The sequence below is a fragment of the Acidovorax sp. 210-6 genome, assembly GCF_010020825.1.
In the GTDB taxonomy this organism is placed as follows: Bacteria; Pseudomonadota; Gammaproteobacteria; order Burkholderiales; family Burkholderiaceae_C; genus Simplicispira; species Simplicispira sedimenti.
Window position 1 is genome coordinate 2,934,162 of record NZ_JAACJE010000001.1, and the last position, 57,671, is coordinate 2,991,832.

46 protein-coding genes and 4 pseudogenes (2 of these 50 cut by a window edge) are annotated in these 57,671 nt (G+C 63.7%); 18 read left to right on the plus strand and 32 right to left on the minus strand.

Annotated elements, in window-relative coordinates; genetic code table 11:
- The 11 genes from GWK50_RS13620 to GWK50_RS13670 form a co-directional block, all read right to left on the minus strand.
- Positions 1-1,394, minus strand: the 5' portion of a protein-coding gene (locus GWK50_RS13620; RefSeq protein WP_162016934.1) for an MMPL family transporter. 952 nt of this gene lie to the left of the window's left edge; only the first 1,394 of its 2,346 coding nucleotides appear in the window; its start codon is at positions 1,392-1,394; its stop codon lies beyond the left edge, outside the window.
- Positions 1,395-1,432: 38 nt separating this feature from the next.
- Complete coding sequence (locus GWK50_RS13625; protein ID WP_162016935.1) at positions 1,433-2,302, minus strand: YCF48-related protein; 870 nt, start codon at positions 2,300-2,302, stop codon at positions 1,433-1,435.
- A gap of 190 nt (positions 2,303-2,492) precedes the next feature.
- Positions 2,493-3,860 carry a DUF1329 domain-containing protein gene (locus GWK50_RS13630; RefSeq protein WP_162016936.1) on the minus strand — a complete coding sequence of 456 codons (1,368 nt, stop codon included), beginning with the start codon at positions 3,858-3,860 and terminating at the stop codon, positions 2,493-2,495.
- A gap of 20 nt (positions 3,861-3,880) precedes the next feature.
- Entirely contained in the window at positions 3,881-5,536 is a 1,656-nt protein-coding gene (locus GWK50_RS13635; protein WP_242455376.1) for a DUF1302 domain-containing protein, read from the minus strand.
- A gap of 186 nt (positions 5,537-5,722) precedes the next feature.
- The gene (locus GWK50_RS13640; RefSeq protein ID WP_162016937.1) at positions 5,723-6,526 is read right to left on the minus strand and encodes a cyclase family protein; all 804 of its coding nucleotides are present in this window, start codon (positions 6,524-6,526) and stop codon (positions 5,723-5,725) included.
- 402 nt (positions 6,527-6,928) lie between these two features.
- Entirely contained in the window at positions 6,929-7,708 is a 780-nt protein-coding gene (locus GWK50_RS13645; RefSeq protein ID WP_162016938.1) for an SDR family NAD(P)-dependent oxidoreductase, read from the minus strand.
- Position 7,709: 1 nt separating this feature from the next.
- Positions 7,710-9,251 carry an AMP-binding protein gene (locus GWK50_RS13650; RefSeq protein ID WP_162016939.1) on the minus strand — a complete coding sequence of 514 codons (1,542 nt, stop codon included), beginning with the start codon at positions 9,249-9,251 and terminating at the stop codon, positions 7,710-7,712.
- A gap of 15 nt (positions 9,252-9,266) precedes the next feature.
- Complete coding sequence (locus tag GWK50_RS13655; protein ID WP_162016940.1) at positions 9,267-10,514, minus strand: thiolase family protein; 1,248 nt, start codon at positions 10,512-10,514, stop codon at positions 9,267-9,269.
- A gap of 2 nt (positions 10,515-10,516) precedes the next feature.
- Positions 10,517-11,551, minus strand: a complete 1,035-nt coding sequence (gene dctP, locus GWK50_RS13660) for a TRAP transporter substrate-binding protein DctP (protein ID WP_162016941.1) — start codon at positions 11,549-11,551, stop codon at positions 10,517-10,519.
- 50 nt (positions 11,552-11,601) lie between these two features.
- The gene (locus GWK50_RS13665; RefSeq protein ID WP_162016942.1) at positions 11,602-12,903 is read right to left on the minus strand and encodes a TRAP transporter large permease; all 1,302 of its coding nucleotides are present in this window, start codon (positions 12,901-12,903) and stop codon (positions 11,602-11,604) included.
- Positions 12,900-13,451: a TRAP transporter small permease subunit gene (locus tag GWK50_RS13670; RefSeq protein ID WP_162016943.1), complete on the minus strand. Its 552-nt coding sequence runs from the start codon at positions 13,449-13,451 to the stop codon at positions 12,900-12,902. The genes GWK50_RS13665 and GWK50_RS13670 overlap by 4 nt, the downstream gene beginning before the upstream one ends.
- 153 nt (positions 13,452-13,604) lie before the next feature.
- Here GWK50_RS13670 and GWK50_RS13675 point away from each other — a divergent pair, with 153 nt between their 5' ends.
- The 5 genes from GWK50_RS13675 (at position 13,605) to GWK50_RS13695 (ending at position 18,614) form a co-directional block, all read left to right on the plus strand.
- Entirely contained in the window at positions 13,605-14,243 is a 639-nt protein-coding gene (locus tag GWK50_RS13675; RefSeq protein WP_162016944.1) for a TetR/AcrR family transcriptional regulator, read from the plus strand.
- Positions 14,244-14,503: 260 nt separating this feature from the next.
- Complete coding sequence (locus tag GWK50_RS13680; protein ID WP_162016945.1) at positions 14,504-15,742, plus strand: thiolase family protein; 1,239 nt, start codon at positions 14,504-14,506, stop codon at positions 15,740-15,742.
- Positions 15,743-15,768: 26 nt separating this feature from the next.
- On the plus strand, positions 15,769-16,530 hold the full coding sequence (locus GWK50_RS13685; RefSeq protein ID WP_162016946.1) for an SDR family NAD(P)-dependent oxidoreductase: 762 nt from the start codon (positions 15,769-15,771) through the stop codon (positions 16,528-16,530).
- Between the two features lie 9 nt (positions 16,531-16,539).
- Entirely contained in the window at positions 16,540-17,691 is a 1,152-nt protein-coding gene (locus GWK50_RS13690; protein ID WP_162016947.1) for an acyl-CoA dehydrogenase family protein, read from the plus strand.
- Between the two features lie 119 nt (positions 17,692-17,810).
- A complete protein-coding gene (locus tag GWK50_RS13695) occupies positions 17,811-18,614 on the plus strand; it encodes an enoyl-CoA hydratase-related protein (protein WP_162016948.1) in 804 nt (267 codons plus the stop codon).
- Between the two features lie 3 nt (positions 18,615-18,617).
- Here the strand turns inward: GWK50_RS13695 and GWK50_RS13700 are convergent, their stop codons facing one another.
- The 7 genes and pseudogenes from GWK50_RS13700 to GWK50_RS13730 form a co-directional block, all read right to left on the minus strand.
- Positions 18,618-19,775 (minus strand): acyl-CoA dehydrogenase family protein, encoded by a 1,158-nt coding sequence (locus tag GWK50_RS13700; protein ID WP_162016949.1) that lies wholly within the window; start codon positions 19,773-19,775, stop codon positions 18,618-18,620.
- A gap of 14 nt (positions 19,776-19,789) precedes the next feature.
- Positions 19,790-20,992 (minus strand): acyl-CoA dehydrogenase family protein, encoded by a 1,203-nt coding sequence (locus GWK50_RS13705; protein ID WP_162016950.1) that lies wholly within the window; start codon positions 20,990-20,992, stop codon positions 19,790-19,792.
- 49 nt (positions 20,993-21,041) lie between these two features.
- On the minus strand, positions 21,042-21,947 hold the full coding sequence (locus tag GWK50_RS13710) for an SDR family NAD(P)-dependent oxidoreductase (RefSeq protein WP_162018119.1): 906 nt from the start codon (positions 21,945-21,947) through the stop codon (positions 21,042-21,044).
- Positions 21,948-21,973: 26 nt separating this feature from the next.
- Positions 21,974-22,429, minus strand: coding sequence for a MaoC family dehydratase (locus GWK50_RS13715; protein WP_162016951.1), 456 nt, complete (start codon positions 22,427-22,429; stop codon positions 21,974-21,976).
- Between the two features lie 2 nt (positions 22,430-22,431).
- The gene (locus GWK50_RS13720) at positions 22,432-23,616 is read right to left on the minus strand and encodes a lipid-transfer protein (protein ID WP_162016952.1); all 1,185 of its coding nucleotides are present in this window, start codon (positions 23,614-23,616) and stop codon (positions 22,432-22,434) included.
- 68 nt (positions 23,617-23,684) lie between these two features.
- Positions 23,685-24,482, minus strand: a pseudogene (locus GWK50_RS13725) (NAD(P)(+) transhydrogenase (Re/Si-specific) subunit beta); the annotation flags it as partial.
- A gap of 157 nt (positions 24,483-24,639) precedes the next feature.
- Entirely contained in the window at positions 24,640-28,233 is a 3,594-nt protein-coding gene (locus GWK50_RS13730) for an indolepyruvate ferredoxin oxidoreductase family protein (RefSeq protein ID WP_162016953.1), read from the minus strand.
- 195 nt (positions 28,234-28,428) lie between these two features.
- On the opposite strand from GWK50_RS13730, the gene GWK50_RS13735 reads away from it, so the two are divergent.
- From GWK50_RS13735 to GWK50_RS13780, 10 genes and pseudogenes are all read left to right on the plus strand, one after another.
- On the plus strand, positions 28,429-28,920 hold the full coding sequence (locus GWK50_RS13735) for an Lrp/AsnC family transcriptional regulator (protein ID WP_144729567.1): 492 nt from the start codon (positions 28,429-28,431) through the stop codon (positions 28,918-28,920).
- Between the two features lie 120 nt (positions 28,921-29,040).
- On the plus strand, positions 29,041-31,254 hold the full coding sequence (gene aceF, locus GWK50_RS13740; protein ID WP_197905017.1) for a dihydrolipoyllysine-residue acetyltransferase: 2,214 nt from the start codon (positions 29,041-29,043) through the stop codon (positions 31,252-31,254).
- A 16-nt stretch (positions 31,255-31,270) separates the two neighbouring features.
- Positions 31,271-33,154, plus strand: coding sequence for a dihydrolipoyl dehydrogenase (gene lpdA / locus GWK50_RS13745; protein ID WP_162016954.1), 1,884 nt, complete (start codon positions 31,271-31,273; stop codon positions 33,152-33,154).
- Between the two features lie 108 nt (positions 33,155-33,262).
- A complete protein-coding gene (locus GWK50_RS13750) occupies positions 33,263-34,822 on the plus strand; it encodes an IS91 family transposase (RefSeq protein WP_162016955.1) in 1,560 nt (519 codons plus the stop codon).
- A 490-nt stretch (positions 34,823-35,312) separates the two neighbouring features.
- The gene (locus tag GWK50_RS13755) at positions 35,313-36,104 is read left to right on the plus strand and encodes a hypothetical protein (RefSeq protein ID WP_162016956.1); all 792 of its coding nucleotides are present in this window, start codon (positions 35,313-35,315) and stop codon (positions 36,102-36,104) included.
- Positions 36,101-36,382, plus strand: a complete 282-nt coding sequence (locus tag GWK50_RS13760; RefSeq protein ID WP_162016957.1) for a hypothetical protein — start codon at positions 36,101-36,103, stop codon at positions 36,380-36,382. Before GWK50_RS13755 ends, GWK50_RS13760 begins: the two co-directional genes overlap by 4 nt.
- Before the next feature lie 14 nt (positions 36,383-36,396).
- Positions 36,397-36,816, plus strand: a complete 420-nt coding sequence (locus tag GWK50_RS13765; protein ID WP_162016958.1) for a GCN5 family acetyltransferase — start codon at positions 36,397-36,399, stop codon at positions 36,814-36,816.
- A 30-nt stretch (positions 36,817-36,846) separates the two neighbouring features.
- Positions 36,847-37,521 carry a DUF2185 domain-containing protein gene (locus GWK50_RS13770; RefSeq protein WP_162016959.1) on the plus strand — a complete coding sequence of 225 codons (675 nt, stop codon included), beginning with the start codon at positions 36,847-36,849 and terminating at the stop codon, positions 37,519-37,521.
- A gap of 67 nt (positions 37,522-37,588) precedes the next feature.
- Entirely contained in the window at positions 37,589-37,936 is a 348-nt protein-coding gene (locus GWK50_RS13775) for a hypothetical protein (protein WP_162016960.1), read from the plus strand.
- Positions 37,917-38,879, plus strand: a pseudogene (locus GWK50_RS13780) (transposase); the annotation flags it as partial. The gene GWK50_RS13775 and the pseudogene GWK50_RS13780, both read left to right, overlap by 20 nt.
- Positions 38,880-39,115: 236 nt before the next feature.
- On the opposite strand, the gene GWK50_RS13785 reads toward GWK50_RS13780, so the two are convergent.
- The 9 genes from GWK50_RS13785 to pqqA form a co-directional block, all read right to left on the minus strand.
- Entirely contained in the window at positions 39,116-40,642 is a 1,527-nt protein-coding gene (locus GWK50_RS13785) for an efflux transporter outer membrane subunit (protein WP_162016961.1), read from the minus strand.
- 107 nt (positions 40,643-40,749) lie between these two features.
- Positions 40,750-42,606 (minus strand): alpha/beta fold hydrolase, encoded by a 1,857-nt coding sequence (locus GWK50_RS13790; protein WP_162016962.1) that lies wholly within the window; start codon positions 42,604-42,606, stop codon positions 40,750-40,752.
- A 254-nt stretch (positions 42,607-42,860) separates the two neighbouring features.
- Complete coding sequence (locus GWK50_RS13795; RefSeq protein WP_162016963.1) at positions 42,861-45,176, minus strand: molybdopterin cofactor-binding domain-containing protein; 2,316 nt, start codon at positions 45,174-45,176, stop codon at positions 42,861-42,863.
- Complete coding sequence (locus GWK50_RS13800) at positions 45,173-45,667, minus strand: (2Fe-2S)-binding protein (RefSeq protein WP_162016964.1); 495 nt, start codon at positions 45,665-45,667, stop codon at positions 45,173-45,175. Before GWK50_RS13800 ends, GWK50_RS13795 begins: the two co-directional genes overlap by 4 nt.
- Positions 45,668-45,743: 76 nt before the next feature.
- A complete protein-coding gene (pqqE, locus tag GWK50_RS13805) occupies positions 45,744-46,910 on the minus strand; it encodes a pyrroloquinoline quinone biosynthesis protein PqqE (RefSeq protein WP_162016965.1) in 1,167 nt (388 codons plus the stop codon).
- Entirely contained in the window at positions 46,907-47,188 is a 282-nt protein-coding gene (gene pqqD, locus GWK50_RS13810; RefSeq protein ID WP_162016966.1) for a pyrroloquinoline quinone biosynthesis peptide chaperone PqqD, read from the minus strand. Before pqqD ends, pqqE begins: the two co-directional genes overlap by 4 nt.
- Positions 47,181-47,927, minus strand: a complete 747-nt coding sequence (gene pqqC, locus GWK50_RS13815) for a pyrroloquinoline-quinone synthase PqqC (RefSeq protein WP_162016967.1) — start codon at positions 47,925-47,927, stop codon at positions 47,181-47,183. The genes pqqD and pqqC overlap by 8 nt, the downstream gene beginning before the upstream one ends.
- Positions 47,924-48,844: a pyrroloquinoline quinone biosynthesis protein PqqB gene (pqqB, locus tag GWK50_RS13820; RefSeq protein WP_197905066.1), complete on the minus strand. Its 921-nt coding sequence runs from the start codon at positions 48,842-48,844 to the stop codon at positions 47,924-47,926. Before pqqB ends, pqqC begins: the two co-directional genes overlap by 4 nt.
- 118 nt (positions 48,845-48,962) lie before the next feature.
- Positions 48,963-49,037, minus strand: a complete 75-nt coding sequence (gene pqqA / locus GWK50_RS20050) for a pyrroloquinoline quinone precursor peptide PqqA (RefSeq protein ID WP_144730016.1) — start codon at positions 49,035-49,037, stop codon at positions 48,963-48,965.
- A gap of 320 nt (positions 49,038-49,357) precedes the next feature.
- Here pqqA and pip point away from each other — a divergent pair, with 320 nt between their 5' ends.
- Positions 49,358-50,314, plus strand: a complete 957-nt coding sequence (pip, locus tag GWK50_RS13830) for a prolyl aminopeptidase (RefSeq protein WP_277950306.1) — start codon at positions 49,358-49,360, stop codon at positions 50,312-50,314.
- A 77-nt stretch (positions 50,315-50,391) separates the two neighbouring features.
- Here pip and GWK50_RS13835 read toward each other — a convergent pair whose 3' ends face one another.
- Complete coding sequence (locus GWK50_RS13835) at positions 50,392-52,518, minus strand: PQQ-dependent dehydrogenase, methanol/ethanol family (protein WP_162016970.1); 2,127 nt, start codon at positions 52,516-52,518, stop codon at positions 50,392-50,394.
- 130 nt (positions 52,519-52,648) lie between these two features.
- Positions 52,649-54,157: an aldehyde dehydrogenase family protein gene (locus tag GWK50_RS13840; protein ID WP_162016971.1), complete on the minus strand. Its 1,509-nt coding sequence runs from the start codon at positions 54,155-54,157 to the stop codon at positions 52,649-52,651.
- A gap of 341 nt (positions 54,158-54,498) precedes the next feature.
- Here GWK50_RS13840 and GWK50_RS13845 point away from each other — a divergent pair, with 341 nt between their 5' ends.
- Complete coding sequence (locus GWK50_RS13845; RefSeq protein ID WP_162016972.1) at positions 54,499-54,774, plus strand: DUF4242 domain-containing protein; 276 nt, start codon at positions 54,499-54,501, stop codon at positions 54,772-54,774.
- 126 nt (positions 54,775-54,900) lie between these two features.
- Positions 54,901-56,106, plus strand: a pseudogene (locus GWK50_RS20090) (GAF domain-containing protein); the annotation flags it as partial.
- Between the two features lie 125 nt (positions 56,107-56,231).
- Here the strand turns inward: GWK50_RS20090 and GWK50_RS13855 are convergent.
- From GWK50_RS13855 to GWK50_RS13865, 3 genes and pseudogenes are all read right to left on the minus strand, one after another.
- Positions 56,232-56,858: pseudogene (locus tag GWK50_RS13855) on the minus strand (NAD(P)(+) transhydrogenase (Re/Si-specific) subunit beta); the annotation flags it as partial.
- Positions 56,855-57,175, minus strand: a complete 321-nt coding sequence (locus GWK50_RS13860; protein ID WP_162016973.1) for an NAD(P) transhydrogenase subunit alpha — start codon at positions 57,173-57,175, stop codon at positions 56,855-56,857. The pseudogene GWK50_RS13855 and the gene GWK50_RS13860, both read right to left, overlap by 4 nt.
- Before the next feature lie 3 nt (positions 57,176-57,178).
- Positions 57,179-57,671, minus strand: the 3' portion of a protein-coding gene (locus tag GWK50_RS13865) for a Re/Si-specific NAD(P)(+) transhydrogenase subunit alpha (protein WP_162016974.1). It continues 623 nt past the right edge of the window; the window shows 493 of its 1,116 coding nt (coding positions 624-1,116); its start codon lies off the right edge, out of view; its stop codon occupies positions 57,179-57,181.

Sequence of the window (57,671 nt, forward strand, 5' to 3'; positions counted from 1 at the left end):
TGGACGTCGCGGTTGTACCGCGAGTCGGCGCGCAACTCCGGCGCGCCGGGATCCAGATCGCCAATCTTCAGGTGCTGCGAGCCCAGCCAGCCCACCACCGCCAGGACTGCCCCGCACGACAGTGCTGTGATCGCGCCCCTGCGTGTCGCAAAGAAGCCCAGAGCACGCCATAGCCAGCCGGCCTGTTCGATGGAACTTGCCTGTTCAGCCTTGAGACTGCGCGCCGCTGCCCTTGCGCTCACACCGGTATAGGACAGCAGGATGGGCAGCAGAATCAGGTTGGTAAAGATCAATACGCCCACGCCCAGGCTGGCAGCCTGCGCCAACTCGCGGATCACGGGAATGTCGATGACCAGCAGCACCGCAAAGCCGACAACGTCCGCCAACAAGGCCGTGAGGCCCGTGAGGAACAGGCGGCGAAAGGTCAGGCGCGCAGCCACCAGCCGGTGCGCTCCCCGGCCAATGTCCTGCATGATGCCGTTCATCTTCTGCGCGCCATGGCTCATGCCGATGGCAAAGACCAGAAAGGGCACCAGGATGGAGTACGGGTCCAGTTGCTGACCCAGAACGGACAGTAACCCAAGCTGCCACACCACCGCCACCAGCGAACTGACCATGACCAGCAGGGTGCTGCGGATGCAGTGGGTATAGAGGAACACCGCAACGGTCGTGATGGCCACGGACAGCACGAAATACAACAGAACTTCGCGCAGGCCATCCACCAAATCACCCACGAGCTTGGCATAGCCGGTGATGTGGATGCCTATCTGCGGACTGTCGTAGGTCTGGCGGATGCGCTCCAGGTCGCTGGCAAGGGCGGCATAGTCCAGTTCTCCGGCGTCCGTGCGGGCCAGCAGCGGCACAAACAACGCGCTGGCGCGTCCATCGGCCGATACCAGTTGACCGATTTCACCCGAACGCGCAACGTTGGCTCGCAACTCGTCGGCCTTTTGCGGTGATTCGTCGTATTGCTGCGGGATCACCGGCCCGCCGTCCAACCCATCTTCGGTCACGGCCGACCAGCGCACGTTGGGGGTCCACAGCGATCGCATGTAGGGCCGGTCCACGCCAGGCAACAACAGCACTTCGTCGTTGATCTTGCGCAGCGTCTCCATGTAGGCGGGGTCGTAGATCGATCCCTCCTTGGCCTCCACGCCAATGCGCACCGCATCGCCCAGCCCCGTGAGCTCCAGCTTGTTGGCCAGGTAATTGACGATGTAGGGATGGTGCGACGGGATCGTCTTTTCAAAACTGGCATTCAGGCGCAAATGCGTCGCCTGAAAGGCCAGCACGGCAGTCACCAGCAGGCACAGCAGCAGCACCAAGGGGCGGTGATTGAACAACAGACGCTCCACCCACGAGCCGGTCTTGGGATTGAAAAGCGCCAGATCCATGGAGGTCTGATCCTGGGATGTTGGCGAAGGAGATGTAATCACGATTTCGCTCTGGCGGGGGGAGGATAAGAAGATTCGGCTGCAGCGAGCCGGGAGGCACCCAGGAAACCGACACCGACAAACGTACGGGGAGAGACTTCAAGGGCGCCAACCAGCGGCAGGCCGGATGCGAGCACCCTGGTCATGGACGCCGCTGCCGTGGGCAGCACCATCAGATCCCCAGCCTGGCTGACTGCCACCACCCCGCCCTCTGCAGACGATGGGCGCAGAGACAGGATGGACGCGACGGACGGCACCTGGATGGTTTGGAACCGGTCGTTGTTCCATCGCAGAACCGTGCCGCGCAGCCCGCCCAAAAGGAGCGCGCCGTCGGACTCCATCGCCTGGCAATAGAAGCTGCCGCCATAGGGGCTGGGCACCGCATCGAAGGTCTCACCGTCATCGAGTGATCGCAGGAGCAACCCTTGCTCACCTGCCACATAGGTGGTGCCGCCATACCGGCGCACGCTGTACAGGTGCAAGCCGCGCGGGTTGCCCGCCTTGGTGCTGCGTTGTTCCCAGGTAGTGCCGCCATCTGCGGTTTTCATGAACAGGCCAAAGGCGCCGACGGCCACTCCATTGCGTTCATCGCGAAAGTGGATGTCGAACAACGCGGCGTTGTCCTTCATCGCAGGCGAGCCATCTGTTTGCAGCCGCCATGTGCTGCCGCCGTCCTGTGTCAGCAGCACCGCGCCCGAATGGCCAACCGCCCATCCCAACTGGGCACTGTGGAAGGTCAGCGCGGTCAGGGTGACACTGACGGGAACCGATGCCTGCTGCCAGGCAGTTCCCCCATCGTCGGAGAAAGCAACCACCCCGCGCTCACCGCATGCCACCAAACGGTTGCCCGCCTGCTCGATGGCCAGCAATACACCAGCGGCCGGTCGGCGCGCGGGCAAAGCTGCCCGATGCACGGGCTGCAGCCAATTGGCCGCTGCTCGTGCTGCCATGGGCGGCGACAGGAACCCCAAAGAGGCGGCCGCCAAACCACCGGCTTTCAGCAGGGCACGCCTGGTCGGCGCCCCTCCTGGAGATGAAAGCAGCTTCAATTTAGGCCCCTCAGCGCACGCCTTCGCCCGTGATCGAGTCCGGCGTGAACTTCATATCAGGCTGCTTTTCCAGAACACGGAACTGCTTGTTGCCCCGTGCTTCGTTGTAAACCGTTGAGTAGTAGCCGCCACGCAGCACGTCGTACGATGGATCACCGCGGAGAATCACCGCAGGCAAGCTCGGAATGACCATGGGCAGCGTGTGCGTGACCTTGGCCAGCTTGCCTTGTGCGTCGTAACGCTCGGCAATGAGTACCAGCGCGCTGTCTTCGTCGAAATAGAAGCGTGAAGTGGGATACACGTGGCGCTGCCCGGCCTTGAGCTTGGCCTCTACCTCCCAGACACGGTGCAACTCCCAGCGAACGTACTTGGGATTGAAGTGGTCTTTCATGGCCACCTCGTCCAGGCTGGCCTGTGCAAAAGCGTTGGTGTTGTACGGCACGTACATTTCGCGCTTGCCCACCAGCTTCCAATCGTAGCGGCCGGTGCCACCGAAGAACCCTTCGAATTCATCGAAATTCTGGATGCCGCCAGACATCGGGTTGGGCACGTCGCAGCACACCTGGGGCAGCTTGCGGACTCGCCGCTGGCCTGTCAGGTATTGCCAGGTCTGCGTCTTGTCATCGTCAACATTGTTGCGAATCACCATCTTCTCGCCGGCGCGCAGTGGCGGCGCAAAGGTGTCCATGCGGTACAGCTTGTAAATGGGGTCCGCATCGAACTTCTCGGGCGTCATGGCCGGGTCGTAATACGGCGATTGCATCACCTTCGTTCCGGTGGTCATGCGCACGGGTTTGCCGTCCAGGAAACGCACCGCAGTACCCTCGTCCTCAATCGTCGTTCCTTGCCAGCGGAACAGATTGTTCAGCATCACCTCTTCACCATTTTGCGGAATCGGGAACGGCAAACCGCCGATGGCACCACGCGGCAACCCTCCCCCGGAACCCGACTCCAGCGTGGCGCGCGTCGCGTTCTTGAAAGTGTTGTCGTACACCCACTGCGGCGCGCTGGCCGTGCGTCGGGTGGTGTACACCTGCAGATTGAAGGTGTCCGGGTACTTCGCAATCATTGCCTTGATGCCGTCGGCCAGCTTGTCCCCATACTGGGCCATGTTTTTGGCATCGATGGTGAACAGCGGTTTGTCTTCGCCAAAGGGGTTGGGTATACGGCCGTCGTTCGAGACGACCTGGCGCGTGCCGCCATCCCAGGCCGGAATGGTTCCGTCCTTGTTGCCTGCGCGCTCTCCGCCCAGCGGCATAAGGGTGGTCTTGAGCTTGGCCGCTTCGGCGGCGCTCACGCCGGCAAAGGCAGGTACCGCCGCGAAAGCCAGCAGCAAAGCAGCGATGAGTGACTTCAGCGTGTGATGTTGGGTGGACATGAAATGGTTCTCCTGGTGAATCAGAATGCGCGGCTGAGCGTGAACGAGATGAAGTCACGATCACGCAGCGTTTGTGCAAACGAGTAGGTGTTGGCGGTGTTGAAGATGTTGTCGGCCGAGCCGTAGTACCTTGTGTACGACAACGCAGCCTTCCACACTCCCAAATACGTCGCATCCACCCCCAGCGTGACGTCGCCACCCTTGTGCGGCCCCATCGGACCGGCCGCGCCCTTGCCCTTCGGGTTGTACGAAACGCTGATCGATGGCGAAAGATCCAGGCCATCCATCACGTTGTAATAGTTCGGCGAGTAGCTCACGCGAAGGCTCAAAGCATCCCGTGTGACACCCGGATCCAGCACCGTCGGGCCGCAGTTGCTCTTGCAGCTCAGCATGCGGTTCCATGCCACTTCACCCATCAGAGTTGCCGATGAGGCAATGAAAGACGGGCCCAGCATCGCCAGGGCATTCACATTGATGTGTCCAGTAGTACCCACCGCGTACAGCGGGTTACCCGAGGTGCTGATCGCCGGGGCGCCATAGAAGCTCGTTGACGGCAGCGACTGGAGCGGCGAGTTATGGCGGATGGACGCTTCAGCCGCCAAGTTGAAATTGCCCACTGTCTGGCTGATACTGGCACCGAACGCGCGGATACGCTCCGGGAATACCAGCGAATACGTTCCTTGATCCATCGATGTCGCCGACGGCACGAAATTGAAGGCCAGTTGCGGAAGCTTGGCGTGGTACTGGATCGCGTAGAGGCCAATGTCGGCGTCTTCCACACGCGTCTTCAACGCGAAGCCGAATTGCTTCTTGCTAGACGGCTCCGAGTCTTGTGTACGAGTCAAGTACGGCCCCGGCCCCACAAAGATCCGCTCCCCACCCGCATCCAGTAAGTCCCCGGAAGAGAAGTAGCTGCCCGCCGCGGGCAGACGTGTGCGGCGCCAATCGTATTGCCAGTACGCGGCCACTGACCACTCCGGTGAAATCTGGAGCTGGCCCGAGAGCTGCCCCACAGGCATCACGAATTCCTTGGCAGGCGTGGACGGAACCGAAGCGAGCTTGATCACATCGAACGGCGCCATGCCACCCGCGATGGCATTCCCAGAATAGAACAGGCTTTCACCCCACAACAAGGAATGCCTGCCTGCCTTGACCTGCGCACGCATTTCATCCGTTGGCTTGAAGTTGGCCCAGACGAAAGCATCCAGTATTTCCGCTTTGCGTCCGTGGAGGTTACGGGTAGCGTCAGTGAACTCGTTGTAGGGCACCGACAAGGAATTGGCCGTGCCTGGTGAATTGTTGCTATTGGTACGGTTATAAACCGTATCGTACCAAGCGGCACCGCTTACACGAAAGCCAATCGTCTTTCGAAAATCGAAATCGAGCTCCGACAACAGATCGATTCGGTTGGATATCGGGCTGCCCTTCTTGAAGTTCTGGTCTCCGTCATCCGTGCTCATCATGTTTCCACCAGCCGCCGGGTTCACATAGCGAGCCAGCGGCGAACCGGTGCGCAGTCCCCCGCTGTACTTGAGAGTGTTGTCAAACCGGATATTGACGTCTGGATTCCCGGTCTCGATTTCAACTGCTTGGCCATCTGTGACGAACAGCAGAGTAGCGACAGCCGTCGCCATCATCTTGAACGGCAGGCTTAAATGTGCGTAGCGATTTTTCATTCGTTGTCTCCTAATAATTCTCTCGGTTCGGCCCCGAACCGGCGCGCGACGCTCTTTGTCGTCTTGGCCGGGAACCAAAAGGCGTTCCAGTCCGTCTGGTGCAGGCCCGGAACGGCCTCGAAGATCGTGGCCACTTGGGCAGGGCATCAAGCCACTTGGTGTCGCCGATGCCCCGCGATGTGCCGCTTATCTGTCAAGAAAGGCCACGGCCCGTGCCGGCGCCGCGCTGGTGCCCACGAGGTTCAAGGGGAAGAAGCCCACCATGAACCCTTTGGATGGCAGCGCCGCGAGGTTGTGCATCTGCTGCACGATGAAGGCCTCCTTTTCCTGGATGGCGAAATGGCCGTCCCAGATCGCCTTGCCATCACCCGTTTCCTGGAAGATCTTGCGCATGACCGGAAGCGGTCGATCCCACCCAGGAGCATCAGTGCCCAACACCTTGGCTCCGGCGTTGGCCAGGAAAAGCGTGCCCTCGCGCGACATGCCGGGATACACCCACCATTCAGGATTGCTAGGCTCGTAGATCTCCTGGCCCGTGCGCAACAACACGGCATCGCCCGGCTCGATGGGCCGCCCAACGGCATCAATCGCCTCCTGGAGTTCAGCGACGGTGTAAGCATCGTTGCGCCGTTGAAATTTGCGCATATCCAGCACCATGCCGTGGCAGAACAACTCCTGCAGGTCGATCTGGTGGAGCTTCCGCGCCGGCTTGCCTTCAACCAGATTCCCGCTGTGATACGGCGCATCCACATGGGTACCGCAATGCGAGTTCATGTCGTTCAGCATTTCCTCGCCCCACCCCTCGCCGTGGGGCAGGTCATGCTGAGCGCAACAGAAGATAGCCATCATCCGATCTCGCCCTTTGGCTTCTGGTCTTTGAAAGTCGACCAGCGGCGCGATCACGTTGGCGACGGGCTTAAGCATCTCAGGAACCGCATTGCGCAGTTCAGGATCGATGGGACGGGTCAGGCAGACAAGTCGTGGCTTCATGGGATTTCCTACGGATGTGATGTTGATGCTGGAGGGGTTCAGGTTGGTAACGATAAATTATTTTGGGTACCATTGAAACATCAAAAAGGTACCGAATCAATGCATTTGATACCTAAAAACATGGGTGAAAACCCGCATGAAGCGCGGATACTGGACGAACGGCAATTCTTCGAAGAGTTGACACGCTTCGTCCCGGAAGAAGCTGTCCTCGACACCCAGCATCGAATTGGTCGCTGCGGTCACACGAGAACCTGGCGCGCGGTTGATAGAACCCGGTCAGGCGCCCCTTCTTAATACACGCCGCATCCGGGAACAGCGCCGATCCGCCCCGGCCTGTCGGCCGCCCTCTGTCACTCCTGTGCTTCTGGGTAACGCCGAAGGCGGCGCGGGGCGAGCCTCATTTCAAACCAGAACCACGCCGCCGTCGTACAGGATCGACTGGCCGGTCATGCCCGCGGCACCCGGCGAAAGCAGGTAAGCAGCCAGTTCGCCGATCTCCTCGGGGCGAATGACGCGACGTATGGGAATGCGCGCTTCCAGAGCGGCTCGCAAGGCGTTCTTGTCAGTTCCGGTCAGCTTGGCCTGATCGGTGAGAAGGTCGTCCATCATGTCGGTAGCCACCAGGCCGGGACAGATCGCGTTCACCGTGATGCCTTGCGCGGCGGTCTCAAGGGCCACGCATCGCGTCAGGCCGACCACTGCGTGCTTGCTCACGTTGTAGGCGCTCTGGTTCACCGAGCCCCACTTCCCCGCAGTGGAGGCGATGTTGACGATACGTCCCGCCCCTTGCGCGACCATGTGCGGAATCACCGCCTGCATGAGATGCACGCAGCCCATCACGTTGGTCTGGAAGAGGCGCTCGAAATCTTCAGGTTCGAGTTGGAGAAACGCAGCGGACTTGTAGACCCCCGCGTTGTTCACGAGTCCGTCAATCCGTCCCCAGGCAGCGTGCAGCTTCGTGACCGCCGAGAGTACGGCCGCCCGGTTCGATACATCGAAGGCGCGCACCTCGACCGATGCGCCGTCGCGGCCGAGCACTTCCTCGGCCGACCGCAGCTTGTCTGCGTTGCGCCCGGTGATGCACACCTGAGCCCCCTGCTCTATCAGGTTCCGGGCGATCTCCAGGCCGATACCGCTGCCACCGCCGCTGACGATGATCTTCAGGCCGTCAAGTTTCTTCATTTCACACTCTCCTCTCGGCGTTACGCCAGAACTTATCCCTGATTTCGCGCTTGAGTACCTTGCCGGTGGCGCTGCGCGGCAGGTCGGTCCAGACCTCCACCGACTTGGGCGTCTTCACTCCGCCCAGTTGTTCGCGGCAGATGCGCAGCAGCGCATCCGAATCGACGGCCTGGCCTCTCTTGGGCTGCACCACCAGCTTGATCGCTTCGCCCCATTTTTCGTCGGGCACACCGATGACCGCGCAGTCCTCGACTTCGGGCTGGGCGCAGACGACCGACTCGATCTCAGAGGGGTACACGTTGAAGCCCCCGGTGATGATCATGTCCTTGCTCCGGTCCACGATGTAGAGGTAGCCATCCTCGTCCAGATAGCCCACGTCGCCAGTGCGCAGCCAATCGCCATGCATCGCTTCCTGCGTGGCGGCGGCGTTCTTGTAGTAGCCCACCATCACCAAAGGGCCGCGCACCTCGATCTCACCCGTCTGCAAGCGCGGGACTTCGCAGCCATCGCTCCCCACGATGCGCAAATCCGTCAGGATGGTCGACTGCCCGCAACTGCGCATGCGCTTGTCCAGCGCCGGGTCTCCCGGCCGATGGTCTTGCGGCTTCAGGAACGTGCAGGTGGACGGCGCTTCGGTCTGCCCGTATCCCTGGGTCATGACCGGCCCGAAGACGGAAATAGCCTCCGCGATCTTCGCCTGCGCCGAAGGCGCGGCACCGTACACAAAGTACTGCAGCGAGCTGTAATCGTGCTGGCGCACATGGGGATGCGCCAGCAGGGCATACAGCGCCGTAGGGGGCAGGAACAGGTGTGTGACCCGATGCTGCTCGATGCTGCGCATGACTTTCTCGGCGTCGAACCCCTCCAGGATGACGTGTGTCGCACCCTGCGCGGTCAGGATGACCGAGAGAGCACCAGCGCCATGCGTCAGCGGAGCCACGACGAGATGAACGACCTGCCCCTGCGGCGGCAAGGCTGCGCTCAGGTTGGCGACCTGGGCAATCCAGTTCAAATTGCAGTGCATGACACCTTTGGGTCTGCCCGTGGTGCCCCCGGTCGGGAAGATGGACACCATGCGATCCGGACGAGCCTCTCTGGCCGGAGCCTGGCTGGCAGCCGTCTTGCACAGGCTCTTGAGCGAGTCTTCGCCAGGGCCATCGATGGACACGAAACGGATCGACCGCTTGGCCCGCTCCTTGTACGTTGCCGCCGCGTCGGCCAGCCGCGCATCGTAGAGGACCACGTCCACATCGAAGGATTCGAGAATGTGGATGTTTTCCTCCACGCCATTGCGCGCATTCAGCGGCACCCAGACAGCCCCTGCGCGGCTCATGCCATAGATGCACTCCAGCACCGCGCAACTGTTGGGCGCGTAGATGGAGACCTTGGTGCCTTCGTCCACACCCAGCGATCGCAAGACATTGGCGATCCGGTGGCTGTTTTCATGGACTTGCGCGTAAGTCAGTTTCTCCCGCGCATCCAGGCAAAAAATCCGCTCCGGGTGCAACCGGTAGCCCTTGTCCAGATACTCAAAAATTTCCACGACGCTTGTCCTTTCTCAGTTGCCCACGCGTTCCAGAATGGAGGCCACCGCCACGCCCTCCTCCACGCCCAGGAAGCCCCCGCCGTTCTCTTGCAGTGCAATGCGCGCGCCTTCCACCTGCCTGGGGCCGCACTGCCCGCGCAATTGCTGCGTCAGCTCGAAGATCTGGGCCAGACCGGTGGCGCCGATGGGGTGCCCCCGGCATTCCAGTCCGCCCGAAGGATTGATCGGAATCCGGCCACCCAAGGTAGTGGCGCCCGATTCAGCCAGGATGCCGCCTTCGCCCAATGGGCACAGCCCCAGCAGCTCGGTGATGAACAACTCGCCAAAGGCCGTGGCGTCATGCACTTCGACGACGTCGATATCCTGCGGCCCGATCCCAGCCACCTCGTACGCCTTGCGCGCAGCGCGGGTGGCAGCGTGTTGTTCGAGATCCTCCCAGGCGCGCTCCTTGCCAGACACGAGTTCGTAGGCGCTCACCTTGATCCGCGGCCCGCTCAGGCCCAGCCGCGCCGCGCCGCGCTCGGTACACAGAATGGCCGCCGCCGCGCCATCGGCGAACGGCGAGCACATCGGCACCGTCAAGGGATAGCTCAGGGGACGTCCGGCCAGCACTTCCTCGACCGTGAACGGCTTGCGGAACTGCGCGCGGGGGTTGTGAACCGAGTGCCCGTGGTTCTTGGACGCGATCACAGCCATCTGCCGCTGGGTCGAGCCGAAGCGCTGCATATGCGCGCGACACAGGGTGGCGTACAAGTCCATGAACGCCGTCCGGTGTCCAATCGCCGCCCCTTCGGGCGGGGGCGGCGCCCCCAGTCGGTCCATGCGCTGCATGGTGGCGGGCACATCGTGCACATCCATACCGCCCTTGAACATTTCCATCACACGCTGGTCATACAGCTCCTGGCCGTAGGTCATCTTTTCCACGCCGATGGCCAGTGCCACGTCGCCCGCGCCGGAGCGCAGGTATTGAAGCGCCAGCCAGACCGCCGTCGATGCCGAGGCGCAGGCATTCTCCATGTTGACGATGGGTATCGAGTCCAGCCCCGCAGCGCGCAGTGCGATCTGGCCCGCGATGTTGGCTTGCCCTTCCACTACGTCCTGACAGGCATTGGAGAAAAACGCGGCCTCGATGTGCTTCATTTCGGCACCGGCGTCGGCCAGCACCTCCCGCAACGCCTCGGCGGTCAATTGCTTTACGGAGACTTCCGGCCTTCTGGAGAAGACCGTCTGGGCAACGCCCGCGATATAGATAGGTTCCATGGTCATACCTTTTTGGATGCTTGTGCGATGACTTCTTCGAGCTTGCCTACGAGTTGCGGATTGATGGTCGCCTTCCACTTGGCGTAGGGCCGCCGAACCAGGATCCGCCACTCGTCGAGTTCGGCGGGCGTCGGGATGTAGACATCCACGCCCGCACGGCGCAGCGCCTCTTCATCGGCCTGTTCATTGGCGCGGGTCAGCCGGGTGATTTCCTTCGCGGTGTCCTGCGCAGCTGCGCGGACGATCTTCTGATCCTCGGGACTCCAACTGGCCCATATGGGATTGGCGATGCTGATGTGCAGGAGCTCCGTGAATGCATTCCACTTGGTGACGTACTTCTGCCCCAGCGTGACCGCTTTGGCAGCGATCGCCTGTTCCTGCGTCAGCGTCACGCCGTCCACCGCATCGGACGCCAGCGCCGCCTGCGCCTCGGCCCAGGGCATGCTGGTGGGGTTGGCACCCAGGGCGTTCATGACGTCCTGGAACATGGGGCTGCCCACCACGCGGACTTTCAGCCCTGTCATGTCGGATGCCTTGGTCAGCCTGCGCTTGGAATTGAACAACTGGATGTAGCCGTACTCCGCGGACGCCAGGATTTCCATGCCCGCCTTGCTGCGCACGATGCCGTAGTAGTCCTCGGTCAGCACCTTGGACGCCAGGACCGCATCGACCTCCTTGCTGTTCGTCATCAGGAACGGCAGGGCGAACGCGGCCATGTCCTTGACGGTGCCCGAATAGTTCACGCCGGTGCCGACGATGATGTCGATCGCCCCTTGCCGCAGCGCCACGAGTTCCCGATCCTGCTGGCCCTGCACCAGACTCGAACCAGGGTACAGCTTGATGGCGATGCGGCCGGACGTGCGCTCCCGGACAGTGTTGGCGAACAGGTCGGCCATCTTGTACCAAAGCGGCCCCGGCGGGGAAACCATGGAGAGGCGGTATTCCTTCTTGTATGAGGAACTTTGTGCGTGGCTGAGGCCGGGCATGGCCAAGCTGGCCGCAGCCGATGACAGGATCAAGTCGCGGCGTCGAATCATAGGTGTCTCCTTTGGGGTTGAAAGTCAGGTTGGCGCATCAAAATCGCGCATCAAAAGCCGCTGATCCGTGGCAGCCACAGGGCCAGTTGAGGCCAGAAAATGACTGCTGCGATGGCAGCGACGAAGCTCAGGAAGAACCAGCCGACCCAGCGGAACGTGGACTCGATGGGCACCTGGGCGATGCGGCAGGCCACCAGCAGGTTGACCGCGAGCGGCGGCGTAAACTGACCCAGGGCCATGACCATGGTCAACAGCACCGCGAACCACACCGGGTCCCAGCCGAAGTGCTTCACCAGCGGGGTCAGCAGCGGCAGGAACACCATGAAGACGGTCACGCCCTCCAGGAAGATGCTGATGACCTTGATGAGGATCAGCGTCAGAACGAGCGCCCCGATGGGGCCGAGGCCCAGTGAACTCAGCCAAGCAACGACAGGGTCGGCAACACCCAGCGTATTGATGCAGTAACCGAACACGCCGGTGAAGCCCACGATAATCAGGATGACTGCGGAAATCTTCGCGCTCTCCGCGAAGATGTCGTAGAGGTCGGCCAACCCGATAGTTCGGTGGATAAAAATGCCGATGAAGAGCACCCACACCGCAGCCACCACTGCTGCCTCCGTCGGCGTAAACAGGCCCGCGCGCATGCCCCCGAGGATCAGCACGGGCGTCACCAGCCCCCAGCTGGCTTCGCGCAGGCTTTTCCAGAAAGGGGGGCGCGGCAGCTTCGCCTCGACAGCGCCGAACTGGCGGTGCCGCGAGATGAGCCACGCGGGCAAGATCAAGGCCAGCCCGGCCAGCACGCCGGGAATCAGGCCCGCAGCGAACAGAGCTGGCAGCGAGACGCCCGGCACCATGACGCTGTAGATCACGAACGCGAGCGACGGAGGAATGAGAATGTCGGTGGCCGTCGCCGAGCCGATAACCGTTGCGGAAAACGCAGGGGGATAGCCCGCGCTGCGCATCGCGCCCAACATGACGGCCCCGATGGCACCAGCAAGTGCCGCGCCCGATCCCGAAATGCCGCCCAACACCATGGCAACCAGGATGGCGGCGATCGGCAGCATGCCCGGCCCGCGCCCCAGCACTGCCATGGCGAACGTGACCATGCGGGACGCCACGCCGGAGCGGTCGAATGCACAGCCGACCAGAACGAACATCGGCAAGGCGAGCAGCGGGTACTTGGCGATGCTGGCATCGAAACTCTGCTGCAGTGTGTACAAACCCCACCAGGGCATGTCCGCCCCCATGAGAACGACCACCGCTGTACCGCTGAGTCCTAGGGAAAATGCGATCGGGACTCCAGCAAGCATCAGCCCGAAGAACAGCCCCAGGAGAACGATGGCTTCGGTCACAGCTCGGCCTCCTGCGATGCCTTGGCAGTGCCTGCACCTCGGCTCTTGCTCCAGTGTGCGCCGATGGCCCGCAGCGCCACCGGCACCGCCAGCACGCTCAGGATGCCCGTGTACCACCAGCGCGGCAGACCCAGGCCGGTAGAGGTCTCTTCAAACTGGAACTCTTGCCAGCCCGTCCGCGCCAGCAGCACGGCCAACAGCGCGAAGAGCAGCACGGTGGCGACCGTCGTCAGCCAGGCCAGCAGACGGCGGCGAACCGCGGAACCGCCTGCATAAAAAAACTCGATCCGGATATGCGCATCCTGGGCGGCGACGGCCGCAGTCCCCGCTAGCGCCAGGGCTACCAGCAGGAAGACCGAAAACTCCTCGGTCCACGCCAGGGATTGGCTGGTCACGTAGCGCGCGACCACATTGGTCAACGTGATCAGGAGCAGCAGCGCCATGATGACTGCGCCGAGCCGCTCCTCCAGAGCGTGTTTTTTCCGTGCAGTTTTTGATGCGCGCATTAGAATGGTACTCCAGATGAATTTGGGATACCATTTGGCCATCTCAGGGTACCAATGTCAATCAACTCGATACCGAGAAGCAGCTAGGACAAACCCTAGGAAGAGCTCCGTGAAGACAGCGGATACAACACCGAAGAAGAGCTCCTAGTGGTACCGTTGAGCTTTATAAAGTTCTATCAACGATGGCCGCGACCAATGAAAAAGTTTCTTGATGACGAGGCGTTCCATGCGGAACTGACCAACCTGTTTCTGTCGGAAGGCATGCGCGCACTCACCGTGGGAAGCATCGCTGCACGTCTGCGATGCTCTAGACGTCGCCTCTACGAGCTTGCGCAGACGAAGGAGGAGCTCTTTTGCCAAGTAACCCAGCGACACTTTGACACCGCGCTGGCGGCTGGTGACGCTGTGCTTGAGCACGCACAGGGCGACCTCGCCGAGATACTGACGCAGTATTTATGGGTTGGAGCAAAAGCAGGTGCTCAACTCAGCACGCCCTTCTTGGAGGATCTCGAAGCATTTCCCGAGGCCAAGAAGATCTTTGACAACTATCAGAATTTACGTGTCGCACACGCGCAAGGACTCATAGAACAAGGCATACGCCAGGGCATTTTTGTGCCTTGCCACACCTTGCTCGTCATTGAAGCCTTACGGTCGGCGGGGCAGAGATTGAGACATCCAGACTTCCTGACCCAAGCAGGCTTGACGATGGATCAAGCTTTTGAAGAGTTCTACCGCATCTTCCTTGGCGGACTTCTAGCGCAACGCCCGGCCGGCGCCGCAAAGGAGCAGCAAACGCGACGTCAGCCAGCGAAGGCCCGCCAACAGGTGCAATGAAACGCTGGCTGCGCGCTACCAGTTCTGTCGCCGCTGCCGCCTCGGCCTCGACGTATACCTGGCCCTCGCCCTCGTCCACGCCCAGCATCTGGGCTGCGCGCATGCTTGGCGGGCACGCGGGGAGCGCTTGCTCGCCTACGCCAACACGGGGATTCACCTAGCTGGAATGCAGTAAATTTACTTTAGAGTAAGTTCATTTACTTCATGCAATTTTCCATTGGTCTGGCATCCACCCTAGAACCACTTGCAGGAGACGCGCGTTGGAAGACATATTTATAGTTGGAGTGGGAATGACCCCATTCGGTCGGCATCCCGATAAGGACATCAAGCAGCTCACGCGCGAGGCGACCGGGGCCGCGCTTGTGGACGCGGGGATACGACAGGACGATCTGCAGGCCGCCTTTTTCGGCAATACCTCCCAAGGTCACATGGAGGGTCAGCACATGATCCGCGGGCAGATCGCCTTGCGCGCCATGGGGATCGGCCACATTCCCGTGGTGAACGTCGAGAACGCCTGTGCCAGCGGATCGTCCGCGTTCGTGCTGGCCTGCAACCATGTCCGTTCAGGTGCCGGCGATGTGGCGCTAGCCATCGGCGCGGAGAAGATGTTTTCCACCGACAAGCAGAAGATGTTCTCGGTCTTCGACAGCGCCTGGGATCTGTCCCGGGCTGCGGAGAATCGTGAGGAACTGATGAAGCTCGGGCGCGATGTGGCTGTGCCGGAGGGGACTACCTCGCCCCGACCTTACAGCGTGTTCATGGATGTGTACGCGGCATTTGCGCGATCCCACATGCGCACTTTCGGCACCACGCAGCGGCAGCTGGCGGCCGTCTCGGCCAAGAACCACGCGCACTCGGTGCATAACCCGCTGTCGCAGTACCAGATGGCCTACAGCATTGAAGAAGTGCTGGCCGCGCCGCCGATCACCTATCCCTTGACCTTGCCGATGTGCTCGCCCGTTTCCGATGGTGCTGCTGCTGTCATCGTGTGCAACCAATCTGCGCTCAAGCGGCTGGGCATCGATACCAGCCGGGCGATCCGGGTGCTGGCCGCCCTGGCTCAAAGCGGATCGGCGCGCAGCGAGGACGACTATGCCAACCACTGCACGGCGTTGGCTGCACGCCGCGCCTATGAGCTCGCCGGTGTGGGGCCAAAGGACATCTCCGTGGCCGAAGTCCACGACGCGACAGCCATGGGTGAAATCATTCAGTCCGAAAACCTGGGCTTCTGCGAGTTCGGCCAGGGCGGTGTGATCGCCGAACGGGGCGACACCCGCATCGGCGGGCGCATTCCCATCAATCCATCGGGCGGGCTGGAGTCCAAGGGCCATCCGGTCGGCGCGACGGGTCTGGCACAGGTGCACGAGCTGGTGACCCAGCTTCGCGGGCAGGCCGGCGCGCGGCAGGTCAAAGGTGCGCGCATTGCGTTGGCAGAAAACGGCGGTGGTCTCGAGGGCATTGAGGAAGCCATCGCCTGCATCACCATCCTGGCGCGCTGAGCGTCCTACTCAAAGAAGCAACCAACATGGATATCAAGAACACGGTGGCATTGGTGACCGGCGCTGGTTCAGGTCTTGGCCTGGCGACCTGCAAGGCCCTGGTCAATGCAGGTGCCAAGGTGATGGCTGTCGATCTGGACTACACCCGCCTGGTGCGCGAGATGGCGTCGCTGGGCGATAGCGTGCGCGCGCTGAAAGTGGATGTGGCCAACGACGCCAGTGTGAAGGTTGCTGTGGAGTTTGCAGTCAACACCTTTGGTGCGCTGCATGTGGCCGTGAACTGCGCAGGCATCCTGGGCCCGTGTAAAACCTTGTCCAAGGGTGAGCTGTTTCCACTGGATCTATGGGATCGGGTGATCGGTGTCAACCTCACCGGCACCTTCAACGTCATTCGTCACGCGGCCCTGGCCATGTCGCAGAACGATGAGAACGCGGATGGCGAACGTGGCGTGATCATCAACACATCCTCGGGCGCGGCCTGGCAGGGACAGATGGGACAGGCCGCTTATAGCGCCAGCAAAGCGGCCGTCATGGGCCTGACGCTTCCGGTGGCGCGAGACCTGGCGCAGCACGGAGTGCGAGTCGTCACGCTCGCCCCCGGTCTCTTTGAAACCGGCATGTCGGCGGGCATGCCGATCAAAGTGGCACAAAACATCATTGAAAAATTCATCCTGTTCCCCAACCGCATGGGGCAGGCGCAGGAGTTCTCGGCGCTGGTTCGCCATGTAGTGGAGAACGCCTATCTGAACGCCACCACGCTCAACATCGATGGTGGCGCCCGGCTTTAAGGATGAGCCATGACCAGTGTCTCCAATGCACTTTTGAGCGAGCAGGAAGTAATGGTTCGAGAGTCGGCCCGTCGCGTCGCTGGCGAGGTGGTGGCCAACTCTGCAGCCGAGCGTGATCGCACTGGCGCCTGGCCCCACGATGAAATCCGGGCGGTGGCCGAGCTCGGCTTCATGGGCATGCTGGCGCCTCAAACCTACGGTGGCTCCGGTCTATCGTTTGTGGAGTACTGTCTGGCAATTGAGGAGTTCGCTGCTGCGGATGGTGGCTTTGCCACCATGATGCATGTCCACAATGCGTCTGCGCACGTACTGCGGACTTATGGCACCGAGGAGCAGATGCGTGCCCACCTGCCGGAGTTGGCCCGTGCCCAGCGTATTGGGGCTTTCCTGCTGTCGGAGCCCCATGCCGGATCCGATACCGCGGCCATTCGCACGACAGCCAAGCGCGAAGGCGACACCTACTTGCTCAATGGAACCAAACAGTGGGTCTCCAACGGCAGCGAAGCCGGCTTTGCCCTGGTGGTCGCCGCCACAGGAGCGCCGGGAGTTCGCGACCGTTTCAGCTTGTTCATCGCGGATCCGAGGGATGCCGGTTACCAATGCCTGCGAATCGAAAACAAGCTGGGCCAGCACACGGCACACACCGCCCAAATCCATCTCGACAACCTGCGTGTGCCAGCGACGAACATGTTAGGCGAAGAAGGGCGCGGCTATGGCAAAGCGCTCGCCTTGTTGTCCGACGGCCGCATTGCGATCGCCGCGCTGTCCATTGGCATTGCCCGCGCTGCCCTGGAAGCCGCGATCCGGTACGCAAAGGAGCGTGACGCCTACGGAAAGCCGATCGCCGAGTTGCAGGCCATCCGTTTTGACCTCGCGGATATGGCCACGCAGATCGACGTGGCGCGCCAATTCACGCTGTACGCAGCACGCTTGACCGATGCCAGACTTCCGGCCATCAAAGAGGCCGCGATGGCCAAATTGTTCGCCAGCGAAATGGCGGAGAAGGTCTGCTCGGCCGCGCTCCAAGTGCATGGCGGCTATGGATACGTGAACGATTTCCCAGTGGAACGCTATTACCGGGACGTGCGCGTGACAAAGATCTATGAAGGTACCAGCCACATCCAGCGGCTGATCATCGCGCGTCAAATACTGGACGGTTGACGCCCTCCCGTACGCTGAGCCACGAAGATGGAGGGTTCAGCGGCAATCAAGCGGCGCAGGCATTCATGGCGTTTCCATCCCATGGGATGCGCTTGGCGAAACACAACTGAGCTTACAAAATGGAAAATTCATCTCCCGAATTGATCGAGTCTTTTACCGACGGTGTTTTGACACTGACGATGAACCGCCCCGAGCGGCTGAACGCGCTAACGCCAGCGATGTTGGATGCCTTGCTGCGGGCCTTGCGCCAGGCGGCAGCGGATTCCAAGGTTCGCGCCGTGGTGTTGACGGGGGCGGGAAGCGCGTTTTGCGCCGGTGGCGACGTCAAGGCCATGGCCGAAGAGGCGAGCGACTCAGCCCAAACCCAGGAAGAAAGGGCAGCCCAACTGCGCGAAGGGATGGAATGCTCGCGGCTGTTGCGCGAAATGCCCAAGCCGACCATTGCCCTGGCACGGGGTGCCACGGCCGGCGCCGGCCTGTCGCTGGCTCTGGCGTGCGATCTGCTGCTGGCCTCCGACAACGTGAAAATGACCTCTGCCTTCGTGAAGGTGGCCTTGGCGGGTGATTTCGGCGGCAGTTGGTTTTTGACACAGCGGCTGGGCGCTCGGGCGCGTGCATTCTCCTTGCTGTCGCCGGTCGTCGATGCGCAAGAGGCGCTGCGCATCGGTTTGGTGGATCAGGTCATTGCGGACGACGCGCTGGAGGCCGACGGGCAGGCATTGGCTCGCCGACTGGCAGCCGGGCCAACGACCACCATCGGCCACATCAAGGCCAACCTGAACTGCGCGGAGCGCGGCGCGCCCTTGGCCGATGCGCTCGACCACGAGGCAGTACGGCAGATTCGCTGCCTCATGACCGAGGATCACAAGGAAGCAGCGCGCGCCTTCGTCGAAAAGCGCGCACCGGCTTTCGCTGGGCGCTGAAGCTCAGCGGCCCAGGCCCTGTAGCTCACTTTGCAGTTGGACGGCGCTGTGAGCCTCATGGCGGTCGGCGCTACCAAGCAGGACATCGCCGACCACTGCACGCTTGAAATAGTGGCCCACGGAACACTCCTCGGTCACACCAATGCCTCCATGCAGTTGGATGGCTTGCCCACAGACCTTCTTGGCGGCGCGGGAGATCAGGGTCTTGGCCTGAGACACCATCCGTTCCTTGTGCGCGGCATCCGTGCCCTCGATGGCGGCAAGCAATGCAAACAGCATCGAGCGAGAGAGTTCCAGCTCGGCCGCCATGTCGGCCATCCGGTGCTGCAGCGCCTGGAAGCTGCCAATGGCAACGCCAAACTGTTTGCGCAGCTTCAGGTAGTCGGCCGTGATCTCGATGGCTCTTTCCATTGCACCCACGAGTTCCGAGCACAAGGCGACCGTGGCATGCATCAGGCCATGGCGCAGTGCTGGCATGCCCTGCCCTGGCTGGCCAAGCACCATGTCCGTTGGGACGAAGACATTCTCCAGAACGACCTCAGCCGCCCAGCTTCCATCGTGCAGGGGCAATGCCTGGCGACTCAGGCCCGGAGCCTCGGCATTGACCAGGAAAAGCGTGATGTCTGCCGGATTCGCCTGATTTGCCACGACGCCGGAAACAATGAACCATTCTGCATCGCGGCCACCGAGTACCAGCGATTTGCTTCCATTGAGCACATAGCCGTCTGACGTGCGATTGGCGCGCAGCGCCACGGGCAGCGGCATGCCGCACGATCCCGACTCGCTGTACGCCACGGCGCATCGGATGGTTCCATCGACCAGCCCTGGCAGCAACTGCTGGCGCACGCCGGATGACTCACTGGCGACCAGTGTCTGCGCAGCCAGCACGGCGCACCCCAGGTAGGGCTCAATGACCAGCCCGCGCCCGAACTCGTGCGCGATCAGCGCCGTTTCGAGCACCGTTCCCCCAAAGCCGCCGCATGGCTCGGGCACTGCCGCGCCAAGCCAGCCATTTTCGGCAAAGCTGCGCCAGTTGACGGCAGATCCGCCTTGGCCTGTTTCCAGCAGCGCGGTGCGGGCCTCGAACGTGTAGGCATTCTCGACAAATCGCCGCACACTGTCCTGCAGCATTTGCTGCTCCGAATTCAGATTGAAATCCATGCTGACCCGATGTTTTAGAACTGAAACAGAAGGCTTGAAGCGATGCCCCGCTGGACTTCACTGCTGCCGCCATAAATGGTGGATGCGCGCCGGAAGAATGCTTCGGAAGCTATGCCGCCCACGACCTCCTGGAATGGGTATGCGAGCTTCGGCGGGGTGCCATGGTCAGTGGGGTAAGCAATGGCACCGCAATCCCCCGATGATTCGACGAGGAACAGGCTCATCGACTGCTGAAGCTCGGTTGCGCGCACCTTCAACATGCAACCCAGGGCATGCGCCTCTGGGCTCAGGTTGCCAGCTTGCTCCATGGCAGCCACCCGGGAAACCATCATGGCAATGGCATTCACCTCGGCTTCAAAACGCGCCAACTGCAGCGCAAAATTGGGACGGGCAATCAGCGGTTCCGTACCTGTGCCCCACTCCGTTGCCAATTGCTTGAGGCGTCGCAGATAACCCTGCAATACGTGCAGCTCCGCCGCCGATGCATGTTCATTATTGAGAAGAAACTTGGTGATTTTCCAGCCGTCTCCCTCCTCACCCACGCGGTTACTGACGGGGATGCGCAAATCCTCAATGAAGACTTCATTCAGGTGATGGCGGCCATCGATCGAAAGAATGGGCCGCACCGTGATACCCGGCGATTTCATATCTGCCAGAAGCATGGTGATACCAGCCTGCTTCTTGACGGTCGGATCGGTTCGCACCAGCATGAAAATCCAATCCGATTGATGGGCGTAGCTGGTCCAGATTTTTTGCCCATTGACCACGTAGTGGTCATCCTGTAGCACGGCCGCGGTGCGCAGCGAGGCCAGATCCGAGCCAGAGCCCGGCTCCGAAAAGCCCTGACACCACAGGCTGTCGCCCCTGATGATGCCTCCCGCGTGCCTGGCCTTTTGTTCGGGCGTTCCGAAATGATTCAGTGCCGGGCCAATCAGTTTGTGGGCAAATATATCCGGACTGGGCGCACCGGCTATGCTGCATTCCTCATCGAATACCAAGCGTTCCTGCACCGTCCAGCCCGTGCCGCCATGCGCTTTGGGCCAGTAGGGCCCCCCCCAACCATTGGCATTCAGGATGCGCTGCCACCGCAACAAATCTGCCGGAGCAGCGCGCATTTTCTGAAATCTCATCGCCAGATCGGCGGGCAGATTTTTGCGCAGAAAATCCCGCACTTCTGCTCGAAAGGCATCGATCTGGTCAGCAACTTGGAAGTGCATTGGGACTCTCTTCAGCGCAAAAATTCAACGTCAATGAACCGCAGATTTTCTATCGGGCGGAGAGCACCAGTTCAAGAAATCGCTTGATTTCCTGATCGGCATTCTCGTAGCGCACAGCGGTCGTCCAATCGGCGATCTTGCCAATCTGCTGGGCAATGTACTCGGGCGAGAGATCGGTATCAGGAATATAAACAGGTGCTGTCTCCATGACAGCAGCAGCAGCGAATGCTCCCCCACCGGCGGACAGGATCATCTTGGATGGCGCATCCTCGCTCGACAGGAAAAGCACGGCAGGCGTCACACGCTCCGGCACCAGCGCTTGCTTCGCTGCCGGTGGCAGCAGGTCTTCGGTCATACGGGTGGTTGCCATCGGAGCGACGGTATTGATCCGGATGTTGCTCTTGAAGCCTTCCTGATGCAGCACATTCATCAGACCAATGACTGCCGCCTTGGCAGCACCATAGTTGGCCTGGCCGAAGTTTCCATACAAGCCCGCAGCAGAGGCGGTCATCACGATGCGACCGTACTCCTGCTTGCGCATGATGTCCCAGACCGCCTTCGTGCAGTTGACCGAGCCCTGCAGGTGAACATTCACGACAGCGGCGAAATCCTGCAATTCCAATTTCGAAAACGACTTGTCGCGCAGGATGCCGGCGTTGTTGACCAACACATCCACACGGCCGAACTCGCCAACCGTCTGCTCGACCAGCGCCTTCACCTCCAGAACGTCGGTGACGTTGGCGCCATTGGCAATGGCGATGCCGCCGGACTTCCTGATCTCTTCGACGACAGCGAGTGCAGCCTCGGAGGAGCCGCCCGTGCCGTCACGGTTGCCGCCGAAATCATTCACCACCACCTTGGCGCCGCGTGCCGCAAACGACAGCGCGTGCTGCCGTCCCAGGCCGGAACCGGCACCCGTCACGATAACGACGCGATCTTGAAAATTGATGCTCATGTCTTTCCACCTCTGATCAATGTTGTTCATTCAAAGAAGCGAATGATGGACTCCACCACGCACGCCGGCTTCGGCGCGCCTTCGCATTCAATGGTCATCTCAAACTTCATTTGCGCACCGTTCTCGCCCAGCGCGTCCCAGGCCAGCAGCCGGCATGTTCCGCGCAGCCGGCTGTTGACAGGCACCGGCGACGGGAATCGAACCTTGTCCAACCCGTAGTTGAGGCCCGTGGACTGCTTTGTGATCTTGAATGCGCTGGTGAGGAAGGTCGGCAACAGGCTGAGCGTCAAAAAGCCGTGTGCGATGGTGCTGCCAAATGGTCCGGATTTAGCGCGTTCAGGATCGACGTGAATCCATTGATGATCCCCGGTGGCGTCGGCAAATTGATTGATTCGGGCCTGGTCAACCAGCACCCATTCGCTGACACCGATTTCCTTGCCCACCAAAGGCTGAAGACTGCCAATCGTTTCGTAAATTTTCATGGTTATGCCCGTTCGTAAAGTGTGACGACGCATGCGCCGCCAATGCCAATGTTCTGCTGGAGCGCCAGACGGGCGTTCTCAACCTGCCGCGCGCCTGCTTGCCCGCGCAATTGGGTGACCAATTCAAAGCATTGCGCCAGTCCGGTCGCGCCGATCGGGTGGCCCTTGGAGAGCAGTCCACCGGACGGGTTGGTGACCACCTTTCCGCCGTAGGTGTTGTCGCCATCGTTCACGAACTTCTCGGCCCCGCCTTCCGGGCACAGGCCCAGGGCTTCGTAGGTCAGAAGTTCGTTCTGTGCGAAGCAATCGTGCAATTCGACAACGCCAATATCCTCGGGGCCGACGCCCGTGGCGGCATAGACCTGATTCGCAGCTTCCTTCACCATGCTGAAACCCGCGACTTCGCGCAGGTCTCGGCCGTCGAATGACATGGCGCGATCGGTGGTCATGGCTTGCGCGCGAATCTTGACCGAACGATTCAATCCATGGCGCTGGGCAAATTCACCGGAACAGACGATGGCGGCTGCGGCACCGCAAGTGGGGGGGCAGGCCATCAGCCGCGTCATCACGCCCGGCCACATCATGGGCGAGGCCATGACCTCCTCTGTCGTCACCGTCGCCTTGAAAACGGCCAAGGGATTGTTTGCCGCATGGCGGCTGGCCTTGGCCTTGATCTTGGCAAAGGTGTCCAGTTTCGTGCCAAAGCGCCTCATGTGCTCCATGCCTGCGGCACCAAAAATACGCAATGCGATGGGAACGTTGGAAACATCGGCATTGGCTTCAACGCAAGCGTTGAAGTGCTCGAATACCGACGGTCGGTCGTTGTACATGGTGCCCAGTGCGCCGGGATTCATTTGTTCGAATCCAAAGGCCAGGACGCAATCGGCCATACCGCTGATCACCGCCTGCCGTGCCAGATACAGCGCGGTCGAGCCCGAGGAGCAGTTGTTGTTGACGTTGATGACCGGAATACCCGTCATGCCAACCTCGTACAAAGCACGCTGGGCCGAGCAGGAATCACCGTAAATGAAGCTGCCATAGGCTTGCTCCACCTGGGAGTAGTCAATTCCCGCGTCGGCGAGGGCCAGCTTGATGGCGTTGGCACCCATGACCGAGTAAGGATCGCTGGCGCCAGGCTTGGCGAATGGAATCATCCCGACGCCTGCAACATAAACTTCTGTGTCCATAAATTCACCCTTCATAAGTTCATCTCAAACTGAGGAGCCGCCTGCCTGGTTGGCGCGCCATCCCAGGCTCACTCAACCGCCTTGACCATGTCCTCGACGACCTTCTTGGCGTCACCGAAGACCATCATGGTCTTGTCCATGTAGAACAACTCGTTGTCCAGCCCCGCGTAGCCTGCGGCCATGGAGCGCTTGTTCACGATGATGGTCTTGGCCTTGTAGGCCTCCAGGATGGGCATGCCATAGATCGGCGTGCCCTTGGTCAGCGCGGCAGGGTTCACCACGTCGTTGGCGCCCAGGATGATCGCCACGTCGGCCTGCCCGAATTCGCCGTTGATGTCCTCCATCTCGAACACCTGGTCGTAAGGCACCTCGGCCTCGGCCAGCAGCACGTTCATGTGGCCCGGCATGCGCCCGGCCACCGGGTGGATGGCGTACTTCACCGTCACGCCCTTGTGCGTGAGCTTCTCGGCCAGTTCCTTCACCGCGTGCTGCGCGCGCGCCACCGCCAGGCCATAGCCGGGCACGATCACCACCGTCTCGGCGTTGCCGAGAATGAAGGCCGCGTCGTCCGGGCTGCCGCTCTTGACCGGGCGCTGCACCGCCGCGCCGGCCGTTGCCGTGGTCGTGTCGCCGCCGAAACCGCCCAGGATCACGTTGAAGAACGAACGGTTCATGGCCTTGCACATGATGTAGCTCAGGATCGCGCCCGAGCTGCCCACCAGCGAACCGGCGATGATCAGCATGGAGTTGTTCAGGCTGAAGCCGATGCCCGCCGCTGCCCAGCCCGAGTAGCTGTTGAGCATGGACACCACCACCGGCATGTCGGCACCGCCGATGGGGATGATGATGAGCACGCCCAACAGGAAGCCGGTTTTGCCATGGGGCGAACGCCTTGCCTAAGCCCGATTTGCGTAAGTAGTGACCAAGAAAAATATCGCACGCGCCCTTCGTGCCCGTAACAGCAGTGCCCGCGCCATGGCGCGGGCACTGCTGTTTTCGGGCTTGGCGGCGCTCCGCCGAGGCTCAAGCCATCTGGCGCTGCGCCACGGCCGCGCCCTTGGTTGCGGCCGGCGACGCCTGGCGCCATTGCGCCATCAGCGCCTGCGACTTGCTGCGCACCGTTTGCAGGTTGCGTTCTTTGACATGGCCAAAGCCTCGTATGCCTTCGGGCAGGCGTGCGATTTCGACGGCGAGCGCGAGCTTGTCGGGCGTGAGGCCGGTGAGCAGATCCTCGATGCAGGCGCGGTATTCACCGATCAGCGCACGCTCGGTCTTGCGCTCCTCGGTCTTGCCGAAGGGGTCGAGCGCCGTGCCGCGCAGGCCCTTGAGCTTGGCGAGCACGGTGAACGCGCGGCGCACCCAGGGGCCGTAGGGCTTTTTGACGAGCTCGCCGCGCTCGTTTTTCTTCGCCAGCATCGGTGGTGCAAGGTGGTGCACGATGGTGTAGTCGCCCTCGAACATGCCGGCGACCCTGGCGGTGAACGCCGGGTCGGTGTGCAGGCGCGCGACCTCGTACTCGTCTTTGTAAGCCATGAGCTTGAACAGCGAACGCGCCACGGCTTCGGACAGGCGCGTGCCGGCACCCTGCTGATTCCCCAGGCGTGCCTCGGCGGCCTGCACCTTCTCGACGAAGGCGCGGTAGCTTTCGGCGTAGGTGGCGTTCTGGTAGCCGGTCAGGAAGTCCACGCGTTTGGCGACGATTTCGGCGAGCGAGGGTTTTTTCACGAGCTCGATCACTTGCACGGCCTGGTACAGCGCCTGCACCGCAGCGGGCTCGTGCGCGCAGCGGCGGCCCCATTCGAACGCGGCCTGGTTGTTTGCGACCTGCACGCCGTTGAGCTCGATGGCGCGCAGCAGCGCTTCGCGCGTGAGCGGGATCCAGCCCTTTTGCCAGGCGTAGCCGAGCAGCAACGGATTCGTGTAGATGCTGTCGCCGAGCAATTGCACGGCGGCCTGCTCGGCCTCGAAGCTGCTGATGGCCTGCGCACCGCCCGCGGCCTCGGCGATCGCGCTTTCGCAGCTGCCGCGCGGAAATTGCCAGTCGGGGTTGTGCACGATCGCCGCCGTGGGCGTGTTGTGGCTGTTGAGCACCACGTGCGTGCGCCCTGGCAGCATTGCGGCCAGCGTGGTTTTTTGCGCCGTGACGATGGCGTCGCAGCCGATCACGAGGTCGGCCTTGGCGGTATCGACCTTGGTGGCGTGCAGCGCCTCGGGGCGGCTCGCGATCTGCACGTGGCTCCAGGTGGCGCCGCCCTTTTGCGCGAGGCCGGCCGAGTCCATGGTGACCACGCCCTTGCCTTCGAGGTGCGCCGCCATGCCCAGCAGCGAGCCTATGGTGATCACGCCCGTGCCGCCCACGCCCGCGACGACGATGCCCCAGGCGCTTTCGGCCACGGGCAGCATGGGCTCGGGGACTTCGGGCAGGCCTGCGAGGCTGCCTTTTTTCTCCTTTTGCGGTTTTTTGAGCGTGCCGCCCTCGACGGTGATGAAGCTCGGGCAAAAGCCCTTGAGGCACGAGAAGTCTTTGTTGCAGGTGCTTTGGTTGATGCGCCGCTTGCGCCCGAATTCGGTCTCTACGGGCTCGACCGACAGGCAGTTGGATTGTTCGGAGCAGTCGCCGCAGCCTTCGCAGACCAACTCGTTGATGACTACCGTCTTGGCCGGCGTGGCCATGGTGCCGCGCTTGCGGCGGCGGCGTTTTTCGGTGGCGCAGGTCTGGTCGTAGATCAGGATGGTGCAGCCTGGCACTTCGCGCAGCTCGCGCTGGATGCGGTCAAGCTCGTCGCGGTGGTGCACCGTAACGCCTTCGGCGAGCGCCACGCCCTCGTATTTTTGCGGATCGTCGGTGACGATGACGATCTTGGACGCGCCTTCGGACTTGACGCTGTGCATGATCTGCAGCACCGAATGGCCCTCGGGGCGCTCGCCCACGCGCTGGCCGCCGGTCATCGCGACGGCGTCGTTGTAGAGGATTTTGTAAGTGATGTTCACGCCCGCGGCGATGCTCTGGCGTATGGCCAGCAGCCCGCTGTGGAAGTAGGTGCCGTCGCCCAGGTTGGCGAACACATGCGCATCCTTGGAAAACGGCGCCTGGCCGACCCAGGGCACGCCCTCGCCGCCCATCTGCGTGAAGGTGGCGGTGGCGCGGTCCATCCACACGACCATGTAGTGGCAGCCTATGCCGGCCATGGCGCGCGAGCCTTCGGGCACGCGCGTGCTGGTGTTGTGCGGGCAGCCGCTGCAAAACCAGGGCAGGCGGTCGGGCGTTTGCGCCACCGGGGTGGCCAGGGCGCGCTCCTTGGCGTCGAGTACGGCGAGGTGCGCCTGCATGCGCGCGGCCACGTCTTCGGGCACGCCGATCCTGGTGAGACGCCTGGCGATGGCGCGCGCGATCAGCGCGGGCGAGAGGTCTGCCTTGGGGCGCAGCAGCCAATGCTCGCCGGGGTTGGGCATGCCCCATTCGCCGCCCGAGGATTCGTCGAACTTGCCGACCACCGTGGGGCGCACGTCGTCGCGCCAGTTGTAAAGCTCTTCCTTGAGCTGGTATTCGATGACCTGGCGCTTTTCCTCGACCACGAGGATTTCCTGCAGGCCCTGCGCGAACGCGCGCGTGCCCGTGGCCTCCAGTGGCCAGACCACGTTGACCTTGTGCACGCGGATGCCCAGGCGCCGGCAGGTGTCGTCGTCGAGCCCCAGGTCGAGCAGCGCCTGGCGCGTGTCGTTGTAAGCCTTGCCGCTCGCGATGATGCCGAAGCGGTCCTGCGGGCCTTCGATCACGTTGTGGTTGAGGCGGTTCGCGCGGATGTAGGCGAGCGCCGCGTACCACTTGTAGTCCATGAGGCGCGCCTCTTGTTCGAGCGGCGCGTCGGGCCAGCGGATATGCAGGCCGCCGGGCGGCATGGCGAAGTCTTCGGGCAACACGATGCGCACGCGGTCGCGATCGACCGACACGCTGGCCGACGACTCGACCACTTCCTGGATGGTCTTCATGCCCGCCCAGACGCCGGAAAAGCGGCTCATGGCAAAGGCGTGCAGGCCCATGTCGAGGATGTCCTGCACGCTGCTCGGAAAGAACACCGGCAGGCCGCAGGCCTTGAAGATGTGGTCGCTCTGGTGCGCGGCGGTGCTGCTTTTGGCGACGTGGTCGTCGCCCGCGACGGCGATCACGCCGCCATGGCGCGCCGTGCCAGCCATGTTCGCGTGCTTGAACACGTCCGAGCAGCGGTCCACGCCCGGGCCCTTGCCATACCAGATGCCGAACACGCCGTCGTACTTTTTGCTCTGCGGGTATAGGTCGAGCTGCTGCGTGCCCCATACGGCGGTGGCGGCCAGCTCCTCGTTCACGCCGGGCTGGAACACCACGTGGTGCTCGGCAAGGTGCTTCTTGGCCGCCCACAGCGCCTGGTCGTAGCCGCCCAGCGGGCTGCCGCGGTAGCCGCTGATGAAGCCGGCAGTGTTCAGGCCCGCGGCGGCGTCGCGCTCGCGCTGCAGCATGGGCAGGCGCACCAGCGCCTGCACGCCGCTCATGAAGGCGCGGCCTTCGCTGAGCGCGTATTTGTCGTCGAGCGAAGCCTTTTCGAGGGCTTTGCGGATGTGGTCTGGCAAGGGGGCGTTCATGACGATGTCTCCGATATGGTGTGGGCCGGGGCGCTGCTTTTGCTCGCAAGAAACATACCTCGGAAGCAGTCGTGTGGCAGCGCGTCAAACGGGCGTTCGGGTGAAAAGTGTAGAGCGATGGCGCCGATAATTCTTTGCGTTTTTTGCCTGAATTTGGCTATGCTGCGCAAGAATCTTGCGCCCTTGGAGCCCGCCTTGGAGACCCTCGATAAATTTGACCTTGCCATCCTCATGGAATTGCAGGCCGACGCGCGCCTCACGAACGCCGAGCTCGCGCAGCGCGTAGGCCTGTCGGCCGCGCCCTGCTGGCGGCGCGTGCGTGCGCTCGAGGAGGCGGGCTTCATCCGCGGGTACCGCGCCGAGATCGACCGGCACAAGATCGGCCTGGGCGTGCTAGCCTTCGTGCGCCTGGACGCCGAGCGCAACACGGGCGACCTCACGCGCGCCATGGAAGAGGCGATCCGCCGCATCCCCGAGGTAGTGTCGTGCCACTACATCAGTGGCACGGGCACCTTCGAGCTGCAAGTGGTTGCACCCGACCTCGAGCGCTTTTCGCAGTTCGCGCGCGAGGTGCTGCTGAACCTACCGAATGTGAAAGACATGCATACGAGTTTTTCGCTCGGCGAGGTCAAGGCCGGCGGCGCGCTGCCGCTTGGGCACCTGGGGCGCAACAAGGCGCACGCCTGAATGCTATTTTTAATATAGCTTCTTATGCTTGATATATCTACGTCAAAGCCTGTTTTGATTAAACATTTTTGACGCTGTCCTCCACGAGGCACTAGCGCGGGCATTGCACAATCGCTGCGCATGTCGCCTCCCTCTCCCCCTCCTTCGCCCCCTCCTTCGCCCGCTGGCGCGACCTCCGCCGATGCAGCCCGCGCCACCCCAGCGGCGGCGGCGGCGGAAGTTGCCGAGCATGCGGCGGCCGATGGGGTCGCGCGGCTCGCGGCGCGCAGTGCCGAGAGGGCCGATCTGTCGCCGCTCGCGCCGCTCAGGGCGCCGGTGTTTCGCATGCTCTGGCTCACCTGGGTGACGGCGAACATCTGCATGTGGATGAACGACGTGGCCGCAGCTTGGCTCATGACCTCGCTCACGCGCTCGCCCGTGCCCGTGGCGCTGGTGCAATCGGCCTCGACGCTGCCGGTGTTCTTTCTGGGCTTGCCCAGCGGTGCGCTGGCCGACATGCTGGACCGGCGGCGCTTTTTCATGTTCACGCAGTTCTGGGTGGCGGTGGTGGGGCTGCTGCTCAGCGCCGTCATTTTTGCCGGCGCGATTTCGGTGCCGCTGCTGTTGCTGCTCACCTTTGCCAACGGCATAGGGCTGGCGCTGCGCTGGCCGGTGTTCGCGGCGCTGATCCCCGAGCTGGTGCCGCGCCCGCAGCTGCCCGCAGCGCTCGCGCTCAACGGCGTGGCCATGAACACCTCGCGCATCGTCGGGCCGCTGGTCGCCGGGGTCATCATCGCGAGTGCGGGCAGCGTGTGGGTGTTTGCGCTGAACGCGCTGCTGTCGGTGCTCTCGGGGCTGGCCATCATGCGCTGGCGGCGCCCGCATGTGCCGCACCCGCAGGCCGCGGGCGAAGCGGCTGCTTCTGATGAAAAACCGGCTCCAGCGCCCGCCGCACAAGCGTCGGCAGCTATCGAAACGCAAGCGCCGGTCGCGCCTGCCGCACCCGCCGCCCCTGCTGCGGGTGGTGGCGCGGTTGAGGTGCGTGTGCCCGACATCGGTGACTTCAAGGACGTCGCCGTGATCGAATTGCTGGTCCGGCCCGGCGATGCGGTCAAGGTGGAGCAGTCGCTGTTCACCGTGGAGTCCGACAAGGCCTCGATGGAGATCCCTTCGCCCGCCGCCGGCGTTCTCAAGGAGCTCAAGGTCAAGATCGGCGACAAGATCAACGTGGGCGACCTCGTGGCGGTGCTTGAAGGTGCCGCCCCTGCACCGGCGGTCGCTCCGGCGCAGGCTTCTACACCAGCGGCCGCTTCCGCTCCGGCCGCTGCCGCACCCGTGGCGGCTCAGGCCTCCGCGCCCGCACCGGCTGCGGCAACGGCAACGGCGCCCGTGCCGGCCCACCAGCCCTCGACGCCCACGCCGGGCTTGCCGCACGCCAGCCCCTCGGTGCGCAAGTTCGCCCGCGAACTGGGTGTGCCGCTGGCGGAGGTCAAGGGCACGGGCATCAAGGGCCGCATCACGCAGGATGACGTGGCGGCCTTCACGCGCCAGGTGATGAGCGGTGCGCTGCAGACCCAGGCGCAGGGCAGCAAGGCGCCCGCTGCGGGTGGCTCTGGGGTGGGCCTGGACCTGCTGCCGTGGCCCAAGGTGGACTTCGCCAAGTTCGGCCCCGTCGAGCGCAAGGAGCTGTCGCGCATCAAGAAGATCAGCGGCGCCAACCTGTCGCGCAACTGGGTGATGATTCCCCACGTCACCAACAACGACGAGGCCGACATCACCGAGCTGGAAGCCTTCCGCGTCTCCACCAACAAGGAGAACGAGAAGAGCGGCGTCAAGGTCACCATGCTGGCCTTCGTCATCAAGGCCGTGGTCGCGGCGCTGAAGAAGTTCCCCGAGTTCAACGCCAGCCTGGACGGCGACGCGCTGGTCTACAAGCAGTACTTCCACATCGGCTTTGCGGCCGACACGCCCAACGGCCTGGTGGTGCCCGTGCTGAAAGATGCCGACAAGAAGGGCATCCTGCAAATCAGCGCCGAGATGGCCGAGCTGGCCAAGAAGGCCCGCGACGGCAAGCTGGGTGCGGCCGACATGCAGGGCGGCAGCATGTCGATCAGCTCGCTGGGCGGCATTGGCGGCACGCATTTCACCCCCATCATCAATGCGCCCGAGGTGGCCATCCTCGGCCTGTCTAAGAGCCAGATGAAGCCCGTGTGGGACGGCCAGCAGTTCGTGCCGCGCCTTACGCTGCCGCTGAGCCTGTCGTACGACCACCGCGTGATCGACGGCGCCTCTGCCGCGCGCTTCAACGCCTACCTGGGCCAGGTGTTGGCGGACTACCGCCGCATCCTGCTGTAAGGACGGAGCACAACATATGGCAATCATCGACATCAAGGTGCCCGACATCGGCGACTTCGCCGAGGTGGGCGTGATCGAAGTGCTGGTGCAGCCGGGCGACACCATCCGGGCCGAGCAGAGCCTGGTCACCGTGGAGTCCGACAAGGCCTCCATGGAGATTCCCAGCAGCCACGCCGGCGTGGTCAAGGAGCTCAAGGTCAAGCTGGGCGACAAGGTGGCCGAGGGTTCCGTGCTGCTGACGCTGGAAGTGGCGCAGGGAGCGGCGGCGCCGGCTGCGGCCCCTGCCGCGGCGAGCACGCCCAGCGCACCGCCATCTGAGTCAAAACCGGCTACAGCGCCCGCTGCTCAAGCGCCAGCAGCTCCTAAAACCGAAGCGGCCAGCTTCGGCGGCAGTGCCGACGTGGAGTGCGATGTGCTGGTGCTGGGCGGCGGCCCCGGCGGTTACAGCGCCGCCTTCCGCGCGGCCGACCTGGGCCTGAACGTGGTGCTGGTCGAGCGCTACGCCACCCTGGGCGGCGTGTGCCTGAACGTGGGCTGCATTCCCTCCAAGGCGCTGCTGCACGTGGCCGCGGTGATGGACGAAGTGAGCCACCTGAAGAGCGCCGGCATCGACTTCGGCGCGCCGCAGGTCCACATCGACACCATGCGCGGCCACAAGGAAAAGGTCATCGGCAAGCTGACCGGCGGGCTGGCGCAGATGGCCAAGATGCGCAAGGTGACCGTGCTGCGCGGCTACGGCCACTTCGTCGGCGCCAACCACCTGGAGGTGGAGGAAACCACCGGCACCAGCCAGGACAAGACCGGCGCCAAGAAGGTGGTGGCGTTCAAGCGCGCCATCATCGCCGCCGGCAGCCAGGCCGTGCGCCTGCCGTTCATGCCCGACGATCCGCGCGTGGTGGATTCCACCGGTGCGCTGGCGCTCAAGGACGTGCCCAAACGCATGCTGATCCTGGGCGGCGGCATCATCGGCCTGGAAATGGGCACGGTGTACAGCACGCTGGGCGCGCGCCTGGACGTGGTGGAGATGCTGGACGGCCTGATGCAGGGCGCTGATCGCGACCTGGTCAAGGTATGGCAGAAGATGAACCAGCACCGTTTCGACAACGTGATGCTGAATACCAAGACCGTGGCCGCCGAGGCCACGCCCGAGGGCATCAAGGTGAGCTTCGCGCCCGCCAAGGACGGCGTCACGGTGCCCGAGCCCCAGGTGTACGACCTGGTGCTGCAGGCCGTGGGCCGCACCCCCAACGGCAAGAAGATCGCCGCTGACAAGGCCGGTGTTGCCGTGACGGACCGCGGCTTCATCAACGTCGACATCCAGATGCGCACCAACGTGCCGCACATCTTCGCCATCGGCGACATCGTGGGCCAGCCCATGCTGGCGCACAAGGCGGTGCACGAGGCGCACGTGGCGGCCGAGGTCATCGCCGGTGAACTGCAAGGCAACAAGGAACTGGCCAGCGCCGCCTTCAACGCCCGCGTGATCCCCAGCGTGGCCTACACCGACCCCGAAGTGGCCTGGGTGGGCCTGACCGAAGACCAGGCCAAGCAGCAGGGCATCAAGGTCAAGAAGGGCCTGTTCCCCTGGGCGGCCTCGGGCCGCGCCATTGCCAACGGCCGCGACGAAGGCGTCACCAAGCTGCTGTTCGACGACAGCCCCGAAGCAGGATCAGGAGACGGCCATGCTGGCCGGGGCCACGGCAAGATCCTGGGCGGCGGCATGGTCGGCACGCATGCGGGCGACATGATCGGCGAGATCGCCCTGGCCATCGAGATGGGTGCGGACGCTGTCGACATCGGCAAGACCATCCACCCGCATCCGACGCTGGGCGAGAGCATCGGCATGGCGGCGGAAGTGGCGCATGGCAGCTGCACGGATGTGCCGCCTGCGCGCAAGTAAGTCCGCAGCCAAGCTACCCTGACAAGGCCCGAACTGGCGACGGTTCGGGCCTTGTGCTTTGCGTACCCAAACAATCGCCGCAGAATACTGTGCATTTGTACAGTATTCATGTCAGCCACTTCCAAGCCCAAGCTCTACAACCCACGCCACCCCGAACGCACGCTGCTCTACCAAATGGTAGCCGAGCACTACGAGACCTGGCTAGAGTTGGCCAGCGCGGGTCAGTTCGACGGCCAGGGCGACCACCACACCCCCAAGCCCTTCGTGCGCAAAGCGTTTGCCAAGTATCTTGAGTGCGGCATCTTTGCCCATGGCTTTGCCCGCGCTCGCTGCGGCGACTGTGGGCACGACTACTTTGTAGCCTTCTCCTGCAAAGGCCGGGGAGTCTGCCCCTCGTGCACCACCCGGCGCATGGTGGAGACAGCAGCGCACCTGAACGATCACGTATTCCCCCGCCTGCCGGTGCGCCAGTGGGTGCTGTCGGTTCCCAAGCGGCTTCGTTACTTCATGCAGCGCGACGGGCCAGTGCTCAATATGGTGCTGCGCATCTTCCTGCGGGTGATTGCGCAAAGCCTGCAGGCGCACTGCATTGGCGCGGCCAATGCAGACAAGGAAAGCCTGCACATCGGCGCAGTGGCCTTCATCCACAGGTTCGGCTCCAGCCTGAACGAACACGTCCACTTCCACGTCTGTGTGGTGGACGGGGTGTTTGAGGAGGTGGCAGGCGAGGGCAGCGCTGATGCCGCAATGCAAGTCTCTGCGTCAGGTGTCGTATTCCACCCTGCCACCGGCATCGATGCGACACCCGTGGCACAAGTGCAGACCACACTGCAAAAACGTATCCTGCGCGCCTTTGTGGGCCGTGGGCTGCTGGAGAACTTCGAGGCAAAAGAGATGCTGGGGTACAAACACAGCGGTTTCTCGGTGGATGCCGGGGTGTGCATTGAATCCCACGACCGTCCAGGCCTTGAGCGGCTCTTGCGCTATTGCGCCCGCCCACCCTTTGCGATGGACAGGCTGCGCAAAGAGGGAAGCAAACTGGTGTACCGCTGCGGCAAGCAGCGCAGCGAACCCACCAGCGACAAGCGTGGTGCCAAGGCAGATGAGCTGCACCTCACACCGCTGGAACTGATCGACCGCATCGCCGCGCTGGTGCCACCGCCACGCACCCACCGGCACCGCTACTTTGGTGTGCTGGCACCAAACTCGCCGCTGAGAGCGGCGGTAACGGCGCTGGCGACACCGGCGCAAGCCGCTCCCGTGCTGCGCGCGTCGATCAGCACGGGGGAGTGCGCGCCTGGTGTGGTACCGATGAGCAGCGCGCTGCCATCCCAGAGCGAGCCGGTGCTGCCCAAGCGTGCAGCGCACTACCTGTGGGCGGTGCTGATCGCCCGCATCTACGAGGTGTTCCCCCTCTTGTGTCCGCTGTGTGGCGGGCATATGCGCATCATCGCGTTCATTACGCACAGCGCTGACATCCGGCACATCCTGGACCACATCGGGGCAGATTCAGAGCCACCCCGCATCTCCCCGGCGCGCGGGCCACCGCTGTGGGATGACTGTAGTGATGCGCAGATGGATGACGGGGCGCAAACCGAGCCAGCAGACTGGGACCTGGCGGCGCAACCGGCACCGGACTTTGAGGTCGATCAGCGCATCAGTTGGTGAATGAACAAAGCGGCGATTTTGACTTGCCGCGAACTGGCTCTGCGCCCGGTACACGCCGAGCGCCGCAAATCACTCTCCTGAACGCCAAACCCTGGTGGTGAACCTGACACCTGGGCGGGAAAATCGAGTGTCTCAGCCGGCTTGATGGCGCTTCCGCGGTGCGATACTTGGCCTCATGCGGTTAAAACGCCTATCCGTCTATCCGTCGCACGCCCACGGTGGACGCGGTGGCGTACCAGACCTTGCTGGGGCGCCTGCAGGCCCAGGGGTTTGACCTGTCGAAGCTGGAGAAGACGGCGCAACCGAGGTGAGTGCGAGCGGGCAGTACGCACACCCGGGCGAGGACACTCTGGGCGGCCCAGATCCGCGCCGCACGTTTGCCATACTCGCGAAGCATAATCGCAACGGCCCCCGGAGAGCGCCAGTCGCTGAGCACCGTCGCAGCAGCACCCGCCGGCCCGGGGCGCCACGGCATTCACACGGAGGGGACATGGGAACCTGGGGCACAGATTTGTACGCGGACGACACGGCTTGCGATGTGCGCGACGGCTACATCGCGGCACTCCAGGCCGGTGTGTCGGGCCAGGAGGCGGCGGATCGCGCGCTGGCCCCCTACCGCCCACTGCTGAGCCATCGGCAGGTGGCCTGTTGCGCCTACTTCGCCCTGGCGGACACGGCCTGGCACCACGGCCAGCTGACCGACGAGGTCAAGGCCGCAGCCTTGGCGCTGCTGGAGCAGGGCGGGGACTTGGCGATCTGGGAGCAGGATGCTCGGCCCGAACGGCCTGCGCGCCAGGCCACGCTGCTGCGGCTGGCCACCCGGTTGAGATCGCCACAACCGCCGGTTCGGTCGGTGCGCGTCGAGCCGGTGGCGGGCAAGACGGTGCACACCGACGCCCCCACCGGGTCGGCCTATGTGTTGCAGCTGCCCAGTGGTCACCGGGGGGCGTTGGTCATCGTCGGCTTCAAAGACCTGGGGCACAGTCTCGACCCTGTGTTCTCCGTTGCCCAGTGGCGTGGCGGTGGCGACGAGGTGCCACCGCTGGCGCACTTGGCTCAGCTGGGCACGTTGCGCATGCCGTCCTTCCTGAAGTCGCACGCCCATGTGGGCATCATCCCGCCCGATGGCCCACAGGGTTTCATGTCCCGGTTGCAGCCCGTCGGTGTCGTCCCGCAGCCGTGGCCATTTGATCCGGCTGACGCGATCTGGCTCTCCATCGGGCGCTTGGCCAGGGAGGTGGACCGTCAGCTCGCGGGCCAGGCCGCAGGGGGTGTGTCATGAGCGAAGCCGCCACGGGTTTGATCGTGCTGTGTCTGGTCAGCGCAGCCCTCGCCTTCCTCGCGAACCGGCGCGCGCGCCTGTCTGCCTGGGGTGGGGTGCTGGTCGCGGTGGCCAGCGCCCTGGTGTTTCAGATCCTGGCCGCCCTGCATCTGGGGTATCTGGATCCGTTTGCTCCCATCGCTTTTGTGGTGTCGCTGGTCGTGACCGTGCCCGTCACGCTGGTAGTGGGTGGGCTGGTCGGGCGCCTGAAGGGGGCCGCTGGCCCCGACGATCGTTGAGAAGGGGCGCGCACATGTCTTACCCCCGTGTTGTGGACCCCCAGCGCGTCGGCACCTACCCGGCGCGCGCGTTCGCTGGGGGCGGCTACGTGTGGGACGAGGTGCTGGAATACCGGGTCTGGTGCCACCCCGAGCAGGGCGCGCCCGACGTGTGTGAAGGCAGCGACTATTTCCACGCTTTCGCCAGCCACGACGAGGCGCAGGCCTTCGCCGAACAGACCCGGGGCGCAGAGCAACCCCTGGCCCTGGTGCTGCAACGCGAGTACCTCGACGAACCCGAAGACGGCTGCTTTGTGCACGTGCGGCAGGAACGCGTCACCGAATGGCCGGTGGCCCTGCTGAGCCGCCCGCGGCGCACACCGCGGACCATCCCCGACTTTCTGGCGCCCGACGCGCCGGCCAACCGCCTGGACATCCTGCGCGGTCTGGCCTGAACCCCACCATCCAACCCCACCGAGCACCGCATGCCCACTTGGACCCTGGACAACGCCGACGCACTCGCGGCCCAATACCGCTACACCTTCTACCAGCCCTCGCCGGCGGTGATCGCCCGCCTCGCGCCGGGGGATGTGGTCAAGCTCATCTTCCGCTTCGAGAGCAGCGACCCCGACGCGCCAGGCGCCGAACGCATGTGGGTGATCGTGGACGAGGTGCTGCCGCAGGGGCGTTTCAAGGGTCGGCTGGACAACCAGCCCCGGCACATCACCGACCTGCAGCTCGGCGATCCGGTGGCCTTCGAGGCCTGCCACATCGTCAACACCCAGCTCGACGATGGCGAAGACAACCTGGCCGATCGGTACGCCCTGCGCTGTTTCGTCACCCGCCGCGTGCTGGACGACGGCGCCCCCGTCGGCTACCTCTACCGCGAAGACCCCGACGGCGAGGACGACAGCGGCTGGCGCATCACCGCCAACGACGAGGACCAGGCCTATATGGACGACGCCGACAACCTGGCCTACGTCTCGCTGGGTGTGGTGCTGAACCTGGACGACTCTTTTGTCGACCTGCTGCACGAAGCACCCGGCGCAGCCTATGCCCGTGACCCCGACACCGGTGCGTTCGTGGCCTGCGACGATGAAGAGGGCAATGAGGTCAACAATGGCGGCGCTGGTGCACACGGCTCGGCAAGATCCGACTGATTAAAACTCTCGGCGGACCTGTTCGCTTCCACCACAGGCCACGTATTGCTAGCGTGGACTGCTGTGCATGAAAGCAATCGCTGAAATCGAAGTCATGGTCACGATGACAACTGCTACGGTGGGGTTGCTGAGGCTGTTGACACTTGCTTTGATGAGGTCCGGCAAGAGTTTCAAAAAGTCTTCCATGAGTTCTCCTGATGCGGTGACATATGACCATTGCACCAAAACCGGTGTCGGAGTCAACGTGATCAAGAGAAAGTTTGTCTTCCTCGCTTCTGGCCGTATAGCGGCGGAATTTCGCCACTCGCTTTTCCGCTCAACCCTTGCGGCTGACCAGAACAATCCCCGCCGCTACACCCACCAGCGCCAGCACCAGCTGCGGCGCCAGCGGCTCGCTGGTGGACGGGGTGTTTGAGGAAGTGGAGGGCGAGGGCGATGCTGATGCGACCCCTCGAATCTCATCGCCGGGTGTCATCTTTCACGCGGCCACCGGCATCGATGCGGCTACCGTGGCCCCAGTGCAGACCACACTGCAAAAACGCATCCTGCGCGCCTTTGTGGGCCGTGGGCTGCTGGAGAACTTCGAGGCAAAAGAGATGCTGGGGTACAAACACAGCGGTTTCTCGGTGGATGCGGGGGTGTGCATCGAAGCCCACGACCGCGCTGCGCTGGAGCGGCTGCTGCGCTATTGCGCGCGTCCACCGTTTTCCATGGAGCGCCTACGCAAAGAGGGAAGCAAACTGGTGTACCGCTGCGGCAAGCAGCGCAGCGAACCCACCAGCGACAAGCGCGGTGCCAAGGTTGATGAGCTGCACCTCACACCGCTGGAGCTGATCGACCGCATCGCCGCGCTGGTGCCACCGCCACGCACCCACCGGCACCGCTACTTTGGTGTGCTGGCACCAAACTCGCCGCTGAGAGCGGCGGTAACGGCGCTGGCTCAGCCTGCTGCGTCGCAACCAGCCACGGTGGAGACTGCACAACCTGGCGCGGGCGTACCTGGGGTGGCGGCGCCGGGCAACGCGGCCACACCCACACCCGAACCTGAAGCACGCCCGAAGCGAGCGGCGCATTACTTGTGGGCGGTGCTGATTGCCCGCATCTACGAGGCATTTCCGCTGCTGTGCCCCATGTGCGGTGGACAGATGCGCATCATTGCCTTCATCACCCACAGCGCCGAAATCCGCCACATCCTGAACCACATCGGGGTGGAGTCTGCCCCCCCGCACATCACCCCGGCACGCGGGCCACCGCTGTGGGAGGGCTGCGACGCGCCGGTGGATGATGGTGCGCAAGGCGAGCCGGATTGGGATCTGGCAGCTCAACCCGACGAGGTAGACCAGCGCGTCAATTGGTGACCCAGTGAAGCGGCGGTATCCATCGCTGCGGGGAAGCAGCTGCGCGCGCGCCAGGCCCAAATGCATACTGCCTCCCAAGCTCTTGCCATTGAGCGGCAAGCGAGCGCTCAACCTTCCTTGGCCGAACGTGTTTCGAGGCCCAAAACTCGTGCCATACTTGGCCTCATGCGGTTGAATTTCCTATCCGTTTTTTTTCTTGGCATGGGGACGGGCATGGCGGAACTCGTGGCGTGGGTTCAGGGGGCGGATGGTGCCGTGGCAGCCGCAGCGGAAGCGGAAGCCGAAGCGGAAGGCAGCGTGGCCAAAGCGGGCTGCGTGGCGAATTCCGCACTGCCGCCACCGAGCGCGGCGTAGAGGTTGACGCGGCTCGCGAGCAGCGCGCGGCGCGTTTGCACGAGCTGCTGCTGCGCGCTGAGCAGCTCGCGCTGTGCGTCGAGCACTTCGAAATAAGGAGCGCTGCCGTGGTCGTAGCGCAGCTGCGCGAGGCGCGCACGCTCAGCCTGCGCAGCCAGCGTGGCACGGTCGGCGCCGAGCTGTTCGCCCAGCCAGCGCCGCGCGGCGAGCGCGTCGGAGACTTCGCGGAACGCGGATTGGATGGTTTTTTCGTAGTCGGACACGGCCAGGTTGCGCCGCACCTGCGCCAGGTCGAGGCTGGCGCGGTTGCGCCCGCCGTCGAAGATCGGCAGCGACAGGCTGGGCATGAACTGCCAGGCGCTGCTGCCGGAATCGAACAGACCGCTGAACTCGGCGCTCGCCGTGCCGTAGGCGCCCGTGAGCGTGACGCGAGGGAAGAAGGCCGCGCGCGCCGCGCCGATGTTGGCGTGCGCCGCGCGCAGGCGGTGCTCGGCGGCCAGGATGTCGGGGCGCTGCAGCAGCAACTCGGACGGCAGCCCCGCGCGCAGCTCTGCGGCCATGGCCTGGTCGTCGAGCGTGCCGGGCTGCGCAAGCTCTGGCAGCGGCATGCCCACGAGCAGGCTGAGCGCGTGCAGCTGCAGGGCCCGCAGCTGACCGAGCTGTGCGGCCAGGCTTTGCGCCTGGTGCAACAGGGTTTCTGTCTGCACGAGGTCGGTGCGCGCGATTGCGCCGACCTCGAAGCGGCGCGTGAAGATGCGCACCGCTTCCTGCCGGTTGGCAACCGTCTGGCGTGCGAGCGCGAGGCGCTCATCGAGCTCGCGCAGTGCGAAGTAGGCGTTGGCGAGTTGCGCGACCAGGCTCACGCTCACGGCGCGCCGCGCCTCGTCGGTGGCGAGGTAATTCTCGAGTGCGGCGTCGCGCAAGCTGCGCACGCGGCCCCAGAAGTCGAGCTCCCAGCTCGCAAGGCCCAGCCCCGCCTGGTACTGGCTTGCCGTGACGGCGCGGCCCGTGGGGCTCAGGTCGGCGGGCGTGCGCCCGCGCGCGCCGTCGGCCGTGGCCGCGACCGTGGGGAACAGGTCCGCCCGCTGGATGCCGAGCAGCGCCTGCGCCTCGGCCACGCGCAGGGTGGCGCTGCGCAGGTCGCGGCTGTTTTCGAGCGCCTGCGCGATCAGCTGCTGCAGGCGCGGCTCGGTGAAGTAGCTGCGCCAGGCCAGCGCGGCCGCCTGCACGCCGCCGTCGGCGCGGCCGAGGTCTTCTGCCGCGTAGCGTTCGGCCACAGGAGCTTGGGGCGCCTCGTAGGACGGCGCGAGCGACATGCAACCGCCGAGCCACAGCGTGACCGCGCTGGCAAGAAAGGTCGGCAAAGGCTGTGCAGCCCGGCGGTGCAAGAGGGCAGAGAATGCAGTCATTGCGCTCCAAAAATCATGAACAAATTGGCATCTTGCGCAGGCGTATCAAGCGCAAGCAGCTATGCTACCAATAGCAATGCGGCACCCAGCCAGCCCGCCGCAGCCCTTCATTTTTGCAGCACATAGGAGCCGGGCGCGTCGGCAAGCGGCGGATACCCCTTGGCGCCCATGGCCGGCGGCGCCACGGGCGCGCCCGCATGCGCCTCTAGCCACGCCAGCCACGAGGGCCACCACGAGTCGGGCCGCAGCTCGGCCAGCGCAAGCCAGTCGTCGGGATCGACGTAATTGCCCTCCGCAGGCCGCGTGAGGATGCGGTGGTGGCGGCGCGGGTGGCCCGGCGGGCTCACGATGCCGGCGTTGTGCCCGCCGCTCGTGAGCGCGAAGGTGATCTCGGCCGGGCTCAGGTAGTGCAGCTTGTGCACCGAGCGCCAGGGCGCGACGTGGTCGGTCTCGGTGCCGACCATGAAGGTGGGCAGCGTGATGCGGCCCAGGCTCACGGGTTTGTCATCGACGTGGTAGCGGCCCTCGCTGAGGTCGTCGTCGAGGAACAGGCGGCGCAGGTACTGCGTGTGCATGGTGGCAGGCATGCGCGTGCCGTCGGCGTTCCAGGCCATGAGGTCGTTCAGAGGCCGGCGCTCGCCGAGCAGGTAGTCGTTGACCATGCGCGACCACAGCAGGTCGTACGAGCGCAGCATCTGAAAAGCACCGGCCATCTGCTCGGCGCGCAGGTAGCCGGTCACGTCCATCTGCGCTTCGAGCAGGCTCAGCTGGCTCTCGTCGATGAAGAGCGCGAGCTCGCCGGGCTCGGTGAAGTCGGTCTGCGCGGCAAACAGCGTCATCGTGGCGAGGCGCTCGTCGCCGTCGCGCGCCATCGCAGCGGCGGCAATGGCGAGCAGCGTGCCGCCCAGGCAGTAGCCCACGGCATGCACCTTGCGCTCGGGCACGATGGCGTTCACGGCGGCCAGCGCAGCGCGAAAACCCAGGTTCAGGTAGTCGTCCAGGCTCAGATCGCGGTCTTCGGCCGTGGGGTTCTTCCAGGAAATGCAAAACACCGTAAAGCCGTGATCGACCAGGTATTTGATCAGCGAGTTGTGCGGCGAGAGGTCGAGGATGTAGTACTTCATGATCCACGCCGGCGTGATCAGGATGGGCTCGGGGTGCACGGTCTCGGTCGTGGGCGCGTACTGGAGGAGCTCTATCAGGTGGTTTTTCAGCACCACCTTGCCGGGCGTGATGGCCAGGTTCTGGCCCGCGGCGAAATTCTCTGCGCCCGCCGGCGGCTCGCCCGCCAGCGCGCGGCGCCAGTCGTCGAGCGCATTGAGCGCGCCGTGCACGAGGTTCATGCCGCCTTGCTCGCGTGTGCGCTGCAGCGCCACCGGGTTGGTGAGCAGCTGGTTGCCCGGCGAGAACACGTCGAGCAGCTGCCGCGCCGCAAAGGCGACGATGTCTTCATGGTGCTTGTCCACGCCCCAGACGCCGCGCGTGGCCGCGGTCCACCACTCCTCGGTGAGCGAAAACGACTGCTGCAGCACGTTGAACGGCCACTGCTGCCATTCGGGCGCAGCAAAGCGCGGGTCCAGCGTGGGCGGCTTGACACTGAGATGGCGCCGGGGCGGTTGCGTCGCTGCGGTCTGCGCGTCGCTCGTCGCGCCTGGCGGCGCCTGCTCTTGCGGCCCTTGCGGCCCTTGCGGGCCATCGGCGAGCCGCTGGAACTGGTCGATCGCCTCTTCGGTGGCGTAGCGCAGCAAGGCGTCGTTCTTTTGCAGCGCGAGGCGCAGCAAGTCCAGGCATTTGCCGGGCGATGCGGCCAGATGCATGGCCCAATCGCTTGCGGACAGCACCCCCGCCATAGGCGACAGCGAGGCCGTTTGCTGCGCCAGCGCGGCGCGAAATGCCGGGTCGAGCGCGTCTGCGAACGAACTGGGCAGGGTGCTGGGCGGATTGTCGAAACCGGAACGGGGCATGCGCGTTTCCTTTCAGGGAGCTGCGCCGCAGCCAAGCCAAAAGGCGCCGTGGCTGGCAAGCGGGAACGAATTATAGGCAGCGTAGCGGTGCAAGGACTTGACTCACGTCAACGCCACCCGGCCGCCCGCGCAGGGGGCCGCGTCAGGATAAGTGCGAAAGAAGACAGGGGCGCGGCAAAGGCACAGCACACCCATGGCCCACTCGGGTATGGGTGTGTTGCCTTGCCGCCGTCGGCACTTGTGCCAACGAAAATCTAGCCCAGCCGCAGGGGCAGCGCACGCAGACGCTTGCCGGTCAAGGCAAACAAGGCATTGGCCACGGCCGGCGCGATGGGCGGCGTGCCAGGCTCGCCGACACCCGTCGGGGGCAGGCTGCTCGGGACGATGTGCGTTTCGATGACCGGGCTTTGCGCCAGGCCCAGCAGCGGGTAGTCGGGAAAGTTTTTCTGCTGCACCATGCCGTCTTTGACGTCGATGCGGCCATGCAGCGCGGCCGTGAGGCCGAAGATCACCCCGCTCTCCATCTGCTGCGCGACGATGCCGGGGTTGACCACGGTGCCGCAGTCCACCGCCACGACCACGCGGTGCACGCGCGGCGCGCCTTGGTCGAGCGAGACTTCCGCCACCTGCGCGACGATGCTGCCAAACGACTCGTGCAAAGCCACGCCGCGCGCGCGGCCTGCGGCCAGCGGAGCGCCCCAGCCGGCCTTGTCCGCCGCCAGGCGCAGCACGGCCGCATGGCGCGGCATGTCGGCGAGCAGCGAGAGGCGGAAGGCCACCGGGTCCATCTTGCTCTCGGCCGCCATCTCATCGACGAAGCTCTCGATGAAAAACGCATGGTGCGAATGCCCCACCGAGCGCCAGAAGCCCACGGGCACCTCGTTGCGCGTGGCGGCATGGCGCATGTGCTGGTGCGCGATGGCGTAGGGCTGGTCGAACAGGCCCTCCATGGCGGTTTTGTCGGGCATGTCCACGGGGCCGGCCAGCGCGGGCAGCGTGCGCGCCATCCAGCGCGGCGTGATGGCATCGCCCGCGCTGTGAACGCGCAGGCTTTGCGGGCGCGCACCCACCGTGCCCCAGTCCGCACCCCAGCTTGCGCGCAGGTGCGCGGCGCTCGCGGGGCGGTAAAAGTCGTGCGTCGTGTCCTCTTCGCGTGGCCAGAGGACTTGCACCGGCCGCCCTGGCATGGCCTGGGCGGCCTCGACCGCCTGCAGCACGTAGTCCACTTCGAGGCGCCGGCCAAAGCCGCCGCCGAGCAGGGTCACGCGCAAGGCCACGTGCGCTTCGTCCACCCCCGCCGCCTTGGCCGCGAGCTTGCGCGCCTGCGAGGGCACTTGCGTGGGCAGCCACAGCGTCAGCCGGCCGTCCTGCAGCAAGGCAGTGCCGTTCATGGGCTCCATGGTGGCGTGCGCCAGGTAGGGGGCCTGGTACGTTGCCTCGAGCTGGTGGCGCGCCTGGGCTTCGGCCTGCGCGGCATCGCCGCGGCTGTGGAACGTGGTGCCGCCGTTGCCCTGCTTGGCTTCGCGCGCGAGGGCCTGCAGGATGCGGTCGGAATCGGCCAGCGCCTGCGGCGGCCTGGGCTGGCCCTGGTCGTCCGATGGCGCCTGCCATTGCACGTCGAGCGCCTGCACTGCGCGCAGCGCATGCCAGGTGGTGTGCGCCACCACGGCCACGCCTGCCGTGGCGCCAGCGTGTGCGCCCAGGCGCAGGCACTTTTGCACGCCGGGCATGCGCAGCACCTCGGCTTCGTTGCGCAGCGCGCCCACGCCGCCGCCCAGCATGGGTGCCATGCGCACGGCGGCAAACAGCAAACCGGGTGGCCGCACATCGATGCCGAACACGGCCTGCCCCGTGACCTTCGCGGGCATGTCGCGGCGCGGCGCAGCCTGGCCGACGAGCTTGCGCTGCGCCGGGGCTTTGGGGCGCACATGCTCAGGGTGGATGCGCACGGCCGCTGCGGCCAGTTCGCCAAAGTGGGCCCGGCGCGCACCATGCTGCAGCGCGCCATCGCGCACCTGGACTTCGGCGGCGGGCGCGCCCCAGCGCTGGGCTGCGGCAGCCGCCAGCTGCGCGCGCGCCGTGGCCGCGGCCAGGCGCACCGGCTCCCAGGCGTCGGTCACGGTCGAAGAGCCGCCGGTCACGCTCAGACCCAGCTCGCGCGCGAGCTTGCCGACCAACCATTGGCCCGTGCGCGCCGCCACCGTCTCCTGGCCCGGCTGGGTGCTGCGCGGATGAAAAGGCAGCGACGCGACGAACATGGCCACGTTGCCGTAAATGGATTGCGGCCCTGCGGTTTCGGTGCTGACCCATTCGAGCGGCAGGTCCAGCTCGTCGGCCACCAGCATGGGCAGCGCCGTGTGCACGCCCTGCCCCATTTCGGCGCGTGGCATGGCCATCACCACGCGGCCCTGCGCGGTGATGCGGATCCAGCCATTGAGCGCAATCTCGCCCTGGCTGCCGGCAAAGTCCTCAGGCTTGCCCAGGCGCGCGCGCTGCGGCGCCACGCCCCAGCCGACCACGAGCAGCCCTGCGCCGCCGAGGGCGCTCAACACGAAGGTACGGCGCTTCATCGCATCACCTCGGCCGTGGGCGCGGCTGCCGTGGGCTGCGCCCGGGCCGCGGCATGGATGGCGGCGCGCACGCGCGGGTAGGTGCCGCAGCGGCACAGATTGCTGATGGCCTCGTCGATCTGGGCGTCGCTGGGCTGCGGGTGGCGCGCGAGCAAGTCTGCCGCGGCCATGAGCATGCCGCTTTGGCAGTAGCCGCACTGCGGCACCTGCTGCGCGATCCAGGCGGCCTGCAAGGCGTGCAGGCCGGCGGGCGAGGCCAGCCCCTCTATCGTGCGCACCTCGCGCCCCTGCACGGCAGACAGCGGCGTCACGCAGGAGCGCACGGCCTGCCCATCCAGGTGCACGGTGCACGCGCCACAGGCGCCGATGCCGCAGCCGAACTTGGTGCCCGTGAGCTGCAGCACGTCGCGCAGCGCCCAGAGCAAGGGCATTTCGGGTGCGACCTGGTCGCCTTGCAGGGGGTGATTTTTGCCGTTGACGTGCAAGTCCATGGCGTCTCCTTGCTATGCTTTTTGATATGCGCGCGCATTCCGACTGCTGCCCGAGGGAGCCCAGCGCGCGTATCCCTCACGGTTCAAAAAATCGGGACGCGGGCCGTGCATTGGCCGGATCGCGAAACACCAAAGGTTTGGCGTCCACGCGTTCGGCATCAGGCAGTTGGGCGCGCGCAACGGCTTGTTCGACCAGCGCATGCTGGGGCGATTTGCTGCACACCGGGTCGGCATTCGCCGCGTCGCCGCTCAGCATGAAGGCCTGGCAACGGCAGCCGCCCAGGTCCTTTTCTTTTTCCGGGCAGGTGCGGCAAGGCTCTTTCATCCACGCAAAACCACGAAAGCGGTTGAAGGCGGGTGAGCGGTGCCAGATGTCGTCCACGCGCATGTCGCGCACGTTCGGGAAGTCGATGTCCGGGAGCATGCGCGCCGTGTGGCAAGGCAGCGCATAGCCATCGGGCGTGATGGTCAGGAACACGTTGCCCCAACCGTTCATGCACTTTTTGGGGCGGGTTTCATAGTAATCGGGCACCACGAAAAAAATGCGAATCCTGTCGCCGAGCTTTTGCCTATAGTCGTTGGTCAGGGCTTCGGCACGCTGCAACTGCGCGCGCGAGGGCAGCAGTTGATCCCGGTTGAGGGCAGCCCACGAGTAATACTGGTTGTTCGCCAGCTCCAGGTATTCGGCGCCGAGCTCCACCGCCAGCTCGATGATGGTGCCGATGTGGTCTATGTTCTGGCGGTGGATCACACAGTTCATCACCATGGGCCAGCCATGGCTTTTGATCGTGTCGGCGACGCGGCGCTTGAGATCGAACGTCTTGGTGTGGGACAAAAAATCGTTGAGCTCTTTGGTCGAGTCCTGAAAGGAGAGCTGGATGTGGTCCAAGCCTGCGGCTTTGAGGGCCGCGGCACGCTGCTGCGTCAGGCCCACACCGGAAGTCAGCAGGTTGGTATAGAAGCCCAGCCGGTGCGCTTCGGCCACCAGCACCTCGAGGTCGTCGCGCAGCAGGGGTTCGCCGCCTGAAAAGCCGCATTGCACACTGCCCGCGGCGCGCGCCTCGCGCAGCACGCGCAGCCAATCGTCCGTGCCCAACTCCGGGCCGGCGTGGGCAAAATCGACGGGGTTGTAGCAAAAGACGCAATGCAGCGGACAGCGATAGGTCAGCTCGGCCAGCAGCCAGAGCGGCGGGCCGATGTCCGGGCCGCCAGCTGCAAAAGCCTGGGTGGCAGGCTCACTCATGTCTTGATCCAGCCTTGCTGTTGTGCAATGACCAGAAAGTCATGCACATCCTGGGCCAGCCCCGCGGTGGCGAAGGCATGCTCCAGTTCCGCCACGATCTCGCCCACCGTTTTGCAGCCGTCGATCCTGCGCATGATTTCCCCGGCGCTGGCGTTGAGCTTGACCATGCCTTCCGGGTAAAGCAGCACCCAGGCCTTTTGCGCCTCCTCCCATTGCAGGCGGAAGTGCCCGGCCAGGCGCGGGCGCTCCTGCGGCGTCAGGGAAGGCAGCTCAGCCATGCTTGGGCCCCTTGATCTCGATGTGGCATTGGTCGAGCATGATGGCATCGGCCAGGGCCCACAGAACGTCGAGCTTGAACTGCAGTATGTCCAGCACACGCTCCTGCATGGCACGTGTCTGGCTGAAATAGTCCAGCGTGAAGCGCAACCCGTGTTCCACGTCGCGACGCGCCTGTGTGAGGCGCTGCTTGAAATAGTGCAGGCCTTGCGTCTGTACCCACGGGTATTGCGTGGGCCAGGTGTCTATGCGCTGCTGATGAATGTGCGGGGCGAACAGCTCGGTCAGGCTGGATGCCACGGCCTCTTGCCATGGCTGGCGCCGTGCGAAGTTCACGTAGGCATCCACGGCAAAGCGCGCAGCCGGCGCCACATGGCGCAAGGACGTGACGGCTTCGCGCGTCAGGCCGACGGCTTCACCCAGGCGAATCCAGGCCTCAATCCCGCCCGGGTCTTCGATGCCGCCGATCTTGTAGCCATCGTGGTCGAGAATGCGTTGGATCCACTCGCGGCGAATCTCGCGGTCATCGCAGTTGGACAGGATGGCTGCGTCTTTGATCGGGATGCAAATCTGGTAGTAAAAGCGGTTGGCCACCCAGCCTTGCAGCTGCTTTTGCGTCAGCTTGCCCTCGGCCATCATCACGTGGAAAGGGTGATGGATGTGGTAGCTGCTGCTTTTGCCGCGCAGCTTTCCCTCGAATTCTTCCTTGCTCCAGGGAGGTGGGAGGTGATGTTGGCTCACAGTTCGATCTCCATACCGTCGTAGGACACCTCGATGCCGCGGCGCGTGAGTTCTTGCCGCTCAGGGCTGCGCTCATTCAGGATCGGGTTGGTATTGTTGATATGGATCAGCACCTTGCGCGTGCGACGGGGCAGTTGCTCCAGCCATTCGAGCATGCCGCCAGGCCCGCTCAGCGGAAGGTGCCCCATGGCACGCGAGGTTTTTCGGGATGCGCCGAGTGCGATCATTTCATCGTCGCTCCACAGCGTACCATCGACCAGCACGCAGTCAGCCGCTTGCATGGCCGCCCAGACATGCGGCTCCATCTGGCCGAGACCGGGAGCATAAAAAAGCTTTTTGCCGGTTTGCTGGTCGGTCAGCGTCACGCCTACGTTGTCGCCCGGCTGGGGGCGGTCGCGGTGCGGTGAATACGGCGGAGCGTTGCTGATAAGTGGCAGCGCATCAAACCCGATCCCCGGCACAGCCGGGATGGCAAAGCCTTCCCCGTGCAGAGGGACATCGTGCCACTGCACCCCGCAATAGTGGCGCAGCAGGTTGAATATAGGATTGCCGTGCGTGAGGTCTTCGCGCACCAAGGCATGGCACCATATCTGCAGGGGCTCGCGGTGCTCGCGCAGCATATACAGGCCGGTAGTGTGGTCGATCTGCGCGTCTATCAAAAAGATGGCGCGGATGGCAGTGTCGCGCAGCGTGCGCCCTGGCTGCAGCGCCGGAAATGCGCGCAGCTGCTGCAGGATGTCAGGCGATGCGTTGAACAGCAGCCAATCTGTGTGGTTGCCACTCACCACAATCGAAGACTGCGTGCGCGCGCGGTAATCTGGGCTGCCGCTGCGTATGGCCGTGCAGTGAAGGCAGTTGCAATTCCACTGCGGAAAGCCGCCACCGGCGGCAGAACCGAGAATGTGGATTTTCAAAATAAAGCCCGTCGATGATCGTGACACTAATTTCCTGGAGGCAGGAACATTTATTCATGCCGCATGTCGCAGCAACTTTTCAATATAAATCCCGCCAAGGCAGCTTGACGGGATTTATATTTCAGCGAACTGCAATATACATGGTGATTTCAAAACCAAAGCGCATATTGATTGCAGCAGGTTTTTCCCATTTCATGGTGATACTCCTTTCAAGGTTTGGAGGAACAAAAATCCTTCGGATGATCCGAAGGGACAGATTCAGTGTGCCAGTTTTGCCCGGCAAGCTCCCTAGGGATAATCCCTAGGAGCCTGTCGGGCTTTGGGCGTCGAAAGCGAGAATGCGCCCCAGCGAGACCAGTTTTTGCCGGATTCGCAGCCCCATAGCGGGACTATGGGGCAAGAAGACGGTAAAAAATGGGCCGCTGCGGCGCATTCGCAGCCGACGATTCCAAAGTCCGACAGGCTCCTAGAATTGACAACCCGCCCTCTTGACATACGCACCTTTTCATGCCTTCCATGCTTTATCCACCGATAGCCCCTTATACCAGTGGAATGCTGGCTGTGGGAGGCGGCCATAGGGTTTATCACGAACAATGCGGCAACCCCGAAGGGGTGCCATTGGTGTTTCTCCATGGCGGCCCCGGCAGCGGTTGCAGTCCTGCACATCGGCGATTGTTCGACCCCACACGTTTTCGCATGGTGTTTTTCGATCAACGCGGCTGCGGCCGCAGCACGCCCAGGGGCGGCCTGCACGCCAATACCGCCCTCCACTTGCTGCGCGATCTGGAGCAGTTGCGCAAGCACTTGGGCATTGCGCAGTGGCTGGTGGTCGGCGGCTCTTGGGGAGCGGGACTGGGGCTTGCCTACGCTGCAGCTTATCCTTCGGTGTGCAAAGGCTTGCTGCTGCGCGGCGTGTTTCTGGGGCGCAAGGCAGACCTGGACTGGTTTTTCCATCAGGTGCGCGTGCTTTTGCCCGATGCCTGGCAGGCCTTGGTGCAGCAGTTTCCCAGCGCAACCGCGGATGGCGCGCTGGCATCTTTGTCGCACGCGGTGCTGGAAGGCGCGCCCGAAGAAGCGCTGGCCGCTGCCTTGGCCTGGGAGGCTTGGGAAGCCTGCGTGACGGAACGCCGGCTGGTCGCGCCACGCCATGGCGTGGCGCCAGAGCTTGCCCGCACTCTGGTCGATAAATACCGCATACAGGCGCACTACTTGCGCCACGGATGTTTCGGCAGGAATGAGGGCTTTTTTCTCAAGCATTTGCAGCGTCTGCATGGCATTCCGACCATCTTGCTTCATGGCCGCCTGGATTGGGTATGCCGCCCCATCGCCGCGTGGGAGGTGCATGCGCGGCTGCCTGGCAGTCGCTTGCTTTGGATCGAAGAAACAGGGCACAACCCCTTCGAGCCGCGCATGGTGCAAGCGCTGGCAACACAGGCCCTTGCACTTGCGGGGCAGGATGGCGGGCTTGCATGAATACGTTGGAGCATTTCCGTAAGCCCGCCAGATAAGGTAGAGACCGCCCGAAAGCACGCACCGCCGTTGTTTTACGCTCACTTCTTCGGCCGTATGGCGTCCGCCGTGCCCTGGATGAAAGCCTTGAGCTTTTGCACGTCCTCCATGCTCAGCTTGCCCGTAAAGTCGGGCATGCCACGCTCCGTCGCCGGGCCCTTGAAGATAAATTTGTCAAGGTGTTCGATGCGCGCGGTGTCCATGTAGCCAAGGTTGGGAATGTTGCCGCCGCGATCCACACCTGGTACACCGTGGCACAACACGCAGTTGCTCACGTACAGCGCCGTGCCGGCCTCGATGTCGGCAGGGTTGTATTTGACGCCGCTGAGCAACGCACCCTGCTGGTAAGCGACGAAGTCAGGCATGGGTGCCTTGCCATCGAGCACGAAGGTATAGACCGTTCCCGGACCACCCCGGTCCGTAAAGCGCGTGGATACCCCATATGCGCCGCCCCAGCCGACGGCAATCGACACATACTGCTTGCCATCGACCATGTACGTCACCGGGGCTGCGACGACGCCGGTGCCGGTGGCGACTTCCCAGAGCTTTTCGCCCGTTTTGGCGTTGTAGGCAACGAAGCGCCCATCGGCCGTGCCTTGGAACACCAGGTTGCCCGCCGTGGTCAGGGTGCCACCGTTCCAGGGCGAGACATGCTCCACGCGCCAGCGCTCCTTTTGCGCCACCGGGTCCCAGGCGATCAGGCGGCCGAAGGGCGTGCTCTTGGGCGGCTCCATGTTGATCAGCGTGGCCGTGTTCCAGCCGATGTTGCTGTGCGGCTCGGGCAGGGAGCCACCGTTGAACTTCCAGTTCTTGTTGTCCTGCAGCGTCAGCGGCACATGCTGGGCCGGCAGGTAGGCCAGGCCCGTGTCGGGGCTGTAGGACATGGAATGCCAGTTGTGCGCACCGTAGGGGCCGGGGATGGCATCGTACGGCTTGCCTTCGGGGCGCGCATCGGGCGTTTCGATTGGGCGGCCGTTGGCGTCGTAGCCCGTGGCCCAGTTCACATCGACGAAGTTCTTGGCCGAGATGAGTTTGCCGTTGGTGCGGTCGATGACGTAGAAGAAGCCGTTCTTGGGTGCGTGCAGTATGACCTTGCGCGGCTGGCCTTCGATCTTGAGGTCGGCCAGGATCATGGGCTGGGTGGAGGTGTAGTCCCAGTTGTCGCCGGGCGTTTCCTGGTAGTGCCAGACGTATTTGCCGGTGTCGGGGTCGAGCGCGACGATGGAGGCCAGGTACAGGTTGTCGCCGCCTGCGGGGCTGCGCTTGCGCTGTGACCAGGGGCTGCCGTTGCCCGTGCCCACGTACATGAGGTTGAGTTCGGGGTCGAAGGTCAGCGTGTCCCACGCGGTGCCGCCGCCGCCCGCTTCCCAGTACTTGCCGCTCGGGTCCCAGGTCTTGGCGGCGCGGGCCATGGATTCGTCTTCGAAGGGTTTGCTCGGGTCGCCGGGCACGGTGAACCAGCGCCATTTTTGTGCGCCGGTCTTGGCGTCGTAGGCGGTGATGTAGCCGCGCACGCCGTATTCGGCGCCGCCGTTGCCTATGATGACCTTGCCTTTGAAGACGCGCGGCGCACCGGTGATGGTGTAGGAGCGCTTGTGGTCGATGATGGTGTCTTTTTCCCAGACTTTTTTGCCCGTGGCGGCGTCGAGGGCGATCAGGCGGCCGTCGAACGAGGCCACATAGACCTTGCCTTCGTACAGCGCGACGCCGCGGTTGACCACGTCGCAGCAGCCGCGGTAGCCGAGCGCCTTGGGCACCTTGGGGTCGTAGGTCCAGATTTTTTTGCCGCTGCGCACGTCGATGGCGTGCACCACGCTCCACGAGGCCGTGACGTACATGATGCCGTCCACGACGAGCGGCGTGGCTTCGACGCCACGCGTGGAGTTTAGGTTGTACGACCAGGCCAGGCCCAGGTTCTTGACGTTGCTGGTGTTGATCTGGTCGAGCTTGCTGAAGCGCGTTTCGGCGTAGTCCAGGCCGTAGCTGGGCCAGTCATTGGTTTTGGCTTCGTTGGCGCGGATGAAGTTGCCATCGACTTTGCGGGTCGCCGCAGCAATGCGCGCAGCGGATGCCTGGGCTGGTTCGGCCATGCTCGTTTGCGTGGCCGCCAGCAGCATCGATGCTGCAAGCACGGGCAATACGGTTTGGGAGGAGTATGGGCGTTTCATGGTGTCTCCTGTGAGAGTTGAATTGGACGTGAAATGATGGGTAGAACCCGTGCTGGTCAGAGCAGGACAAGGCATGTCACACAGTAATACCTCGTTTTGATCCTGCCTTACGCAAGTTTGGATGACTGGTTCAAACCGCGATGAAAACCGATTTGGTTTCGAGGTAAGAATCCAAAGCCGCCTTGCCAAGATCACGCCCTATGCCAGACTGCTTGTAGCCCCCAAAAGGCATGGCGGGGTTGAGCATGCTGTGGCAGTTGACCCAGACCGTCCCTGCCTTGATCTTCGGAATCAGGCGATGCACCTTGGAAAGGTTGTTCGACCAGATGCTTGCGCCCAGGCCATAAGAGGTGTCATTGGCCCAGGCGGCAACCTGGTCCAGATCGTCATAAGGCATGGCAGTCAGCACGGGCCCAAAAATCTCTTCCTGCTGTACGCGCATACCCTGGTTGACGTTGGTCAGTACCGTGGGCTGCATGTAGTAGCCTTTGTCTTTGGCACGGCCACCGCCGGTGACGACCTGCGCCCCCTGCGCGCGGCCGATATCGATGTAATTGCATACGCGCTCCAACTGCTCGCGTGACACCAGCGGCCCCATCTGCGCGGCCGGATCGAGACCATGGCCCAGTGGCATGGATTCGGCAATTTGTGCCACGTCGGCCACCACGCGGTCGAACATTTTTTTCTGCACGTACAGGCGGGAGCCGGCGCAGCAAACCTGTCCGTGGTTGAAGAAGATGGCTTGCGCGGCACCAGCGGCAGCCGTGGCGGGGTCGCAGTCGTCGAGCACGATCACCGGCGACTTGCCACCCAACTCCAGGGTAAAGCGCGTCATGTTCTCGACCGCAGCCTTGCCGATCAGCTTGCCCACCTCGGTCGAGCCCGTGAAGCTGACCTTGTCTATGCCAGGGTGGCTGACCAGCGGAGCCCCGGCAGAGGGGCCGTCACCGATGATGATGTTCACCACCCCAGGAGGGAAGCCGGCTTCGAGGATCAACTCGCCCAGCATCAAGGCCGTGAGGGGCGTTTGTTCCGCCGGCTTGAGCACCACCGTACAGCCGGCGGCAAGGGCCGGCGCCAGCTTCAACACCGCCATCAGCAGCGGGAAGTTCCACGGCACGACGGCAGCGACCACACCAACCGCTTCGCGCCGCGTGAAGGTCACGAACTCGGCCTGCGGCGCAATCGGAACCGAAATGTCAGTGGTCGCGCCTTCAATTTTGGTGGCCCAGCCCGCCATGTAGCGCAGGGTATCGATGGAAACAGCCACATCGACAGCGCGCGCAATGGCGGCCGATTTGCCATTATCCATGGCTTCGACTTCGGCAAAACTCTGGGCATTGGCCTCGAGCAGGTCGGCCAGCTTGAGCAGCAGACGTTCACGTTCCGTGCCGTGCATTTTGCTCCAGGGGCCGTGGTCGAAGGCCCGGCGCGCAGCACTCACCGCCAGCTCCACGTCGGCCTTGCCGGCTGAGGGCACCTTGCCGAGAACCTCTTCGTTGGCTGGATTGATGACGTCCATGGTCTGGCCGCTTTGCGCCTGGATCCATTGGCCGTCGATCAGCAGGGAGTGCGTTCCACGCGCCAGAAACTTGGCGGCTTTTTCCGTGATCAGGTGTTGAATGTCAGAGATGTTCATGGTTTGTTCCTCGGGTGTCGTGCATGCCAGTCGCATGCAGCGGGTTTGCGCCTGCAACGTGGAGCCAGGTGCAAAGCCCATTCAACTCCACGGCCGCAAAGTTACCGATCCGTCCGTGGAAGAAGAACTCGGTACTTTCCCTAGGTCAGGAACTGTTCCGATATGGAGCAGCCATCTATTCCAATGCGCACGCATGGCCGCTCGTGGGCGCATGTCGCCTCTTTTTGAATCAGGGTTTGCACGGATTGGACGCCTTGGACTTTTTCATCTTTAATTTCCTGGCCTCTCTGGAAAGAGGAAATGTTTTTTGTTTTTCTATATTCACTTCAGGAGGCTTATCCATGCCTAAATTTGTCATCGAGCGGGAAATCCCCGGCGCCGGAAGCATGTCTGCAGAGCAGCTCAAGGGGGCTGCGCAAAGCTCCAACCAAGTGATCCGGGAACTGGGGCCCAGCATTCAGTGGGAACACAGTTACGTCACCGGCGACAAGATTTTTTGCATCTACAACGCCCCGGACGAGGCCTTGATCCGCACCCATGCCGCCAAGGCGGGCATCCCTGCCAACAAGATCACGCCCGTGGCGGCCGTCATCGACCCTGCCACGGCACAGGGCTGAACGGCTTGCGCTGCCTTCGCCCGGCGGGCTATGAACGCTGGGTGAACGTATGGAGCGTATAGAGATGTCAATGACACACCCCACACGCACACTATCACTAGTCCTGCTATGCGAGTGAGGAGCACCATGCCAGTCTCTCCCAAAACGCACACGAGCCGGACTCTACCGCCTCCCTTCTTTGCTTCGGAAGCGCAGCGTCTGGCGCACGCGCGCGAGCAATTTTTTGAAGAAGGCGTTCGCCCCAGCGGGGTCGTGAGCGAGGGCGTGATCCAGTCCTGGAACCGCTGTCTGCAGGCCCATAGAAAGCCCAGTGAGCCGGTGGAGTTCGACCTCGTTACCCGCAGCCGCATTCACACGGCACAGACGCGCAACCGCACACTACTCGACGTGGCAGCGCACGACTTGAGGCAACTGCAGGTCTTGCTTGCAGATACACGCTGCCAGGCCGTATTGACCGATGCCACAGGCGTGGTGCTGGAGGTCATACAGCCAGTGAATGCAGATAGCTTTTTGTTATCACGGGCTTGCCGAACAGGCGTCAACCTGGCAGAAGAGGTTGTTGCGACTACGGCCCCGGGTTTGGTCGCGCGCACGGGCCAGCCTTGTGTCGTGCGTGCAGGCGAGCATTTTTTCGATTGTCTGCAAACTCTGCACTGCGCTGCGGCGCCCATCCATGACGCCCAGCGCAAGCTGGTGGGGATTTTGAATGTTTCCATCGAAGCGCAAGCTTTCGGTTTTGACGCGCCCTCGGTGGTGATCCTTCATGCCGCAGGGATCGAAAACCGGCTGCTGCAAGCCCAGGCGCACGAGCAGATCGTCGTGCATCTGCACACCCTGCCGAGCATGATCGACACCCCCATGGAAGGCCTGATCGGCGTGGATGCCAATGGCAAGCTGTGCTGGTGCAATGACGCAGCAGCGCGTCTTCTGGGGCTGCCACAGAAAAGTCCAATGCAGGATCGCGCCAGGCCAGCGTCCGCCCACGAAGCGCTCGGCATAACGCCAACACAACTTGCAGCCTGGAGTCGCCACCGCGAACCCGCACTGCACAGGCTCCCCAATGGACTCGCTCTGTGGCTGCGCGCCCGCCTGCATGGGTATGAACGCGACGCGGCCTCGTTTCATCTTGGTAGCTTGCCTGCCGCTGACATGGCTGCGCCGCCCGCTTCACTCGCAGCGGCGGCACCCGCCGCAGTTGCTGTCACGGAATCCGCTTCGCCACCGCCCTTCGCACCCGCTCAGCCGCAACAGCCAGCCACACCCATCAGCCTGCGCGCAGCAGATCGGCAATGGATTGCGAAAACCCTGGCTGAATGTGGTGGCAACGTGTCCAAAGCGGCGCGCATTCTGGGCGTGTCACGCGGCTTGATTTATCGCCACATGGAAAAAACAGGCGGGCAAGCTGGCCCTGCCGAACACCAACCGGACTTACGCAAACAAGGATGCAGCGAGGTGTTTCCCAGTGCGATCACCAGCACGATGTCGATCCAGCTTTGCGAATGCCAGAAGCCGAAAATGAAGAACAGCGTAGCCAAGCCCAGCACCAGGTTGAGCTTGTGCTGCCCCGTGAACACCACCGGCGCACCCTGGAACAGGCGGAACTTGTACTTGCCGCTGAGCTTGCCGAAGGCGATGACCGAACCCGAGAAGGTGACCGCACCGATGAAGGCGCCCAACGCGAGCTCCACCCGGTTGCCGCCAGGAATGGCCGCGCCTTTGACCACGATGCCGAAGGCCCAGGGTTCGGCCACCACGGCCACTGCGATGCACACCGCCGCTAGACCGATCATGCTGTGCATGAAGGCCACCAACTCCGGCATCTTGGTCATCTCCACGCGCTGCGCCATGATGGCGCCCGCGCCACCGCCCACCACCAGGCCCGCCAGCACGTAGCCCAGGCCCAGCGCCTGTCCCCCAGCCAGCTCGACGATCAGCGCGGCCGTGGTCAACACGGCGATCGCCATGCCGGTCATACCGAAGAGATTGCCACGGATAGAGGTGGTGGGATGGCTCAAGCCCTTGAGAGCCTGGATGAAGCAGACGCTGGCGATCAGGTAGAGCAGCGTGACGAGGTTCATACTCATGCGTGTTCTCCCTTGACTGCGGACTTCTTGTCTTTCTTCTTGAACATCTCCAGCATGCGGCGCGTGACCAGGAAGCCACCGAAGACGTTGACCGCCGCCAGTGCCACGGCGATCACGCCCATGGACTTGGCCAGTGTGCCTTCGGTCAGCGCGGCGGCCAGCATGGCGCCCACGATGACGATGGCCGAGATCGCGTTGGTCACCGCCATCAGCGGCGTGTGCAGCGCGGGCGTCACCGTCCACACCACGTGGTAGCCCACGTAGATGGCCAGCACGAAGATGATCAGGTTCATGATCACGGGAGACACGGCTTCCATCGCTTATTTCCTTTTCACTTCGCCCGCATGCGCCATCAGGCAGGCGGCCACGATGTCGTCTTCCAGGTCCAGGTGCAGCGCGCCTTCCTTGTTGATGACGAGCTTGAGGAAGTCCAGCACGTTGCGCGCGTACAGCGCCGAGGCATCGGCCGCCACCAGCGCGGGCAGGTTGGTCTCGCCCACCAGGGTCACGCCGTGCTTGACGACCGTCTGGCCGGCTTCGGTCAGCGGGCAGTTGCCACCGGCCGGCGCCGCCAGGTCCACGATCACCGAACCCGGTTTCATGGCCTTGACCATCTCCTCCGTCACCAGCACCGGCGCGGCACGGCCAGGGATCAACGCGGTGGTGATGACCACGTCAGCCTGCGCCACGCGTTTGGCCACTTCCACCTTCTGGCGCTCCAACCAGCTCAGGGGCATGGGGCGGGCGTAGCCGCCCACGCCTTCGGCGGCTTCCTTCTCTTCGGCGGTCTCGTAGGGCACGTCGATGAACTTG

What these genes read in the sequence shown, in the direction of transcription:
- GWK50_RS13630 (WP_162016936.1), bottom strand. Translation starts at nt 3,860, where the DNA reads ATGTCCACCCAACATCACACGCTGAAGTCACTCATCGCTGCTTTGCTG.
- GWK50_RS13635 (WP_242455376.1), bottom strand. Translation starts at nt 5,536, where the DNA reads ATGAAAAATCGCTACGCACATTTAAGCCTGCCGTTCAAGATGATGGCG.
- GWK50_RS13640 (WP_162016937.1), bottom strand. Translation starts at nt 6,526, where the DNA reads ATGAAGCCACGACTTGTCTGCCTGACCCGTCCCATCGATCCTGAACTG.
- GWK50_RS13645 (WP_162016938.1), bottom strand. Translation starts at nt 7,708, where the DNA reads ATGAAGAAACTTGACGGCCTGAAGATCATCGTCAGCGGCGGTGGCAGC.
- GWK50_RS13655 (WP_162016940.1), bottom strand. Translation starts at nt 10,514, where the DNA reads ATGGAACCTATCTATATCGCGGGCGTTGCCCAGACGGTCTTCTCCAGA.
- dctP (WP_162016941.1), bottom strand. Translation starts at nt 11,551, where the DNA reads ATGATTCGACGCCGCGACTTGATCCTGTCATCGGCTGCGGCCAGCTTG.
- GWK50_RS13670 (WP_162016943.1), bottom strand. Translation starts at nt 13,451, where the DNA reads ATGGCCAAATGGTATCCCAAATTCATCTGGAGTACCATTCTAATGCGC.
- GWK50_RS13675 (WP_162016944.1), top strand. Translation starts at nt 13,605, where the DNA reads ATGAAAAAGTTTCTTGATGACGAGGCGTTCCATGCGGAACTGACCAAC.
- GWK50_RS13685 (WP_162016946.1), top strand. Translation starts at nt 15,769, where the DNA reads ATGGATATCAAGAACACGGTGGCATTGGTGACCGGCGCTGGTTCAGGT.
- GWK50_RS13690 (WP_162016947.1), top strand. Translation starts at nt 16,540, where the DNA reads ATGACCAGTGTCTCCAATGCACTTTTGAGCGAGCAGGAAGTAATGGTT.
- GWK50_RS13695 (WP_162016948.1), top strand. Translation starts at nt 17,811, where the DNA reads ATGGAAAATTCATCTCCCGAATTGATCGAGTCTTTTACCGACGGTGTT.
- GWK50_RS13700 (WP_162016949.1), bottom strand. Translation starts at nt 19,775, where the DNA reads ATGGATTTCAATCTGAATTCGGAGCAGCAAATGCTGCAGGACAGTGTG.
- GWK50_RS13705 (WP_162016950.1), bottom strand. Translation starts at nt 20,992, where the DNA reads ATGCACTTCCAAGTTGCTGACCAGATCGATGCCTTTCGAGCAGAAGTG.
- GWK50_RS13710 (WP_162018119.1), bottom strand. Translation starts at nt 21,947, where the DNA reads ATGAGCATCAATTTTCAAGATCGCGTCGTTATCGTGACGGGTGCCGGT.
- GWK50_RS13715 (WP_162016951.1), bottom strand. Translation starts at nt 22,429, where the DNA reads ATGAAAATTTACGAAACGATTGGCAGTCTTCAGCCTTTGGTGGGCAAG.
- GWK50_RS13720 (WP_162016952.1), bottom strand. Translation starts at nt 23,616, where the DNA reads ATGGACACAGAAGTTTATGTTGCAGGCGTCGGGATGATTCCATTCGCC.
- GWK50_RS13730 (WP_162016953.1), bottom strand. Translation starts at nt 28,233, where the DNA reads ATGAACGCCCCCTTGCCAGACCACATCCGCAAAGCCCTCGAAAAGGCT.
- aceF (WP_197905017.1), top strand. Translation starts at nt 29,041, where the DNA reads ATGTCGCCTCCCTCTCCCCCTCCTTCGCCCCCTCCTTCGCCCGCTGGC.
- lpdA (WP_162016954.1), top strand. Translation starts at nt 31,271, where the DNA reads ATGGCAATCATCGACATCAAGGTGCCCGACATCGGCGACTTCGCCGAG.
- GWK50_RS13750 (WP_162016955.1), top strand. Translation starts at nt 33,263, where the DNA reads ATGTCAGCCACTTCCAAGCCCAAGCTCTACAACCCACGCCACCCCGAA.
- GWK50_RS13755 (WP_162016956.1), top strand. Translation starts at nt 35,313, where the DNA reads ATGGGAACCTGGGGCACAGATTTGTACGCGGACGACACGGCTTGCGAT.
- GWK50_RS13760 (WP_162016957.1), top strand. Translation starts at nt 36,101, where the DNA reads ATGAGCGAAGCCGCCACGGGTTTGATCGTGCTGTGTCTGGTCAGCGCA.
- GWK50_RS13765 (WP_162016958.1), top strand. Translation starts at nt 36,397, where the DNA reads ATGTCTTACCCCCGTGTTGTGGACCCCCAGCGCGTCGGCACCTACCCG.
- GWK50_RS13770 (WP_162016959.1), top strand. Translation starts at nt 36,847, where the DNA reads ATGCCCACTTGGACCCTGGACAACGCCGACGCACTCGCGGCCCAATAC.
- GWK50_RS13775 (WP_162016960.1), top strand. Translation starts at nt 37,589, where the DNA reads ATGAAAGCAATCGCTGAAATCGAAGTCATGGTCACGATGACAACTGCT.
- GWK50_RS13785 (WP_162016961.1), bottom strand. Translation starts at nt 40,642, where the DNA reads ATGACTGCATTCTCTGCCCTCTTGCACCGCCGGGCTGCACAGCCTTTG.
- GWK50_RS13790 (WP_162016962.1), bottom strand. Translation starts at nt 42,606, where the DNA reads ATGCCCCGTTCCGGTTTCGACAATCCGCCCAGCACCCTGCCCAGTTCG.
- GWK50_RS13795 (WP_162016963.1), bottom strand. Translation starts at nt 45,176, where the DNA reads ATGAAGCGCCGTACCTTCGTGTTGAGCGCCCTCGGCGGCGCAGGGCTG.
- GWK50_RS13800 (WP_162016964.1), bottom strand. Translation starts at nt 45,667, where the DNA reads ATGGACTTGCACGTCAACGGCAAAAATCACCCCCTGCAAGGCGACCAG.
- pqqE (WP_162016965.1), bottom strand. Translation starts at nt 46,910, where the DNA reads ATGAGTGAGCCTGCCACCCAGGCTTTTGCAGCTGGCGGCCCGGACATC.
- pqqD (WP_162016966.1), bottom strand. Translation starts at nt 47,188, where the DNA reads ATGGCTGAGCTGCCTTCCCTGACGCCGCAGGAGCGCCCGCGCCTGGCC.
- pip (WP_277950306.1), top strand. Translation starts at nt 49,358, where the DNA reads ATGCTTTATCCACCGATAGCCCCTTATACCAGTGGAATGCTGGCTGTG.
- GWK50_RS13835 (WP_162016970.1), bottom strand. Translation starts at nt 52,518, where the DNA reads ATGAAACGCCCATACTCCTCCCAAACCGTATTGCCCGTGCTTGCAGCA.
- GWK50_RS13840 (WP_162016971.1), bottom strand. Translation starts at nt 54,157, where the DNA reads ATGAACATCTCTGACATTCAACACCTGATCACGGAAAAAGCCGCCAAG.
- GWK50_RS13845 (WP_162016972.1), top strand. Translation starts at nt 54,499, where the DNA reads ATGCCTAAATTTGTCATCGAGCGGGAAATCCCCGGCGCCGGAAGCATG.
- GWK50_RS13860 (WP_162016973.1), bottom strand. Translation starts at nt 57,175, where the DNA reads ATGGAAGCCGTGTCTCCCGTGATCATGAACCTGATCATCTTCGTGCTG.